Here is a 56,263-nt window from a genome sequence, read left to right on the forward strand (position 1 = left end):
TGCGCCAGTACCTCACCGAGACCGGCAAGATCGTGCCGAGCCGCGTGACCGGTACCAAGTCGAAGTACCAGCGCCAGCTGGCAACGGCCGTCAAGCGCGCCCGTTTCCTGGCCCTGATCCCGTACACCGACAACCACAACGCGTAACGCGGATCCCTCCGCAGGAGCCCGCACATCCATGTGCGGACTCTTCACGAAAACCGGACTTCGATTTGGCGCTTTGCAATGAGCGCCTGAGAGACGTCATTCGGACAGCCACCGCTGCGGGCCCCCGGCTCGCTAACGAATACGGAGCAACACCATGCAACTGATCCTCCTGCAGAACGTGCAGAACCTCGGCAAGCTCGGCGACAAGGTCAACGTCAAGCCGGGCTTCGGCCGCAACTACCTGATCCCGTACGGCAAGGCCGCCCCGGCGACCGCCGCCAACCTGGCCGAGTTCGAAGCGCGCCGCGCCGAGTACGAAGCCAAGGCCAAGGCTGCCCTGGAAGGCGCCGAAGGCCGCAAGGCCGCGCTGGAAGGCGTCGAGGTGACCATCACCGCGAACGCCTCGACCGAAGGCAAGCTGTACGGCTCGATCACGCCGCGCGACATCGCCGATGCGCTGACCAAGCACGGCCACAAGGTCGAGAAGTCGGAAGTCGTGCTGGGCGAAGGCCCGCTGCGTCGCACCGGCGAATACGAGATCGTCGTGCACCTGCACGCCGACATCGAAGCCACCGTCAAGGTCATCGTGGTCGGCGAAGTCGCCTGATCGCGGTCACCGCACGAGCTTGAAGGAAAGGGCGCCTCCGGGCGCCCTTTCTTTTTGCGTCGAACTTCCGCGTAGGAAGAGCGGAGGGCGTTTTCGGATTATTCCGATAGGGCGTCGGGATAGTGCGTGACACAGTCGCGGCACTTCTCCCGATATCGCCGCCGCCATGGACCAGCGCCTCGACCTTCCCGCGCTCGACCCGTCGCTCGAGCTCACCCTGGCTTCGTTGCAGGACTGCACGCTCCCGTCCGCGCCGCTCTCCTTCGCCGACCTCATCGCCGCCAGCCTTCGCGACGCCTGCGAAGCCGACGCCGACACGGTATTCCCGATCATCGCCCGCCTGATCGACCAGCACATCGCCGGTGCGCTGCAGCCGCGGCGCATCGGCCGCTGGCGAGACGAGGCGCTGGACGACCTGCTGTCGGTCATCTCGCCGGGGATGCGCAGCCGCGCCGGAATCGCGACCGTCGGCTGACGTCGATCCAACCGCCCGTCGCGTGGCGGGCGTCGCACCTGCTGCGACAAGGCCGTGGCTCCATGCCCGGCATGAGTATCCACGCGATATCCACAGACTTATCTGCAACGCCCCGACACGTTCCGCGTCTACGATGCCCGACCCGCGATAACGACACGGCCGGCGCGACGGCGCACGGAAAAGGTGACTGAGGGCATGAGCGCACGACCTGGTTTTCGCAGGGAAAAACGGTTCGAGACGCGCAATGAGCAGCGCATGGACCAGTTGCGCGTGCCGCCCCAGTCGATCGAGGCCGAACAGGCCGTGCTCGGCGGCCTCATGCTCGCGCCCGATTCCTGGGACCGCATCGCCGACCAGCTCAGCGACCAGGATTTCTATCGCCGGGATCACCAGCTGATCTTTCGCGCCATCAGCGAACTGGCCGAGAAGAACCGGCCGTTCGACGCCGTCACGCTCGGCGAATGGTTCGAATCTCAGGGCCTGAGCGAGCAGGTCGCCGGTGGCGCCTACCTGATCGAACTGGCGACCAACACGCCGTCGGCTGCCAACATCGCCGCCTACGCCGAGATCGTCCGCGACAAGGCGATCCTGCGCCAGCTCATCGACGTGGGCACCGGCATCGTCAACGATGGCTTCCAGCCGGACGGTCGCGACTCGGCTGAAATCCTCGAGGAAGCGGAGCGCCAGGTGCTGGCGATCGCGCAGGCCAACACCAACGGAAAGACCGACTTCACGCCGGTCACCAAGGCATTGTCGGAAGCCTTCGACACGCTGCAGACGCGCTACACCAACGGCAGCGGCGTGACCGGCCTGTCGACCGGCTACACCGAGCTGGACATGATGACGGCCGGCCTGCAGAAGACCGACCTGATCATCCTTGCCGCGCGTCCCGCGATGGGCAAGACGACGCTCGCGCTGAACATGGCCGAGACCGCCGCCTTCCGCAGCAAGCTGCCGGTGGCGGTGTTCTCGATGGAAATGTCGGCCTCGCAGCTGGCGATGCGCCTGATCTCATCGGTCGGCCGCGTCAACGCGCAGCGCCTGCGTACCGGCCAGCTGGAAGACGAGGACTGGAGCCGTGTCACCGGCGCGATCCGCCAGCTGCGCGAAGTGAAGATCTTCATCGACGACGAGCCCGGCCTGTCGCCGGTGAAGCTGTCGGCCAAGGCGCGCCGCCTCAAGCGCGAGCACGGCCTGGGGCTGATCGTCATCGACTACCTGCAGCTGATGTCGGTGCCGGGCAACAGCGAGAACCGCGCGACGGAAATCTCCGAGATCTCGCGTTCGCTCAAGGGCCTGGCGAAGGAACTGCAGGTGCCGGTGATCGCGCTGTCCCAGCTCAACCGCTCGCTGGAAACGCGTACCGACAAGCGCCCGGTGATGGCCGACCTGCGCGAATCGGGCGCCATCGAGCAGGACGCGGACATGATCATGTTCATTTACCGCGACGACTACTACAACAAGGAGAACTCGCCGGACAAGGGACTGGCCGAGGTCATCATCGGCAAGCAGCGTTCGGGCCCGACCGGCTCGATCAAGCTCAAGTTCTTCGGCGAGTACACGCGTTTCGACAACCTGTCGCACGATTCGGTCGGCAGCTTCGAGTAATTCCTGCCGCGCCACATCGACGTCGATGTAACGCGCGCAGCGGTAACGTCCGCTGCCGATGGAACGGGTACGCGTGGAATCGGAAGCCATGACCAGCGTCGGCTACGACGCCGACCGGCGCGTGCTCGAGGTCGAGTTCACCAGCGGCGAGATCTACCGCTACTTCGACGTTCCGCCGCATCTGCACGCCGGCCTCATGGCCGCCGATTCTCACGGGCAGTTTTTCGCGGAACACCTCCGCAACGCGGGCTTCGACTACGAACACGTGGACGAAGATGAAGCCCTGCGAACGCGCAGGCGGTGAACCGGCGCGGATTGACGCCCCCGTAACGGCGTCCGGCGCAGCGTGAATGCGGTCGCCATAGGAGAGCCGTCATGCGTCGTTTCCCTGTCTCCCGCATCCTCATCGTGTCGGTCGCTGCCTTCGCGCTTGCCGGCCCCGCGATGGCATGGCAGTCGGGCAGTTCGTCCACGAAGGGCAAGCACTGCTACGACGTGGAAGTCCAGAAGCCCAAGGAAGTGAAGGACGAGCACAAGGTCACCGGCACCGTCGCCGGCGGTCTCGTCGGCGGTCTGCTGGGCAACCAGGTCGGCGGCGGCAGCGGCAAGAAGATCGCCACGGCGGCAGGCGCCGTCGGCGGTGCGTTCGCGGGCCGCAAGATCCAGGACAACCAGCAGAAGAAAACTGAAACGGTGATCGAACGGCGGTGCGATTGAGGCGCCGTGAATCGAGGCCCGAGCATCATCGTTCCAGCCCTCACCCCAGCCCCTCTCCCGCATGCGGGAGAGGGGCTCTAGCCGAGTTGGGTAGCTCCATCCCTCGCTAGAATGCGAGTCCGAGCCCCCCGCACCGGACACGCAGTGCACTCCACGCCTGGCATGCCTCCCGCCGTGAGCGAGCGTCCGACTCGCATCACGGTCGATCTCGATAACCTTTCGCATAACCTCCGCGCCATCCGCGCGCACGTCGGCGTGCCCGTCATGGGCATCGTGAAGGCGAACGCCTACGGCCACGGGCTGGTGCCGGTGGCGCTGCATCTGCAGGCGCAGGGCGTGGAGCAACTGGGCGTCGCGTTCGTCGAGGAAGGCATCGCGCTGCGCCGCGCCGGCATCACCGCGCCGGTGCTGGTGCTCGGCGGCATCTTCGGGCCGCAGGTGGCGCAGTTCATCGCGCACGACCTGGAAATCACCGTGTCCTCGCTCGACAAGCTGCGGCAGGTGGAAGCCGCCGCCGAGGCGATGGGCCGCAAGGCCGTGATCCACCTGAAGATCGACACCGGCATGGAGCGCATCGGCGTCCACAGCTATTCGTCGAAGTCGTTCGTCGAGGCGGCGGTCGCGTCGAAGTGGTGCGTGCTGAAGGGCATCTATTCGCACCTGGCATGCTCGGACGATCCGTCGTCGGACATGACGGGCAAGCAGGTCGAGCGCTTCCATGACGCCTGCGCGCACATCGAACGCCTGGGCGCGCCGATGCCGCTGCGGCATCTGGCCAATTCCGGCGGCGTGCTCCATTTCCCGCAGACCTGGCTGGACATGGTCCGCCCCGGCATCGTGCTGTACGGCGTGCTGCCCGATCCCGCCTCGCAACGCACCATCGACGTGAAGCCGGCGATGTCGCTGCGCTCGCAGGTCGTGTACTTCAAGGTGGTGAAGGCGGGCAATCCGGTGAGCTATGGCGCGACGTGGCGGTCGGACCACGACACGCGCGTGGTAACGGTGCCGATCGGCTATGGCGACGGCTTCCCGCGCTCGCTGTCGTCGCGCGGCTCGGTACTGATCCGGGGGCACCGGTATCCCATCGTCGGGCGTGTGTGCATGGACCAGTTCATGGTCGACATCGGCGGCGACAGCGCGTTCAACGAGGACGACGTCGTGCTGATCGGCGAGCAGGGCGGGGACGCGATCCGCGCCGAGGACGTCGCGACGCTCGCAGGCACGATTCCCTACGAGATCCTGGTCGGCCTCAACGACCGCATTCCGCGCGAATACCGCGGCGGCTGACCCCGGCGCATTGACGCGCCGTTGCGCGCCTTGGGCATACTTGCGGAACGATTCCGTTCCGCTTTCCCGGGTGGCCGATGTCCGCTGGCGAATCCAACGCGCTTGCGCTGGTGTGGTTCCGCAACGACCTGCGCCTGGACGACAACCCGGCGCTGCAGGCGGCGCTCGACAACGGCTACGTGCCGATCCCGGTCTACATCCACGCGCCCGATGAAGGCGGCGACTGGGCGCCCGGAGCCGCATCGGACGCTTGGCGCCATCGCTCGCTGGCCGCGCTCGACGCCGCGCTGCGCGAGCGTGGTTCGCACCTGCGCCACTTCTTCGGACCGAGCCTGGCGACGCTGCAGTCGCTGATCGCCACCACCGGTGCCGAAGCGGTCTTCTGGAACCGCCGATACGAGCCGGCGTACGAGCGCCGCGACGCGAACATCAAGACCACGCTGCGCCAGCAGGGCGTCCGCGTGGAGAGCTTCAACGCCGCGCTGCTGTTCGAACCGTGGACGGTGCGGAACAAGCAGGGCCTGCCGTTCAAGGTGTTCACGCCGTACTGGAAGACGCTGCTGGCGCAGTGGCAGCTCGGCCTCTGCATCGAGGCGCCAAAGCATCTGCCCGACAGCGACGAAGGTCCGGCGGGCGTGCCGCTGGAGGCGCTCAAGCTCGCACCGAAGCTCGGCTGGGATCGCACCTTCTGGGACGAATGGACGCCCGGCGAGGCCGGCGCGTACGCGGCGCTGGACGCCTTCGTCGACGGCGCGCTGCGCGGGTATCGCGACCAGCGCGACCGGCCCGACCGCATCGGCACGTCGCGCCTTTCGCCGCACCTGCATTTCGGCGAGATCGCGCCGTGGCGCGTGGCGTCGGTGCTGGAACGCGAACGCACGGCCGGAAACGGTGCGGACATCGACGCTTTCCTGCGCGAACTGGGATGGCGCGAGTTCGCGCATCACCTGCTGCATCACTTCCCGGAAACGCCGGATCGCAATTTCGACGAGCGCTTCAATGACTTCGCGTGGTCGAAGCTGTCGCAGGCGCAGCTGGCCGACTGGCAGCAGGGACGTACCGGCGTGCCGATCGTCGATGCCGGCATGCGCGAGCTATGGCACACCGGGTGGATGCACAACCGCGTGCGCATGATCGTCGCGAGCTTCCTGACCAAGCACCTGCGCTACCACTGGCGCCACGGCGCGCGCTGGTTCTGGGACACGCTGGTTGATGCGGACCTGGCGAACAACACGCTCGGCTGGCAGTGGGTCGCCGGCACGGGCGCGGACGCGGCGCCGTATTTTCGGGTGTTCAATCCGGTGCTGCAGGCGACGAAGTTCGATCCCGACGGGCGCTACATCGCGCGCTGGGTGCCGGAGCTCGCCCGGCTGCCGGTGCCGCTGCGGTTTTCGCCCTGGCAGGACCCGCAGGCGCTGCGCCGCGTGGCACCGGACTATCCGCCGCAGCCGCTGGTCGACATGGGCGCCGGGCGCGATTCGGCTTTGGCGGCGTACCGCAAGCTGCGCGGCTGAGCCGCGTTGACGCTGCTCGCGAGGCCGTGATTCACTCGGCCGGTCACGCACGGGAGAGCCGACGGCCATGGCGACACGGACTGGAGCACGCCGGCGCGGTCGCCGCGAACCGATGTCGCGGGTCGACACGGCGTGGCTGCGCATGGAGCGCCCGACCAACCCGATGATGATCACCGGCGTGCTGATGTTCGCCGAACCGATGTCGCTGGAACGCCTCAAGCGCGTGGTGAAGCAGCGCTTCCTGTCCTATCGGCGATTCCGCCAGAAGGCGGTGGTCACGCCGGCCGGCGCGCAGTGGGAAAACGACCTGAACTTCAACCTCGACTGGCACGTGCAGCACGCCGCGTTGCCCGGTCGCGCCGACAAGCGCGCGCTGGAGCGCTTCGTCAGCCAGCTTGCGTCCTCGCCGCTAAACCACGATCGACCGCTGTGGCAGTTCCATCTGGTCGAACGTTTCGACGGCGGCGGCTCGGCGCTGGTCGCGCGCATTCACCACAGCTACGCCGACGGCATCGCGCTGGTGCAGGTGCTGTTGTCGCTAACCGACACGCAACCCGACGAGGGAGACGGAAGCGAACTGCCGCGCACCTGGCTCAAGAAGGAGCACGCCGGCGTCGCGCGTCGCGTCGGAGCGGTGGATCGCTACGTGCAACTGGGCAGCAAGGTCGTGGAGAAGGGGCTGGAGATGTACCGCGATCCTTCGCTGGCCGCAGTGCTGGCGAAGGAGGGCGGGGAGATCGCGCGCGAACTGCTGCACGCGTTGTCGCTGTCCGATGACCCGCCGTCGATGCTGCGCGGGCGCCTCGGCACCAGCAAGCGCGTCGCATGGGCCGAACCGCTGGACCTGGAGGAAGTGAAGGCCGTCGGCCGCGCCTGCGACTGCACCGTCAACGACGTGCTGATGGCGACCGCCGCCGGCGCGCTGCGCAGCTACATGATCGAGCGCGGCGACCACGTCGACGGCCTCACGCTGCGTGCGACGGTACCGGTGAACCTGCGGCCGCTCGAACATGCGCGCAAGCTCGGGAATCACTTCGGCCTGGTGTTCCTCGATCTTCCGGTCGGCGAGGACAATCCGATCCGGCGCCTCGAACGTGTTGCGCAATGCATGGAAGACCTGAAGCGCTCGCGTCAGGCCATCGTCGCCTACGGATTGCTCGCCGCACTCGGCATGGCGCCCGCGTCGATGCAGGGATTGGCGCTGGAACTGTTCAGTCGCAAGGCGACCGCGGTGGCGACCAACGTGCCCGGTCCGCAGCAGCCGCTGTACCTGGCCGGCTGCATGCTGCGCGAGATGATGTTCTGGGTGCCGCAGACCGGTTCGATCGGCATTGGGATCTCGATCCTCAGCTACAACGGCCGCGTGCATTTCGGATTGATCTCCGATGGTCGCCTGATTCCCGATCCCGATGCGGTGATCCGCCGCTTCGGGGCGGAGTTCGACAAACTGCTGTACCTGGCGCTGATGGGAAACTGGGACGTGCGCCTCGATGCGGATGCGGCACGGGCGCTGATCCCTGCCGCCGACTGAACATCGGACGCGACGATCACTTGCGCGAGACGTGAACGCGGTTAGCTTGTGCGCGTTCATCGATCCCCGGCTTAAAAGCCAGTCTTCCAGCAAGGACCACTCCATGAAGAATTTCGTCAAGGCCGCGTGTGTGGCCGTCGTCACCACCGCGCTGCTCGCCGGTTGCGCCACCGGCGGCGGTAACTACTACGGCCAGCCGTATCCGCAGCAGCAGCAACCGCAGCAGCAGGGCCAGCAGCAGGGCATGAGCAAGACGGGCAAGGGCGCGATCATCGGCGCGCTGGCCGGCGTCGCCGCGGGCCTGCTCAGTGGCGACGACGCGACTGAACGTCGCCAGCGCGCGCTCGTCGGCGCGGGCGTCGGTGGCCTCGCCGGTGCGGCCATCGGCAACTATCAGGACCGCCAGGAAGCCGCGCTGCGCCAGCAGACCGCCGGCACCGGCGTGGACGTCGTCCGCCAGGGCAACAACATCACGCTCAACATGCCCAGCGGCATCACCTTCGATTTCGACAAGTCGAACCTGAAGCCCGAGTTCTACCCGGTGCTCGACAACGTCGCGCGCACGCTGCAGGAGTACAACCAGACGGTGATCGAAGTCGCCGGCCACACCGACAGCGTCGGCAGCGATGCCTACAACCAGAAGCTGTCCGAACAGCGCGCCAACACCGTGTCGAGCTACCTGCAGAGCCGCGGCCTGAACCGCGAACGTTTCATCGTCGTCGGCGCCGGCAAGAGCCGTCCGATCGCCAGCAACGACACCGAAGCCGGCCGCGCACAGAACCGCCGCGTCGAGATCACGCTGGTGCCGATCGAGTCCTGATCGCCGCCACGACATGCACGAAGAAACGGGCCGCCCATGCGGCCCGTTTCTTTTTTCTGGCGACGGATCCAGCCCGGCACGCAATGCAGTTCGACACCGGGCGATCCAGACGCAAACAAAAAGGCCCGCTTGCGCGGGCCTTTTCGTACCGGTCGCGAGGACGCGATCAGTCGTGGTGCATGCCGTGCAGGTCCTGCAGCGAACCCTTGCGCGAACCGAAGTAGGCGGCGAGGTCGGCGATCTGCTGGTCGGTCAGGTCCTTCGCCTGGCTCGACATCAGCGGATGGTCGCGGTCGCCATCGCGATACGCCTGCAGCGAGTGCGCGATGTAGTCGTAGTACTGGCCGGCGAGCTTCGGGTAGGTCTCGTCGATCGGCGCATTGCCCTCGGCACCGTGGCAGTCGAAGCACGACTGGCCCGTGGCCTTGCCCTTGGTCTGCGCCAGCTTCTCGCCCGCGGCGATGTGGCCGGCCGGCAGGCCTGCGGACGACGAGGTGTGGCCTTCGGCGCGATCGGCGGCCGAATGCTCGGCCGGCGTGTCGCCGCCCGAGCAGCCGGCGAGCGCGATGGAGGCGAGCAGGGCGATGGCGAGGAACTTGTTGGTCAAGGCCGGGTTCGTCATGGATCTGCTCACTTCACGGTCGAAAGGAAGGCGGCGATGTCGGCGATGTCCTGGTCCGAGAAGCTCTGCGCCTGGGCCTGCATCGTCGGGTGCTTGCGCGTGCCCTTCTTGTATTCGGTCAACGCGTTGGTCAGGTAGACCTCCGACTGCCCGCCGATGCGCGGCACGTGGTAGTTCGGATACGCATTCTTGTAGCCGGTGACGCCGTGGCAGCCCTGGCAGGTGTAGGTGAGCTGCTTGCCGCGGGCGGCATCGCCCTTGAGCTGGGCAGGAGCCGTCGGAGCCGGTGCCGTCGGGGTCGCGGCTGCAGGAGCAGCGGCCGGGGCGGCGGGAGCCTGGGCGTCCTGTGCCGACGCGCTGAATGCGGTGGCGGTCAGCAGGAAGCAGGCGGCGATCATCAGCGGTCGCATCATGTCGTAGTCCGCAATCTCGAATGGCTAGCGAAAGGTTCTAGTGCTGGCTGCGTGGCGCCTCCCCATTAAGGCGGCCGCGCAAGAGTCGGCAAGTATAGCCATGGTTCGGATTGCAACGCAGCCGCCCCTTTTTGCATCGATGGTTCTTGCGTACCGGCGTCGCGCTTTTCGGGCGCGTTCGAACGACGTGGCTCCAGTCACCATGACCTTCGGCGGATGGAAGGTGACTGGGGCGGTGATATACCTACATACAACACCGGCACAAGCACCGGTCTCAGCCACCTTGGGGTCCAATTCATGCGTCACTTCACCCGAAATCGCAGCCGTGGTTTTGCCCGCGCCGCTGTCGTCCTGTTGCCGTGCCTGTTGCTGCTGAGCGCCTGCAAGGGCGGGGGCGAGGGCGAGGCCCAGGCCAAGGCCGGGGAAGACAAGAAGGGCCCTGAAGCCGTGCCGGTCGAGGTCGCCAAGGCCTCCCGCCGCGCCGTTGCCGCCAGCTACACCGGCACCGCGCCGCTGGAGCCGGTGGCCGAGTCGCAGGTGGTCGCCAAGACCTCGGGCGTCGCGCTCAACGTGATGGTCGAAGAGGGCCAGCCGGTCCGCGCGGGCCAGACGCTGGTTCGCCTCGATTCCGCCCGTTCGCAGCTGCAGGCCGCCCAGACCGGCGCCGCGATGCGCAAGCTGGAAGCGAACTACAACCGCGCCCGGCAGATGGCAGACCAGAAGCTGCTCAGCGCCAACGACAACGACCAGCTCCGCTACGACCTGGAGAATGCGCGCGCCGCCAATCGCCTGGCCAACCTCGAACTGTCGTACGCGAACGTCGAGGCGCCGATTTCCGGCGTGATCGCCTCGCGTTCGATCAAGACCGGCAACTTCGTCCAGATCAACACGCCGATCTTCCGCATCGTCGACACCTCGCGCCTGGAAGCCACGCTTAACGTGCCCGAGCGCGAACTGGTGACGCTCAAGGCCGGCCTGCCGGTCGCGCTCGTCGTCGACGCGCTGCCGGGCAAGACGTTCCAGGGCACGGTGGATCGCGTGTCGCCGGTCGTGGACTCGGGCAGCGGCACCTTCCGCGTGGTCTGCGCGTTCAAGGGCGACGGCATCCTGCAGCCGGGCATGTTCGGCCGCATCAAGATCGACTACGACCAGCGCGCCGACGCGCTCGTCGTGCCGCGCGTGGCGCTGCTGGAAGACGACGGCGACCCCGCGGTGTTCGTCGTCACCGGCGACAAGACCAAGCGCGTGCCGGTCAAGCTGGGCTACATGGACGGCTCGTGGGCCGAAGTGCGCGACGGCGTGAAGGAAGGCGAGCAGGTCGTCGTCGCCGGCAAGACCGCGCTGCGCGACGGTTCGGTCGTGCAGGTGCTGGGCCAGCCGCAGGCGAAGAAGGAAGTCGCTTCCGTCGCCAAACCCGAAACCAAGCGTTAATCGCGGAGAACCCACGTGACGCAACACGCGCACACGCCCGGTTTCAACCTGGTGGAGTTCTCCACGCGCCGTCGTGTGACGGTGGCGATGGTGACCCTCACTTTCGTCCTCTTCGGCCTGATCGCGCTGGGCGACCTCAAGGTCAACCTGCTGCCGGATCTGAGCTATCCCACGCTGACGGTCCGCACCGAATACACCGGTGCGGCGCCGTCGGAAATCGAAACCCTGATCAGCGAGCCGGTGGAAGAAGCCGTCGGCGTGGTCAAGGGGCTGCGCAAGCTGAAGTCGGTCTCGCGCACGGGCCAGAGCGATGTCGTGCTCGAATTCGCCTGGGGCACCGACATGGACCAGGCCAGCCTGGAAGTCCGCGACAAGATGGAAGTGCTGCAACTTCCGCTTGAAGCCAAGGCCCCGGTGCTGCTGCGCTTCAATCCGTCGACCGAACCGATCCTCCGCATCGCGCTGTCGCCCAAGACCGACGCGTCGAGCGACACCGAGGCCATGCGCCAGCTCACCGCGCTGCGCCGCTATGCCGACGACGACCTCAAGAAGAAGCTCGAGCCGGTCGAAGGCGTGGCCGCGGTCAAGGTCGGCGGCGGCCTGGAAGACGAAATCCAGGTCGACATCGACCAGCAGAAGATCGCGCAGCTGAACCTGCCGATCGACACCGTCATCCAGCGCCTGCAGCAGGAAAACATCAACATCTCGGGCGGCCGTCTTGAAGAGGGCTCGCAGCGTTACCTCGTGCGCACGGTGAACCAGTTCGCCAGCGTGCCGGAAATGCGCGAGATGCTAGTTACCACGCAGAGCGGCGGCGACAGCGCGGCGGCTTCGGCGGCGGCGCAGATGGCGGCGATCGCGGCGCAGACCGGTTCGGCCGAAGCGATGGCGGCGGCGGCCTCGGTGCAGAGCGCCAATTCCGGTGGCGGCGCGACCGTCGCCGGCGGCATGCCTGTGCGCCTGAAGGACATCGCCGACGTGCGGCAGGGCTTCAAGGAACGCGAGGCGATCATCCGCCTGGCGGGCAAGGAAGCGGTCGAACTGGCGATCTACAAGGAAGGCGACGCGAACACGGTCGCCACGGCCGACGCGATCCAGAAGCGTCTGGACGAACTCAAGCAGCAGGTGCCGCCGGACGTCGAACTGACGACGATCGACGACCAGTCGCAGTTCATCCGCCACGCGATCTCCGACGTCAAGAAGGACGCGGTGATCGGCGGCGCGCTGGCGGTGCTGATCATCTTCCTGTTCCTGCGCGATGGCTGGAGCACATTCGTCATCAGCCTGTCGCTGCCGGTGTCGATCATCGCGACGTTCTTCTTCATGGGCCAGATGGGCCTGAGCCTCAACGTCATGTCGCTCGGCGGCCTGGCGCTCGCGACCGGCCTGGTGGTGGACGACTCCATCGTCGTGCTGGAAAGCATCGCCAAGGCGCGGGAGCGAGGCCTCGGAATCCTCGACGCCGCCATCGCCGGCACGCGCGAGGTCAGCATGGCCGTGGTCGCGTCCACGTTGACGACGATCGCCGTGTTCCTGCCGCTGGTGTTCGTGCAGGGCATCGCGGGCCAGCTCTTCCGCGACCAGGCGCTGACGGTGGCGCTCGCCATCGGCATCTCGCTGATCGTCTCGATGACGCTGATCCCGATGTTGAGCGCGCTCAAGGGCCGCCCGCCGATGGCCTTCCCGGAAGAAGCGCCGCATCCGCGCTGGGAGCCGAAGACGAAGCTCGGCATGCCGCTGGCGTACACCAAGCGCGGCATCGGCTGGACCTTGCGTTCGTTCTTCTTCGGCATCGCCTGGCTGATCGTGCGTGCATGGCGCGGACTGGTCGCTGTGGTCGGTCCGGTCATGCGCAAGCTCAGTGACCTCGCGATGGCGCCCTACGCCCGTGCCGAACGCGGCTACCTGAAGCTGTTGCCGAACGCGTTGAACCGTCCGGTGCTGGTGCTCGGTTCGGCGGCGGTGGCCTTCGCGCTGACGCTGCTCGCCGTGCCGCTGCTGGGTGCTGACCTGATCCCGCAGCTGGCGCAGGACCGCTTCGAGATGACCGTGAAGCTTCCGCCCGGTACGCCGTTGCGCGAGACCGACGCCCTGGTGCGCGAGCTGCAGCTCAAGCACGCGAAGGACGACGGCATCCGCGCGCTATACGGCGTGAGCGGTAGCGGCACGCGACTGGACGCCAACCCGACCGAGAGCGGCGAGAACATCGGCAAGCTCACCGTCGTGATGGAAAACGGCGGCAGCAAGGACGTCGAGGCGCGCGAGACCGAAGCCCTGCGCGAAACGATGACGGCGCATCCCGGTGCGCAGGTCGACTTCGCCCGTCCGGAGCTCTTCAGCTTCTCCACGCCGCTGGAAATCGAGCTGCGCGGGCAGGACCTGGAAAGCATCCAGCAGGCGGGTCAGCGCATGGCCAAGCTGCTGCGCGCCAATCCGCACTACGCCGACGTGAAGTCGACGGTGGAAGAGGGCTTCCCGGAAATCCAGATCCGCTTCGACCAGGATCGCGCCGGCGCACTCGGCCTGACCACGCGCCAGATCGCCGACGTCGTGGTGAAGAAGGTGCGCGGCGACGTCGCCACGCGCTACAGCTTCCGCGATCGCAAGATCGACGTGCTGGTGCGCGCACGCGAAACCGATCGCGCATCGGTCGACAGCATCCGTCGCCTGATCGTGAACCCGGGCAGTAACCGCCCGGTGACGCTGGACTCGGTCGCCGACGTGGTCGCCACGACAGGTCCGAGCGAGATCCACCGCGCCGACCAGGTGCGCGTGGCGATCGTCTCGGCGAACCTGCGCGACATCGACCTCGGCACGGCCGTTCGCGAAGTCCAGGACATGGTCTCGAAGGAGCCGCTCGGCGCCGGCGTGAGCATGCATATCGGCGGCCAGGGCGAGGAACTCGCCGAATCGGTCAATGCGCTGCTGTTCGCGTTCGGCCTGGCGGTGTTCCTGGTGTACCTGGTGATGGCCTCGCAGTTCGAATCGCTGCTGCATCCGTTCGTCATCCTGTTCACCATCCCGCTGGCGCTGGTCGGTGCGGTGCTCGCGCTGCTGCTCACCAATTCGCCGGTGTCGGTGGTGGTGTTCATCGGCCTGATCCTGCTGGTCGGCCTGGTGGTGAAGAACGCGATCATTCTGGTCGACAAGGTCAACCAGCTGCGCGAGGCGGGTGTCGCCAAGCGCGAGGCGCTGGTGGAAGGCGCGCGTTCGCGACTGCGCCCGATCATCATGACCACGACCTGCACGCTGTTCGGCTTCCTGCCGCTGGCGGTGGCCGTGGGCGAGGGCGCGGAAGTGCGCTCACCGATGGCGATCACCGTGATCGGCGGCCTGCTGGTCTCGACGCTGCTGACGCTGGTGGTGATCCCGGTGGTGTACGACCTGCTGGATCGCCGCGCGGACGACTACTACGTCAACCGCGCCAAGCGCACGCACGGGGCGGTCGCCACGGGCGAAGGCGCCGGCGGCCATGCCGAGCCGGTCTGAGGAGCGCGCGCGATGAGTATTGCCGAGCTCAGCATCAAGCGGCCCGTCACGGCGATCATGTTCTTCGTGTCGCTGTTCGTGATCGGCCTCATCGCGGCGATCCGCCTGCCGCTTGAGGCCTTTCCGGAAGTCTCGCCGCCTTTCATCTTCGTGCAGTTGCCCTACACCGGCTCCACCCCCGAGGAGGTGGAGCGCACGCTGCTGCGTCCGGTGGAGGAAGCGCTGTCGACGATGACCGGCATCAAGCGCATGGACGCGAACGCGCGTGCCGACGGCGCCGAGATCTTCATGCAGTTCTCCGACTGGAACCGCGATGTGGCCATCGCGGCGTCGGAGGCGCGCGAACGCATCGACGCGATCCGCGACGACCTGCCCGACGACCTGCAGCGCTTCAACGTCTTCAAGTTCTCCACGACGGACGAGCCCGTCCTGCGCGTACGACTGGCCAGCAAGAGCGACCTGACCGGCTCGTACGACATGATCGAGCGCGAGTTCAAGCGCCGCATCGAGCGCATCCCGGGCGTGGCGCGCGTGGACGTCACGGGCGCGGCGCCGAACGAGGTGGAAATCGCGATCGATCCCGACCGCCTCACCGCGCACAACCTCAGCCTCAACGATCTCAACGAGCGGCTGAAGGCGGTGAACTTCTCGATCTCCGCCGGGCAGATCGACGACGGCGGCCGCCGGTTGCGCGTGCAGCCGGTAGGCGAGATCGTCGACCTTCAGCAGCTGCGCGACCTGGTGATCAACAACACGGGTGTGCGACTGGGCGACATCGCGCAGGTGCGGCTGAAGCCGCAGCGCATGAACTACGGGCGCCGCCTCGACGGCCGTCCGGCGATCGGCCTGGACATCTTCAAGGAACGCAACGCGAACCTCGTGGATGTCTCCAGCAAGGCGCTGGCGGAAGTGGAGGCGATCCGCAAGCAGCCCGAGCTGTCCGACATCCGCATCATCATCATCGACAACCAGGGCGACAACGTCACCAAGTCGCTGCTCGAACTGGCCGAGGCCGGCGCGATCGGCCTGGTGCTGTCGATCGCGGTGCTGTTCTTCTTCCTGCGCCACTGGCCGTCGACGCTGATGGTGACGCTGGCCATCCCGATCTGTTTCGTGATGACGCTGGGCTTCATGTACTTCGCCGGCGTCACGCTCAACATCCTGTCGATGATGGGCCTGCTGCTGGCGGTCGGCATGCTGGTGGACAACGCGGTCGTGGTGGTGGAGAGCATCTACCAGGAGCGCGAGCGCATGCCCGACCAGCCGGTGCTCGCCTCGATCCTGGGCACCAAGCACGTGGCCATCGCGCTGTCGGCCGGCACGCTGTGCCACTGCATCGTGTTCCTGCCGAACCTGTTCGGCGAGCGCAACTTCCTGTCGATCTACCTGTCGCAGATCGCCATCACGATCTCGGTCTCGCTGCTGGCCTCGTGGCTGGTCGCGGTGAGCCTGATCCCGATGATCTCCGCGCGCCTGAAGACCCCGCCGGCGGTGCGCTCCGACCGCGGCATCATCCCGCGCATGCAGAAGCGCTACGCGACCTTCCTGCGCTGGACGCTGGAACACCGCGGCAAGGCGGTGCTCGGCATCCTGATGATCATCGCGGTCAGCATCGTGCCGTTCCAGCTCACCAAGAAGAACATGTTCGGCGGCGACGACGGCACCGAGACGAACATCTTCTACCAGTGGAAGGGCGCGTACACGAAGGAGCAGATGTCCGACGAGATCCTCAAGATCGAGAAGTTCCTGGACGCGAACCGCAAGAAGTACAACATCACCCAGATCTACTCGTACTACAGCGAGCAGGGCTGGGGCGGCACGCGCATCACCTTCGACACCAAGAAGATCAGCGAGTCAAAGGGCATCGTCGAACAGCTCCGCAAGGACCTGCCGAAGTCGGCGCGCGCCAACATCGGCATCGGCAACCAGGGCGGTGGCGGCGGCGGTGGCGGCGGCGGCCCGGGCCAGAACGTGCAGGTGCAGCTGGTGGGCGATTCGACCGAAACGCTGGTCGAACTGGCCAACGACATCGTGCCCATCCTCGCCAAGCGCAAGGAACTGCGCGACGTGCGCGTGGACATCGGCGACCAGAACAGCGAGCTGTCGGTGCGCGTGGATCGCGAACGTGCGGCATCGTTCGGCTTCAGCGCGCAGGAAGTGGCCAGCTTCGTCGGCCTCGCGCTGCGCGGCGCGCCGCTGCGCGAGTTCCGTCGCGGCGACACCGAAGTGCCGGTGTGGGTGCGTTTTGCGGGCGCAGAAGACTTCGGCATGAAGGACGTCGCCAGCTTCACGGTGCGCGCGCCCGACGGCCGCACCGTGCCGCTGCTGGCGATGGTCGACGTGGCAGTGAAACCGTCGGCGACGCAGATCCAGCGCGCGAATCGGCAGACGACGGTGGCGATCCAGGCCAACCTCGGCGACAAGATCACCGTGCCCGAAGCGCGTACGGCGATGGAGGACGTGCTGAAGGCGGTCGCGTTCCCGGCCGGCTACAACTACACCTTCGAGTCGGGCGCGTTCGAGGACGAAGCCGAGGCGAACAAGCAGATGATGTTCAACCTGCTGATCGCGCTGATCATGATCTACGTGGTGATGGCGGCGGTGTTCGAGTCGCTGCTGTTCCCCTCGGCGATCATGACCGGCGTGCTGTTCTCGGTCTTCGGCGTGTTCTGGCTGTTCTGGCTGACGGGCACCGAGTTCAACATCATGGCCTTCATCGGCATCCTGGTGCTGATGGGCGTGGTGGTGAACAACGGCATCGTGATGATCGAGCACATCAACAACCTGCGCCGTCGCGGCTACTCGCGCACCGACGCGCTGGTGGAAGGCAGCAAGGAGCGACTGCGCCCGATCCTGATGACGATGGGTACGGCGATCCTGGCGATGGTGCCGATCTCGCTGACGCAGACGCAGATCGGCGGCGACGGCCCGCCGTACTACCCGATGGCGCGTGCGATCGCCGGCGGCTTGGCGTTCTCCACCGTCGTCAGCCTGCTGTTCCTGCCGACCATCTACGCGATGCTTGACGACCTGCGCAACAGCACCTCGCGCATGATCCGCCGGGCACGCGGCAAGCAGGTGGAAGGCCCGATGGGTGGGGCGACGATCACGGCAGTGCACGTGGAGTAAGCGCACCTGCCGTCCGGTGAAACTGAAAGGGAGGCCGACTGGCCTCCCTTTCCGTTTCTACCCGCGCGATGCCCGTGCCACTTCACTTTCGCTTCACCGCGTCGACCTCGCCACTTCGCGCATGCCGGCCAACGTGCCCACGTCAGCCATCGGAGAGGCGAAGTGGACGTCGTACTGCGGCAATGGGGTGGGTTCTTCCTCGACAAGCGGCCGGCGAGCCTCGCATGGCGCGCGTTGGTCGAACTCCTCGTGTTCGGCGTCCGGCAGGCGTGGGCGAGCCTGTTCGGCGCGCTGCTGTTGGCCGCCATGCTGGGCACGCGCGTGTACTGGCCCGATACGATGCCGCTCGCCCGTTACGACGCGCTGTTCTTGATGGCGGTCGCTATACAGATCGCGTTGGTGGCGACCGGACTCGAACGCCCGCGCGAAGCGATCGTCATCCTCGTTTTCCATGTCGTCGGCACGGCGATGGAAGTGTTCAAGACCCACATGGGTTCCTGGACCTATCCGGAGGAGAGCGTGTTTCGCATCGGCGCGGTGCCGTTGTTCAGCGGGTTCATGTACGCCGCGGTCGGCTCGTACATGGCACGCGTGGTTCGTATCTTCGACATCCGCCTCGACCGCTACCCGCGGCGCTCTATCACGATCGCACTGGCCGCTGCAATCTACGTCAACTTCTTCGCGCATCACTTCATGCCCGATCTGCGGATCGGGCTGTTCATCGCGACGGCGCTGACGTTCGGCCGCGTTCGGATGCAGTTTAGCCTGCTCGAAGGGACGCTCGCGATGCCGCAGCTGCTCGCGTTCGTGCTGGTGGCGACATTTATCTGGATCGCAGAAAACGTGGCGACGTGGTCGAGCATCTGGCTCTATCCGAACCAGATGCACACCTGGATACCGGTCTCTCCGGCCAAGCTCGGCTCGTGGTTCCTGCTCATGATCATCTCGGTGGTGCTGGTGACGCTGGTGCATCCACCAAGACGATCCGATGGGCCATGAGCGGCCGCGCAGTAGCGATCAGTGCAGCAGCCGCCCACCGATGCGGAACAGGCCCGTCCAGGCGCCGATCATCGACCCCAGGTTGGTGAGCAGGAACGTCAGCAGTACGCGCGCCACGCGGTTGCGGTACCAGCCGCGAACGGTCTGCACGTCGTCGCGCAGCGACATGAAATCGGCGTAGGTCGGCTTGCGGATGCGCGCTTCGGTCAGCGCGCTGAACGTGCCGGTCGGCACGCCCAGGCGGAACGGCTTGAGCGGTGCGAACAGGGCGGCCGTGAGGATGCTCAGCGGATGCGCCGTCGCCAGCGCGCAGCCCAGTGCGGCGAAACCGGCGGTGCACACGACCCATTGCAGCAGCAGGTCGGCGCCCATCGCGAAGCCGCCGCGCCAGATGCCCACGCCGATGGCGGCGACGATGAACGCGACGATCGCGATGCCCAGCCACGGCGTCTTGCTCTTCTTGCGAACCGTTTCGAGCTCGGTGCGGATCGCTTCCGGATCGCGCGTTTCCTCGCGCAGGTGACGCGCGAGGCCTTGCAGGTGTCCCGCGCCGACGACCGCGAGCACTTCGCGCGCGTCGCCGTGCGTCTCGCGGAGGCGCGCGGCCATGTAGCGGTCGCGTTCGGCGATGACGGCTTCGTACAGCTCGGGGCTGTCGCTGGCGAACTCGCTGAAGCTCGATTCCAGCATGTCGCCCTGCTTGAGCTTTTCGATGTCCGCCTCGCCGACTTCCTCGTCGACGAACAGCGCGGTCATCAGCCCGGCGCCGAGCTTGATGCGGCCCCAGAAACCGAGCCCCGCGCTGGCGCGACGGAAGGTCAGGCCGACGTCGCGATCGATGAGGTGCACCGGCAGGTCGCGCTGGCGCGCTTCGAGCACGGCGCGCTTGAGTTCGGCGCCGGGCTCGACGTCAAGCTGTTCGGCCAGCCGGCGCTGGTACGCGGCCAACGCGAGGTTCGCGGCAAACAGGGCCGTCTTGCCCTTGCGGATGACCTCGACCAGGTCCATGCGCGCCATCGCGTCCGGATCGGTCAACGCCGTCAGGCGCTGCGGATCCAGTTCGACCGCGACCGCATCGAACGCGCCACTGCCGACGGCGTCGCGCACCGCTTCCACGCTCGCCTGCGACACGTGCGCCGTGCCGAGCAGCGTGTAGCGCACGCCGTCGCGTTCGACGATCGCGTGCGGCTGGCGTTCGAGCAAAGCCTGCAGCGACTCAGACATCGAGGCGCCCTTCGACGGAAACGGACGGTGCAGCGTGGATCGGCATGGAGCGGGGAGTCCTGCAGCAAGACGGCGCCCGCAGGCGCCGTCGTGGGAAATCGGTTGCAGGAAGCTTAGGGCCTGACCGGGGACGGGGCAATGAACGCCCGTGTCATGCGACGCCGAAGGGCAGGTTCGGAGACGACACCGCGCGTTCGCCGACGGTTTCGCCGCGCAGGAACCGCATCACCGACGCAATGACCACCTCGTCGTCGAGCACGCGCCGATGACCGAGCCCGCGCGTGGTCAGGAGGCGCGAGTCGGGCCAGTAACGCGCGTAACGCTCGCCTTCCGACCACGGCACGTCGCGATCTTCGAGGTCATGCACGATCAACGCCGGACGGCCGATCACCGGCGCGGTGCGGTGCGCCTGCTGTTCGTCGAAGCTCATGCCAATGCGGCTTTCGAAATACTTGAACATGCGCTGCGTCAGGGTCTGGCCGATCCACAGCAGGTCGGCGAAGCGCTCGGCGGCGGCGACGGGATCGGCCGCAGGCGCGATCAGAACCGCACGCTCGGCCTTGAGGCCACGCGAAAGCGCATTGGCCGTCGCCGCGCCGCCGAGCGAATGCCCGATCACGACCGCTGCCGGGCCGAAGTGTTCGCCCACCGCCATCAGGTGGCGGGTGAAGCAGGGCAGCGTCGCGCGCTCGCCCGGACTGCGGCCATGCGCCGGCTGGTCGAAGGCGACCACGGCATAGCCCGCCGCCCGCAGGCGCGGCAACCAGGCGCCGACGCGTGTGCCATGGCTCGACCAGCCGTGCGCGAACAGCACGTAGGGCTGGCGCTTCGGGTCGCCCCAGACGTAGGCGGTGATCGGGTGCCCGTCGACGGCGACGCTCTCCTCGCGAGCATCGAAAGTCGGGGCCGCGAGGGCACGACTGCGGGAAGAGGGCATCGGCGTGCAGAAGATCCGCGCGGCGCGGGCGACCGCACGCCGCGGCGCGACGAGGCCGCCGATCGCGAACCACAGCCGGAGTCCGTAGAGGGCAAAGAGCTTACGAACGGTCGTGCTAATTTTGGCGATGAGCGGGTACACGGTGGATCCCTCCGTGGGGTGGAGTCAGGCGTCGGGCGCGGCGGCGCTGGGCGCGTAGGAACGGAACAGCCGCTCCATCGCGCGTCGGCCGCGATTGGCGGCGGTGTCAAAGCCGAACAGGCCGGCGTCGTGGTGGACGATCAGGGCGAGGGCGTACAGCTCGAAGGCCATCTGGTCCGGATCGGTGTCGCCTGCCAGCTCGCCGGTTTCGATGGCGAGCGTGATGGCGCGGGCGATTTCCTGGCGCCAGCGGAGGTCGTGCGCGACCAGGCGATCGCGCAATGGGCCGGGGCGGTCGTCGTACTCGCTGGCGGCGCTCAGCAGCAGGCAGCTGCCTTCGGATTGGCGGACCCAGTCGTACCAGGCTTCCAGTATGGCGCGAAGGCGGGCCAGACCGCGCGGATGCTTCAGTGCCGGACGAAGCACGTGATCGACGAACCGCACGCCGGCTTCATCCAGCACGGCCATCTGAAGGTCTTCGCGCGAGCCGAAATGCGCGAAGACACCGCTCTTTGACATGCCGACGGCTTGGGCGAGGGGGCCGATCGACAGCCCTTCCAGACCCGCCGCGCAGGCGATCCCGTAGGCGCGGTCGATGATGGCTTCGCGGGTGGCTGCACCCTTGCTGGTGGCGGTCAGAGCGTTCACGGCCGAGAAAATAGCACGGCCGTTCGTTTTATTCCGACCGTTCGTCGGTTTCAGACAGGATCGGACCCGTCGCCTTGTCCGAGCGCCAGCTGCATCTGGACCGTGTCCAGCCACCGCCCGTGCTTGCGGCCGAGGCCCTTGAACACGCCGACGGTCCTGAAGCCCAGCTTCTCGTGCAGGGCGATCGAGGCGGTGTTCGTGACGTCACCGACGACGGCGACCATCTGTCGCAGGCCCAGCGCGGTGCAATCGTCGATCAGTCGCTGCAGCAGCGCGCGTCCGATGCCCTGGCCGACGAAGTCCGGATGCACGTAGACCGTGTCCTCGACGGTCCATCGATACCCCTCGCGTGTGCGGTACGTGCTGGCGTAGGCGTAGCCCGCGAAGCGGCCGTATTGCTCGGCGACAAGATAGGGATAGCCCTGCGCGACCACTGCCTGCCAGCGGCGCGTCATCTCCGCCTCGTCGGGCTCGTCGTACTCGTAGGTCGCGACGTGATCGCGGACTTCGTGCGCATACAGCGCGGTAATCGCGGAAAGATCGGTGGCGACGGCGCTGCGAAGGTGCAGCGCAGGTGGGGTCGCGGCGGGAGCGGTTGGCGTCGGCATGGCCCAAGCGTAACCGCGGCCATGGCTTGCGTCGCTGGTCGCGAACCGGCTTTGACGTCATCCCCGCGCAGGCGGGGATCCAACCCTGCATGCATCACGCCCGACGTAAGACGTGATGCCTCGGACCGATGGATTCTCGCCTGTGCGGGAATGACGGCTGGCGGACGGTGCCCGGGCGCTCGCTAGAAACCTAATCGCGATAACGCTTCAGCAGATCGCCGTAAGCATCGATGCGACGGTCGCGCAGGAATGGCCAGATGCGACGGACGTGCTCGCTGCGTTCCATGTCGACTTCGGCCATCAGGATTTCGGGAGCGTCGGTCTTCGCTTCGGCCAGGAATTCGCCTTGCGGCCCCAGCACGTGGCTGCTGCCCCAGAACTGGATGCCCGATGCGCCGAGCGGCGAGGGCTCATGGCCGACACGGTTGCAGCTGAGCACCGGCAGGCCGTTCGCGACGGCGTGACCGCGGTGACTCAGGATCCACGCGTTGCGCTGGCGATCCTTTTCGGCCTGCTGGTCGTCCGGGTCCCAGCCGATGGCGGTCGGGTACAGCAGCAGTTCCGCGCCGGCCAGCGCCATCAGGCGCGCACCTTCGGGATACCACTGGTCCCAGCACACCATCACGCCGAGGCGGCCGACGGACGTGTTGATCGGCTCGAATCCGATGTCGCCCGGCGTGAAATAGAACTTCTCGTAGAAGCCCGGATCATCCGGGATGTGCATCTTGCGGTACTTGCCCGCGACGCTGCCGTCGGCTTCGAAGACCACCGCGGTGTTGTGGTACAGGCCGGTCGCGCGCTTTTCGAACAGCGAGCTCACCAGCACGACGCCATGCTTCCTGGCGAGCGGCGCGAGCCGTTCGGTGCTCGGGCCGGGAATGGTTTCGGCGAGGTCGAACTCGCACACGTCCTCGTGCTGGCAGAAGTACGGGCCGTTGTGCAGTTCCTGCAGCAGCACAAGCTTCGCGCCCTGCCGGGCGGCCTCGGCCACGCGCTGTTCGATCACCGCGAGGTTCGCTTCGGCGTCGCCGTGGTTGCGCTCCTGGATCAGCGCGACGGGGAGGGTGGTCTTCTTCATCGTGGTCCGGAATCTGGATGCGCGCGAACAGCGCGGGACGGCCTGCAATTGTAGGCTGCGTGCATGACGCGAATGTCGCGTCGCTGGAACGGTGCGGACGGCGAGGCCGTCCGCGGAGTCATCCGGCGCTCAGGCCACGACGCCCTGCGGCAACTGCATCGTGATGCAGTGCAGGCTGCCGTTCTGCCAGATGAGTGACCTGCACGGAACCGGAACGATCTCGCGACCCGGGAAGGCTTCAGCCAGGACGGCCTGCGCCTTCGCGTCGGCGTCGTCGCCATACGCGGGCATCAGCACGGCGCCGTTGACGATCAGGAAGTTGGCGTAGCTCGCGGCGAGGCGACGGCCGTCGTCGAGGATCGGCTGCGCCCACGGCAGCGGGAACAGGCGATACGGCTTGCCATCCTTCGTGCGCAGCGCGGCGATCTCGTCGCCCATCGCCTTGAGCTCGGCGTAGTGCGAATCGGATTCGTCGTCGCAGGCCTGGAAAACGATGGCGTCGCCCGGCGCGAAGCGGGCGAGGGTGTCGACGTGGGCATCGGTGTCGTCGCCTTCCAGGTAGCCGTGGTCGAGCCACAGCACCCGGTCCTGCTTCAGCCAGTCGGCCAGCCTGGTCGTCAGTTCGTCGCGCGAGGCATCGGGATGGCGCTCGTGCAGGCACTGCCAGGTGGTCAGCAGCGTGCCGTCGCCGTCGGTATCGATGGCGCCACCTTCCAGAGCAAAATCAATGGATTGCCGCGCACTCTTCGAGAATATTCCGGCTTCCGTCAGGCGCTCGACCAGCAGGTCGTCCAGGCTGGCGTCGAACTTGCCGCCCCAGCCGGTGAAGCGGAAGTCGAGCAGCCGAAAGCCTTCGCCGTCGCGCAGGGTGATCGGGCCCGAATCGCGCAGCCAGGTGTCGTCGTAGGGCGCCTCGATGAAGCGCACCTTCGACATGTCCACGCGTGCGGACGAAAGGCGCGCGCGTGCGTACGCCTCCACGTCCTCGTCCGCCACGCACACGATCGCGTCCTGGAAGCGGGTGATCGCCGCGACGAGCGCGATGTAGGTCTCCTCGACCTCGCCCAGGCGGTCGGCCCAGTCGGTATCGGCGTTGGGCCATGCGATCAGGACGGCCGACTGGGGTTCCCACTCGGCGGGAAAGCGTGCGTACGTGCTCTGGGCGCGGGTGTTCTGGTTCATAGCCTCATCGGATGGGCGGCTTGGGCCCAACTTCCTCGGCGCTGGCCTTGTTGGCCACCGCGTCGATCACCTTGTTCTTCTCGAAGTAGACGGTGAAGGACGGGTAGACCCAGCGGTTGATGGTCGGCCACTGGCGCTTCTGTCCACCTTCGGCGTCCAGCTTCTGCGCGGGCGCGCCGTAGCTGGCTTCCACCTGCGCCATGGTCTGGCCACGCGCGGGCAGGGTTGCCTGGTTTTCTTCCTGGACGCGCTCGACCAGCAGGGTGTCGGCCGAGGCGACCCCGGACAGGGCGAGCGCAGCGAACAGCGGAACGGCTTTAACAAGATGCTTCATGGTCAGTCCCCTTCGAGCCCCCTCGTGGTAGTGCGCGATTGTACGCACAACCCCTGATGGCCCGGCAGCGCGCGGCCGTCACGTTTTGGAGGTTTGCGCTCGCCCGAACGGGCCTCGACGCCGGTTCGACGTGGAGGGAAAGCCACAATGCAGAAGGCCGCCCGGGGGCGGCCTCCATACTCGCGTTACGACCCGGCGCAGGACGCCGGAGCGTGGATCAGCGCTGACGCGCCTTGAAACGCGGGTTCGACTTGCAGATCACGAAGACCTTGCCACGGCGGCGAACGACTTTGCAGTCGCGGTGACGGGCCTTCGCCGACTTCAGGGAGGACAGGACCTTCATGACAGACCTCGGCTACAGGTAAATGGGATAACGAACGAAGCCGGCGATTCTAACGGGTAAATTCCCTGCGGATCAAGTGTTTGCGCGTACGAGGCGAAAATTCGCCCGGCGGCTCTTGGTCGAGGGCGTGCATTGGCGGTGGCACGTGGTCTTTCCACCGCGTTTTTCGGGCTCCCGGCGCCGAGCACGCATAATGCCCGCATGAACAGCCCACACTCCAGTTCCAGCGTTCCCGTCCTCACCATCGATGGTCCTTCCGGCTCCGGCAAGGGCACCATCAGCCGCCTGGTCGCCGCCCGCCAGGGCTGGCATTACCTGGATTCGGGCGCCCTGTACCGCGCCGTCGGCGTCGCGGCGGGGTGGGCCGACCTGGACCTCGCCGACCCGGCGGCACTGGTCCGTTGCACCTTCGACACCCGCATCGACTTCCAGGAAGACCCGGTTTCCCGGGAACTGCGCATCCTCGTCAACGACATGGACGCCACCGACGAGCTTCGTACCGAGACCGCCGGCGCCGCCGCTTCAGCCATCGCCGCCATCCCCGAGGTCCGGGCCGCCCTGAAGGACCGCCAGCGCGCGTTCCGCCAGGCACCGGGGCTGGTCGCCGACGGCCGTGACATGGGCACGGTGATCTTCCCGGACGCCCCCTACAAGGTCTTTCTGACCGCCAGTGCCGACGAAAGGGCCGAAAGGCGCTATAAGCAGTTGAAAGACAAGGGGGTTTCCGTTAATTTAGACGGTCTGCTGCGGGAGATCCTTGCCCGCGACGCGCGCGATGCCAATCGCGCGGTGGCTCCGTTGAGGCCGGCCGAAGACGCCGTCCGCATCGATACCACCGGCCTCGGCATCGACGACGTGGTCGAACGCGTGCTGGCCTTGTTGCCTGCGCGCTGAGCGCGCTTCATGCGGCGTGTTTCCACCGTAGCAGATCGAGTGCCATCGCAATCCCGCGATGGTTCAACCACAACACATGGCGCAGTTGCATCGCGCCACACAACGGGTGGGTCGACCACGCGCTGCTTGATGCCTTCTAACTCAGTTAGGCCCTGACAGCCGGTGCGGCCCGTGTGTTCAACCGAGTATTTTTTCCAATGACCGAATCATTTGCCGAACTGTTTGAACAGAGCCAGACCAACCTGGCCAAGCTGAAGCCGGGCGCCATCGTCACCGGCGTCGTCGTGGAAGTCCGCGGCGACGTGGTGGTGATCAACGCCGGCCTGAAGTCGGAAGGCATCGTGCCGATCGAACAGTTCCGGAACGACGCCGGTGAAATCGACGTGGGCGTGGGCGACGAAGTCAAGGTCGCGCTCGACTCGATCGAGAACGGCTTCGGCGAGACCGTCCTGTCGCGCGAGAAGGCCAAGCGCGCCATGGTGTGGGACGAACTCGAGCAGGCGCTCGAGAAGAACGAGACCATCACCGGCCGCATCAGCGGCAAGGTCAAGGGCGGCTTCACCGTCGACATCAAGGACGTGCGCGGCTTCCTGCCGGGCTCGCTGGTCGACGTGCGCCCGGTGCGCGACTCGGCTTACCTCGAAGGCAAGGAACTCGAGTTCAAGCTCATCAAGCTTGATCGCAAGCGCAACAACATCGTCGTCTCCCGCCGTGCGGTGGTCGAGAGCGAGTACAGCGTCGAGCGCGAGCAACTGCTCGAGAAGCTGCAGGAAGGCGCGATCCTCAAGGGCGTCGTCAAGAACCTCACCGATTACGGTGCGTTCGTCGACCTCGGCGGCATCGATGGCCTGCTGCACATCACCGACATGGCGTGGAAGCGCGTGCGTCACCCGTCCGAAGTCGTGGAAGTCGGCCAGGAGCTGGACGTCCGCGTGCTCAAGTACGATCGCGAGCGCAACCGCGTCAGCCTCGGCCTGAAGCAGCTGGGCGAGGATCCGTGGGACAACATCGCCCGTCGCTACCCGGCCAACACCCGCGTGTTCGGCAAGGTCTCCAACGTCACCGATTACGGCGCGTTCGTCGAGATCGAGCCGGGCGTGGAAGGCCTGGTGCACGTGTCCGAGATGGACTGGACCAACAAGAACGTCAACCCGTCGAAGATCGTGCAGGTCGGCGACGAGGTTCAGGTCATGGTCCTGGACGTCGACGAAGAGCGTCGCCGCATCTCGCTGGGCATGAAGCAGGTCACCAGCAATCCGTGGGAAACCTTCGCCGCCATCCACAAGAAGGGCGACAAGGTGTCGGGCCAGATCAAGTCGATCACCGACTTCGGCATCTTCATCGGCCTGGACGGCGGTATCGATGGCCTGGTGCACCTGTCCGACCTCAGCTGGAACACCACCGGCGAAGACGTGGTCCGCAACTTCAAGAAGGGCGACACGCTGGAAGCCGTCGTCCTGGCCGTGGATCCGGAGCGCGAGCGCATCAGCCTGGGCGTCAAGCAGCTTGAGCAGGACCCGATGGGCCAGTACGTGGCGTCCAACGCGAAGGGCTCGATCGTCCGCGGCAAGGTGAAGGAAGTCGACGCCAAGGGCGCGACCATCGAACTGGACAATGGCGTGGAGGGCTACATCGCCGCCCGCGACATCGCCAAGGAGCGCGTCGAAGACGCTTCGCAGTACCTGAAGGTCGGCCAGGAAGTCGAAGCCAAGATCATCGGCAACGACCGCAAGGGCCGCTCGATGCAGCTGTCGATCAAGGCGAAGGACGAGGCCGAGCAGCAGGAAGCGCTGGCCGACTACAACCGCGCCTCCTCGGAAGCCTCCAGCGGCACCACCAAGCTGGGCGCGCTGCTGCGCGAGCAGCTGGGCAGCAAGTCCGAGTAACAGCCGCTGTAGCGTGGTACCCGAAGGCGGTCCGGCTAGTCCGGGCCGCCTTCGATATGCAAGACCCCGCAACCGCTGCACGTCACGTCGGCGGTTTGCGACAAAGAAGCGTGACAACCGGCGCGCCGCCAACCAGAGCCTGCATGACCAAGTCCGAACTCATCGAGATCCTTTCCCAGCGTCAGGCCCACCTGAAGGGCGAGGACGTGGATCTGGCGGTGAAGGCGCTCCTGGAAATGATGGGCGGGTCGCTCGCCACCGGAGAGCGGATCGAAATCCGCGGCTTCGGCAGTTTTTCGTTGCACTACCGTCCGCCGCGCCTGGGTCGCAACCCGAAGACGGGCGAGTCGGTCGCGCTGCCCGGCAAGCACGTTCCGCACTTCAAGCCCGGCAAGGAATTGCGCGAGCGCGTCAGCGGCGTCGTGCCGCTGGAAGAAGCCGACTGATTGCCGGCGACGCATGCGGCGCCACGCGCGCATCGTTGTTCCACTGGACCTTCGAAGTAGGTCCGTTAAGCTAAAGCAGACCACAGCGGTCGATGGAGGCCGTGATGCGCCTGCTCCGTTTCCTGATCGCGATCGCATGCCTTGCGGCTGGCGCCATCATCGGCGCGTTGAACCGCGCTCCGGTCGTGATCGACCTTGGATTCTCGCGGCTGCCGACCAACCTCGGCGTGTCGCTGCTGGTCGCGCTGCTGCTTGGCGTGCTCATTGGCGGCGTTGCGATCAGCGCCAGCGTAGTCCTTCCCATGCGCCGCCGACTGGCGCGCGCCGAACGCACGGGCGCGATGACCGCACCCACTTCCGGACCTTGATGCATGGCTTTCATCAGTGAGTGGTTCTGGTTCTTCCTCCTCCTGCCGATCGCGGCGGTGAGTGGCTGGATCATCGGCCGTCGCGGCGGCGAGCGTCACAGCGACACGCAGGTCAGCCGGCTGTCGACCACGTACTTTCGCGGCCTGAATTACCTGCTCAACGAACAGCCCGACAAGGCGATCGAGTTGTTCCTGCATATCGCCGAACTCGACAAGGACACGTTCGAGACGCAGGTCGCGCTCGGCCATCTGTTCCGCCGCCGTGGCGAAGTGGATCGCGCGATCCGCCTGCATCAGGCGCTGGTGCAGCGGCCCGGTCTGAGCGACCAGCAACGCGTGCAGGCGCTGCTCGCGCTGGGCGAGGACTACATGCGTTCGGGCCTGCTCGATCGCGCGGAGACCGTGTTCTCCGATCTGGTCGCGCTCGACATGCGCGCGCCGCTCGCACTTCGCCATCTCATCGGCATCTACCAGTCCGAACGGGACTGGGACAAGGCCATCGAGAACGCGCGCCGTTACGAGGAAGCCACGGGCGAGCCGATGGGCAAGCTCATCGCGCAGTTCGAGTGCGAGCTGGCCGACCGCCATCGTGCCGCCGGCGACACCGACGCGGCGCGTGCCGCGGTCGCGCGCGCGTATGAAGCCGATGCGAATTCCGTTCGCGCGGGCATGATCGAAGGCCGCCTGGAAGTGGATGCGGGCAACGATGCAGGTGCGATCCGTGCATTCGAACGCGTGGCGCGCGTGGATCCCGACTACCTGCCGGAAATCCTGCCGCTGCTGCTCGACTGCTATGCCCGTGTCGGCGATGCGCCGGGCGCGCGCGCGTTCCTGGCCGAGATGACCGAGCACTATCGCGGCATCGCGCCGGTGCTCGCGCTCACGCGCATGGTCGAGAGCGAGGAGGGCGTTCCTTCGGCGCGCGCCTATCTCGCACGCCAGCTGAAGGATCGCCCGTCCGTACGCGGCGAAGCGGCGCTGATCGACCTGACGCTTGCCGAGGGCGCCGACCCGGCCGCTACGTTGCACGATCTCAAGCACATCACCGACCAGTTGCTGGTCCGCAACCCGAGCTACCGCTGCAATCGCTGCGGTTTCGGCGCGCGCAGCCACCACTGGCAGTGCCCGAGCTGCAAGGAGTGGGGCACGATCAAGCCGCTGCTGAACTACGCGGTGGTCTGACGGATGCTGGAATGGCTGGTGGTGCACTTCTGCATCGGCGTCGCGGGCACCTGGCTCGCGCGGCGCTATGCGCTCATGCGGTCGCTGATCGACCAGCCCGGCGAACGTCGCAGCCATAGCGTGGCGACGCCTCGCGGCGGCGGCATCGCGATCGTGATTTCGCTGCTGGTGGCGGCTGTCGCACTTGGCGTGCGCCAACCCGACCAGGCACCGCTGATGTTGGCGTTCGGCGTCGGGCTGCTGATGGTGGCGGGCATCGGCTGGGTGGACGACCATCGGCCGCTGTCCCCGTGGATTCGCCTGGGCGTGCATGTACTCGCGTCGGCCCTGTTCGCGATTGCGATCGGGGATCTTTACGACTCGATGTGGCTCGGCCTGGCCGCCTTCGTCTTCACGCTGGTGCTGACCAACGTCTGGAACTTCATGGACGGCATCAACGGCCTGGCCGCAAGCCAGGCCCTGATTGCGGCCATAGGCCTGGCCTGGATCGCTGGCGGCGCCTGGACGCTCCTGGCCCTCGCGTTGGCCGCGGCGTGCCTGGGCTTCCTGCCTTTCAATTTTCCCAAGGCCCGCATCTTCATGGGCGACGTCGGCAGCGGGGCGATCGGATTCGCGCTTGGGGCGCTCTGCGCGGTGGCCGGGGCGCGGATGGGCGAACGGTTCGCGATCGTCCTGCTGCCCGTTTCGGTATTTCTCGCCGATGCCAGCCTGACCCTACTGCGCCGCATCCTGCGCGGCGAACGCTGGTGGGCGCCGCATACCCAGCACGCGTACCAGGCGTGGTCCCGTGCGGCCGGTCACGGTCGCGTAACGGCCTGCTATGCGGTCGTTTCGATGGTGGTCATAATTGCGGGCTGGGGGGTCATGCCGCGTGATGCGTTCTTCATCGTCGGTACCGTTATCGCGTGGTATATGTGCTGCGCTTTTTTTTGGCTGGTGCTGCAGAAGAAGTTTCCTGGCGCAGCTTCCTGATTGAATACCTGGCAGTTCGTAAAGAAATAAAAGGGGCGAAGGATGAGCTCATGGCGTGATCGGTGGAAGAGTGGACTGCCGCGCCTTGCGGTGGTCGCGCACGATCTCGCGATGGTCTGGATCGTCTGGCAAGCCCTGCATCGCCTGCGTTGGGGGATCGAAGCCAATGCGCCGGCGATCCCGCTGTGGTCCGCCGAGATCGCACTGGTGCTCGCAGCCCAGGGGCTCGTGTTCTGGCAGGTGGGCCTGTATCGCGGTCTGTGGCGTTTTGCCGGCGTCCCGGATCTCTGGAACATACTGAAGGCGTCGGTGCTCGGCCTGTTCGCCATCGTGCTCGGCCTGTTCCTTTACAACCGCCTCGGCACCGTGCCGCGCACGGTCCTTGTCCTGTACCCACTTGTGTTGATGGGCCTGCTGGGCGCGCCGCGCCTGCTGTACCGCGCGTGGAAGGACAGCCGTGTCGAATCGGCATCCAAATCGTCCGTCCGCATCCTCATCCTCGGTGCCGGCCATGCCGGTGAAGCCCTGGTGCGCGATCTCCGTCGCTCGGGTACCTACCAGCCGGTGGGTTTCCTCGACGACGCCGTGCGTCTGCGCGGCAGCAAGGTGCAGGGCGTTCCCGTGCTGGGGCGCGTGCAGGACGTCGCCGAAATCGCGCGCGAGACCGCTGCCAAGCTGCTCGTGATCGCCATGCCGTCGGCCGATGCGAACGCGCTGCAGCGCGTAGTGGTGTCATGCGAGCGAACCGGCCTGCCGTTCCGGATGGTGCCCAAATTGCAGGATGTGCTCGAGGGCCGTTCGCTGCCGGGCGAACTGAAGGAAGTGGCGATCGAGGACCTTCTCGGACGCAAGCCCGTGCTGCCGGACTGGAAGGCAATCCGGAGCTGGCTGGGCGCGCGGTCGGTGCTGGTGACCGGCGCCGGCGGCTCGATCGGTTCGGAACTCTGTCGGCAGTGTGCGCGACACGGCGCCCGTCGCATCACGCTTATCGAAGTAGACGAACTTGCGCTGACGACCACCGAAGCGGCGTTGAAGCGCGACTTCCCGGACGTCGAATACATCTCGGTCCTCGGCGATTGCGGCGACCCGGCGGTGATCGCGCACGCGCTCAAGCGCGCCGAACCGGACGCCGTCTTCCACGCGGCCGCCTACAAGCAGGTACCGCTGCTCGAACTGCAGCTTCGCGAAGCCGTCCGCAACAATTCGCTGGCGACGGAAACTGTCGCGCGCGCGTGCTGCCTCGCGGACGTGGGCACGTTCGTCTTGATTTCCACCGACAAGGCGGTCGACCCGGTCAACGTGCTGGGCGCGACCAAGCGTCTGGCGGAAATGGCGTGCCAGGCACTGGCCGGGCAGTTCGCCACGCGCTTCGTCACGGTCCGCTTTGGCAACGTGCTCGATTCGGCCGGCAGCGTCGTGCCGCTGTTCCGTGAGCAGATCCGCGCGGGTGGCCCGGTCACGGTCACCGACCCGGAAGTCACGCGTTTCTTCATGACCATTCCGGAAGCCTGCCAGCTGATCCTCCAAGCCTCGGCGCTGGGAACCCATGAAGCCATCTACACGCTCGACATGGGTGAGCCCGTACCGATCAGGCTGCTTGCCGAGCAGATGATCCGCCTGGCGGGCAAGCATCCCGGCCGCGACATCGCGATCGTCTACACGGGCTTGCGCCCCGGCGAGAAGCTGCACGAGACGCTCTTCCACGCCGACGAGCGCTACCGCCAGACGACGCACCCGAAGATCCTCCAGGCCGAGCCGCGCGACGTCACCGCCGCCCACCTGGAAAGCTCGATCGGGCAACTGCGCGAGGCCAGCAGCCGCTACGACCTCGACCTGCTCAACACGTTGTTGCGGATGGCGGTTCCTGAATTCCAGCCCGTGGGTACACATCCGGATTACCAGGAATCGGCGACAGTGGTCGCCTTTCCCGCACGCAACGCCAGGAAGGTTTGATGTCCGCACGAATCCGCAAGGCTGTTTTCCCGGTCGCCGGCCTCGGCACCCGCTTTCTTCCCGCCACCAAGACCGTCCCGAAGGAAATGCTGCCGATCATCGATCGGCCGCTCATCCAGTACGCCGTCGACGAGGCCATCGAGGCCGGTTGCGACACGCTGGTCTTCGTGACGAACCGCTACAAGCACGCGGTCGCCGACTACTTTGACAAGGCTTACGAGCTGGAACAGAAGCTCGAACGCAGCGGCAAGACCGAGCAGCTCGAACTGGTCCGCAATGTGCTGCCCGAGGGCGTGCGTGCGGTGTTCGTCACCCAGGCCGAAGCGCTGGGCCTGGGCCATGCCGTGCTCTGCGCGAAGGCCGTGATCGGCGATGAGCCATTCGCCGTGCTCCTTCCGGACGACCTCATCTGGAACCGCGGTCCGGGTGCGCTGAAGCAGATGGCGGACGCCGCCGAAGCATCGGGCGCGAGCGTGATCGCCGTGCAGGACGTGCCGCGCGAACAGACCGCAAGCTACGGCATCGTCGCCACCGAGGGCTTTGCCAAGCGGCAGGGCCGCATCCGTGCGATCGTCGAGAAGCCGAAGCCCGAGGATGCGCCGAGCAATCTCGCCGTCGTCGGTCGCTACGTGCTGAACCCGCGCATCTTCTCGTTGCTGGAATCGACCACCCCGGGGGCTGGCGGCGAGATCCAGCTGACCGATGCCATCGCCGCGCTCCTGCAAGAGGAGGCCGTCAATGCCTACCGCTTCCAGGGCACGCGCTTCGATTGCGGTACGCATATCGGGCTGATCGAGGCGACCATCCGCTACGCGCTCGACCACGAGAAGCTGAGCGACTCCGCGCGCCAGCTGATGCAGAACGCGCTGGCAGAGTTGGGCGTCGAAGAGCTCAACTGACGTCGGCATGACGCAGGGCGCCGCCACGCGGCGCCGACACCGCTAGACTCTGGATACGCGGCGGCGATCTGTCCGCCGCCGGAGCGTTCGGCGGACATGAGCGGCCTGGATTCCAGTTACTACGTGGCGACCGTTCCCGACCGCGAGCTCGGGTTCGGGCCGCTGCGTGGGCTCGTGGATGCCAGCGTCTGCATCGTCGGTGGCGGTTTCGCCGGGCTGAACACCGCGCTCGGCCTGGCCGAACGTGGCGTCCGCGATGTCGTGCTGCTTGAATCGCAACGCGTCGGTTTCGGCGCGTCAGGACGCAACGGAGGCTTCGTGTTCGGTGGCTTCTCGCGCGGCGAGGAGAGCCTGCTGCAGGACCTCGGCCCCGAGCGCGCCCGCGACCTGTACTCCGGCACGATCAACGCCGTCGAGCTGATCCGCGCCCGCAGCGAGCGCTACGCCATCGAGTGTGACCGCGTCGACGCCGGCGTGCTTTGGGCGAACTGGTTCCGCGATCCGCAGGTGCTTCGCGATCGTCAGCAACTACTCGAACAACGCTACGGCGTGCACTGGCAATGGATGCCGCGCGAGCGCCTGCGTTCGCTGGTCCACACGGAGCGCTATCACGACGGGTTGTTCGAACCCGACGCATTCCATTTCCACCCGCTCAAATATGCGCGCGGCGTCGCGCGTGCCGCCATGGCCCAGGGTGTCGCCGTCCATGAAGAGACGCCGGCCATCGCGCTCGAACGCGCGGGTCGCGGCTGGCGCGTGCGCACGCCCGATGGCGTGGTCGAAGCCGAGGAAGTGGTGCTCGCGTGCGGTGGCTATCTCGCCGGCCTGCGCGCCGAAGTCGATGCGGGCGTACTGCCGATCGTGACGTACGTGATGGTGACGCAGCCGCTCGGCGCGCGCCTTGACGAGATCATGAGCACACGCGCTGCCGTTTACGACACACGTTTCGCCTTCGACTACTACCGCCCGCTGCCCGACACGCGATTGTTGTGGGGCGGGCGGATTTCGGTGCTCGACCGTTCCGCCGCGGAAGTCGAAAAGCTCCTGTACGGCGACATGCTGAAGGTGTTCCCGCAGTTGGATGGCGTGCGCATCGATCACGCGTGGTCCGGATTGATGAGCTACGCGCGGCACCAGATGCCGCAGATCGGCGCGATCGATGACGGACTTTGGCTGGCGCAGGCCTTCGGGGGCCATGGCGTGGCGCCCACCACGTTTGCCGGCGAACTGCTTGCCAGCGCGATCGCACACGGCGACCGGCGGTGGCGCGAACTGAGCGGCTATGGCCTGGTGTCGGCGATCAAGCCGGTGGGCTTCGTCGGCGCGCAGCTCAGCTATTGGTGGGCCGAGTTCAAGGACGAATGGAAGGACAGGATGGAAGGCAAGACGAGGACAGGATGAGCGAGACGATCAGTTGGGCGGATTTCGAAAAAGTGATGTTGTGCGCTGGCACGGTGCAGCGCGTCGAGGAATTCCCCGAGGCGCGCAAACCGGCGTGGAAGCTGTGGGTCGACTTCGGACCGCACGGCGTGCGCAAGACCAGCGCGCAGGTGAAGCACCTCTACGCAGCAGAAGAACTGGTCGGCCGGCAGATCGTCGGCGTGATCAATTTCCCGCCCAAGCAGGTCGGGCCCTTCATCTCGGAATTCCTGCTCACGGGATTCCCGACGGAGGAGGGCGTGGTCATCACCACGATCGAACGGCCGGTGCCGAACGGGACACGCATGGCGTGAGCGCGCTCGGCGCGCGGTAAACAAGAAGGCGGCTCGAAGCCGCCTTCTCTTTCAGGGGCGGACTGCGGCGCTTACTTCGCCGGCGTGACGCGTGCGTCTTCGCCGCTGCCCTGGATGAAGACTTTCTGCCCGACGCGCAGATTCGTGGGTTCCTGCGTGACGGACACCAGCACGCCATTGGTCAGGCGTACGATGATGTCGTGCCCCGGGATCGGTTCCTGGTTGCGACGCTGCACCGCGTTACCGGTGACCGCACCGCCGATCGTGCCCAGCACCATCGCCACGTCGCGCCCTGTGCCGCCGCCTATCAGGCTGCCGACGCCCAGGCCGAGCGCACCGCCGACCACGGCTCCGAGGCCCCGCGTCTTGGTATTGGAAATCTGCACGTCGGTGATCTGTTCGATCACCCCCGAACGCACTTCCACGGCGCCCTGCATCGATCCGGGCGTGGTGGTCTGGCAGGCAGCCAACGACAGCGTGAGCAGCAGGGCCAGCGAAGCGCCGGCGATGGTACGCAGGGACATGAGCGTTCTCCTTGTCGGGGGATCGGACGAACCGGGAACGAACAAGGGCATCGCGTTGCTGTGGACGTGCCGACGCCCCGCGCCGGCCATCGCGAAACGGCGACGCGTTGCGATGCTGTGCTCAGCTGCGCGACAGGGACGTGAAATCGGCGAGAAGGCCGGCCGCAACGAGAAAGGGCAGCCCGGTGGCTGCCCTTTCGATCGAACGACCCGCGCTGCTCAGAGCGCTTCGAAGATGCCCGCCGCGCCCATGCCGGTGCCGATGCACATCGTCACCATGCCGTACTTCTGCTGGCGGCGACGCAGGCCGTGCACGATGGTCGCGGTGCGGATCGCACCGGTCGCACCGAGCGGATGGCCCAGTGCGATCGCGCCGCCGAGCGGATTGACCTTCGACGGATCCAGCCCGCTGTCGCGGATGACCGCCAGCGCCTGCGCTGCGAAGGCTTCGTTGAGCTCGATCCAGTCCAACTGGTCCTTGGTCAGGCCCGCCTGCTTCAGCGCCTTCGGGATTGCCGCGATCGGACCGATGCCCATCACTTCCGGGCGCACGCCGGCCACGGAGAAGCTCACGAAGCGCGCCAGCGGCGTCAGGCCGTAATCCTTGATGGCCTGCTCGGAGGCCAGCAGCACGCCGGCCGCGCCGTCGCTCATCTGCGAGCTGTTGCCCGCGGTGACGCTGCCGCCGAACTGGCCGTTGCGGAACACCGGCTTGAGCTTTGCGAGGCCTTCGATGGACGAATCCGGGCGCGGGCCTTCGTCGATCTCGACGATCGACTTCTTCACGCGCACCGCGTTGCCGGCAAGATCCGGAATGCGCGAGATCACTTCATACGGCGTGATCTCCGACTTGAACTCGCCGGCCTGGATCGCCGCGATGGCCTTCTGGTGCGAGGCCAGCGCGAAGGCGTCCTGTTCCTCGCGCGAGACCTTCCACTCCTCCGCGACCTTCTCGGCGGTGATGCCCATGCCGTAGGCGATGGCGACGTTCTCGTCCTTCGCGAACACCTGCGGGCTCAGCGCCACCTTGTTGCCCATCATCGGCACCATCGACATCGATTCGGTGCCGCCGGCGAGCATCAGGTCGGCGTTGCCAAGGCGGATCTGGTCTGCCGCCATCGCCACGGCCTGCAGGCCCGACGAGCAGAAACGGTTGATCGTCTGCGCGGCGATGGTGTTGGGCAGGCCGGCGAGCAGCGCGCCGATGCGCGCCACGTTCATGCCTTGCTCGCCTTCGGGCATCGCGCAGCCGATGATCGCGTCGTCGATGCGGCCCAGGTCGATGCCCGGCGCCTGCGCGACCACGGACTTGAGCACGTGGGCGAGCATCTCGTCGGGACGGGTGTTGCGGAACACGCCGCGCGGCGCCTTGCCGACCGGGGTGCGGGTGGCGGCGACGATGTAGGCGTCTTGAACTTGCTTGGTCATGGTTCTGTGTCCTGTGTTCGTCGCTTAGTTACGCAGCGGCTTGCCGGTCTTGAGCATGTGCGCGATGCGTTCCTGCGTCTTGGGCATCTGCGCGAGCGCGACGAAATGTTCGCGTTCGAGCCTCAGCAGCCATTCCTCGTCGACGATCGCGCCGCGGTCGACTTCACCGCCGCACATCACCGTGGCGATGCGGGTGGCGATCTCGTAGTCGTGCGGCGAAATGAAGCGGCCTTCCAGCATGTTGACCAGCATCATCTTGAAGGTCGCGATGCCCACGTCGCCGGCGACCTGGATGCGGCGCGCGGGCAGGGGCGGGCGGTAGCCGGATTCGGCCAGCGCGCGGGCCTGCGCCTTGGCGACATGCAGCAGTTCGAACGCGTTGAAGACGACGGCGTCGTTCTCGCGCGCGAGCTTGAGCTCCTTCGCCTCGAACGCCGACGCCGACACCTTGCCCATCGCGACGCTTTCGAACGCCGTCTTGAGCTGCGCGAACACGTCGCCGCCCGGGCCGGCGGCTTCGGATGCGCGCACCGCGAATTCCTTCAGGCCGCCGCCGGCCGGCAGCAGGCCGACGCCCGCTTCGACCAGGCCGATGTAGCTTTCCAGCGCGAACACGGCCTTGGCCGAATGCATCTGGAACTCGCAGCCGCCTCCGAGCGCCAGGCCGCGCACGGCCGCGACGACCGGCACCAGCGCGTACTTGATGCGCTGGCTGGTGGCCTGGAAGTTGGCGACCATCGCCTCGAAGCCCTTCACGTCGCCCGCCTGCAACAGGCCGAGCGCGCCGGCCAGGTCGGCGCCGGCGGAGAAGGGTTCCTTCGGCTGCCAGATCACCAGGCCGGCGAAGTCGCGCTCGGCGATGGTGATGGCTTCCTGCAGGCCGTTGAGCACGTGGTCGTTGACCGTGTGCATCTTGGTCTTGAACGAGACCACGGCGATGTCGTCGCCTTCGTCGGCCCACATGCGGATGCCGTCGTTCTCGAAGACCGTGCGGCCCTGCGAGAACTTCTCGCCCAGCAGCGGGTCGGGGAATCGCTGGCGCGCGTAGACCGGGTTGGACGAGCGGGGCACCTGGGCCTTGCGCGATGGGCTGAAGCTGCCGTCCTTGTCGTGCACGCCGTCGCGACCGTCGAACACCCAGTCCGGCAGCGGTGCGCTGCTCATCGCCTTGCCGCCGACGATGTCCTCGGCGATCCAGTCGGCGACCTGCTTCCAGCCGGCCGACTGCCAGGTCTCGAACGGGCCGAGCGACCAGCCGTAGCCCCAGCGCATCGCGAAGTCGATGTCGCGCGCGGTTTCGGCAATGGATTCAAGGTGATACGCGCTGTAGTGGAACGAATCCCGGAAGATCGCCCACAGGAACTGCGCCTGCGGATGCTGGCTGGCACGCAGGGCGGCGAACTTCTTCGCCGGGTCGCGTTCCTTCAGCAGCGCGGCGACCTCGGCGTCCAGCTCGCCGGCCGAGACGCGGTAGTCCTGCGCCTTCAGGTCGAGCACGAGGATGTCCTTGCCGCGCTTGGTGTACACGCCGGCACCGGTCTTCTGGCCGAGCGCGCCCTTTTCGATCAGCGCCGTCAGCCACTTGGGCGCCTGGAAGTACTGGTGCCACGGGTCGTCCGGCAGCGTGTCGGCCATCGTCTTGATGACGTGCGCCATGGTGTCCAGGCCGACGACGTCCGCGGTGCGATACGTGGCCGACTTCGGACGGCCGATCGACGGACCGGTCAGCGCGTCGACGGTGTCGAAGCCGAGGTCGAACTGCTCGGTGTGGTGCATTGCCGCCAGCATCGAGAACACGCCGATGCGGTTGCCGATGAAGTTCGGGGTGTCCTTGGCGATCACCACGCCCTTGCCGAGCGCGGTGGTCAGGAAGGTTTCCAGCGCCGTCAGCACGTCGGCGTCGGTGGTCTTGGCCGGGATCAGCTCGGCCAGGTGCATGTAGCGCGGCGGGTTGAAGAAGTGCACGCCGCAGAAGCGGTGGCGAAGCTGCTCGGGCAGCACTTCGGCCAGCTTGTTGATGCCCAGGCCCGAGGTGTTGCTGGCGAGGATCGCGTGCTCGGACACGAACGGCGCGATCTTCTTGTAGAGATCCTGCTTCCAGTCCATCCGTTCGGCGATGGCTTCGATGATCAGGTCGCAGTCGCGCAACTGCTCCAGGCCGGTTTCGTAATTCGCCGGCGTGATGCGCTCGGCGAGCGACTTGCTGGCGAGCGGGGCGGGGCTGAGCTTGGCCAGGTTGGCGATGGCCTTGCCGACGACGCCGTTGGGGTCGCCTTCCTTGGCCGGAAGGTCGAACAGGACGGTGTCGACGCCCGCGTTGGTCAGGTGGGCGGCAATCTGCGCACCCATGACGCCGGCGCCCAGCACGGCCACTCGGCGTGCAAGCAGTTTCTTAGGCATGTTATGCAAATCCTTGTCTGACAAGTAATTTGAAGCGTGGGGTTCAACGAATCAGGATTTGAAGCCGGCGGCGGCGAAGCGGATCAGCTCGCGGGCCGCGCGCTCACGATGGGCCGCCTCGGTGACACCGGCGGGCCGCTTGATCAGGCCGAAGTCGGCCATCGCGTAGGTCAGCGACCCGGCCAGAAAGTCGAGCCGCCAGTACAGCTCTTCCTTGCTCAGGCCCGGCACGCAGCCGGCGATCGCCTTGGCGAACTCGCGCAGCACGTGGCCGTAGTGGTCTGACAGGAACTTGCGCAGGCGGTCGTTCTTCTCGGCGTAGGCGCGGGCGACCACGCGCACGAAGGCGCCGCCTCCGTGGCGGTCCTGCGCCATCGCCAGCGCGGGCTGGACGAACGCGGCCAGGATCGGCTCGAGCTCGCCCGGATGCGTCTCCAGTGCGGTTTTCAGGGCACCCAGGCGCTGGGCGCTCATGTCGTCCATGCGGCGGCGGAAGACCTCGTTGACGAGGTTTTCCTTGCTGCCGAAGTGGTAGTTCACCGCCGCGATGTTGACGTCGGCGCGGCTGGTGACCTGGCGAAGGGAGGTGCCGGTGAAGCCGAACTGCGCGAACAGTTCCTCGGCGGCGCCAAGGATCCGGTCCTTGGTGGAGAAGTGGGCTGTGGTGGCCATGGGTACTGCGTGGGTCCTGCGGCTGCGGTGGCTGAATCAAACGCTTGTTTGATGCTAGTCCGACGCGGCCTGAACCGTCAACGGACATCGCGCAAAACCCGCCGCCAGACCCTGCAAAAATGCCCAACGATCCGTTAGAATTACCGGAGCCTTGTGGGCTAAACCCGCGTCCGTACGCGGGTTTTTCTGTTATCCTCGGGCGCGAACCCTGGTCAAGTCACCACGTTCGGCGGCCCGCCTACCCGGAGAGATTCCATGGCGCTGGAGCGCACCCTTTCGATCATCAAGCCCGACGCCGTCGCCAAGAACGTCATCGGTGAGATCTACACCCGCTTCGAGAAGGCCGGCCTGAAGGTCGTCGCCTCGAAGATGAAGCAGCTGTCGAAGCAGGAAGCCGAAGGCTTCTACGCCGTGCATCGCGAGCGTCCGTTCTTCAACGCGCTGGTCGAGTTCATGATCTCCGGCCCGGTGATGATCCAGGTGCTGGAAGGCGAAGGCGCCGTGCTGAAGAACCGCGACCTGATGGGCGCCACCAATCCGAAGGACGCCGCGCCGGGCACGATCCGCGCCGACTTCGCCGACAGCATCGACGCCAACGCCGTGCACGGTTCGGACAGCCTGGAGAACGCCGCGATCGAAGTCGCGTACTTCTTCCCGGCGACCGACGTGTACGCCCGCTAAGCGACTGAAGAAAAGGCCATGACCACGCAACGCGAACGCATCGACATCCAGCTCGCTGGCGACACGCCCGCGACGGAATCGGCTGCGCGCGTGGAAGCAGGCGTGGCCGCGAAGGGCGCGGGCGAGGGGAAGACGAACCTCTTCGACCTCGACCGCGCTTCGCTCGAGCGTTTCTTCGAAGAGACGCTCGGCGAGAAGAAGTTTCGCGCGCACCAGGTGATGAAGTGGATCCATCACCGGTACGTGACCGACTTCGCCGAGATGACCGACCTGGGCAAGGCGCTGCGCGCCAAGCTCGAGGCGAGCGCCGAAGTGCGCGTGCCGCAGGTCGTGTTCGACAAGGCGTCCACCGACGGCACGCACAAGTGGCTGCTCGGCATGGACCCGAAGAATGCCATCGAGACCGTCTACATTCCCGACAAGGGCCGCGGCACGCTGTGCGTGTCGTCGCAGGTGGGCTGCGCGCTCAACTGCCAGTTCTGTTCCACCGCCACCCAGGGCTTCAACCGCAACCTGTCCACCGCCGAGATCATCGGCCAGGTGTGGGTCGCCGCGCGTCACCTGGGCAACGTGCCGCACCAGCAGCGCCGCCTCACCAACGTGGTGATGATGGGCATGGGTGAGCCGCTGGCGAACTTCGACAACGTCGTGCGCGCGATGAGCATCATGCGTGACGACCTCGGCTACGGCCTGGCGAACAAGCGCGTCACGCTGTCGACCGCCGGCATGGTGCCGATGATCGACCGCCTCGCGCTGGAGAGCGACGTCTCGCTCGCCGTGTCGCTGCATGCGCCCAACGACGAGCTGCGCAGCGAGCTGGTGCCGCTCAACAAGAAGTACCCCATCGAACAGCTGATGGACGCCTGCGTGCGCTACGCGCTGCGCAAGCGCGGCACGTCGGTGACGTTCGAGTACACGCTCATGAAGGGCGTGAACGACCAGCCGCAGCACGCGCGCCAGCTGCTGCGCCTGATGCGCCAGTTCGACAACGCCGTGCAGATGAAGGACGCGGCGAAGGTCAACCTCATTCCGTTCAACCCGTTCCCCGGCACGCGCTTCGAGCGTCCGGACGACGCGGCCATCCGCGCGTTCCAGAAGCTTCTCAACGAAGCGGGCATGATCGCCCCGGTGCGGCGCACGCGCGGCGACGACATCGACGCCGCCTGCGGCCAGCTCAAGGGGCAGGTCATGGACCGCACCCGGCGCCAGGCGGAATTCCAGAAACAACTACAGGCACGCGGCCTCGGCAACGAGGCGGCGTGATGTCAGGAGCCCGCTAGCATGGACGTCCGCGGCCGCCCGCTGAGCCTCGCGATCACGACCGTCCTGGCGGTCGCGGTGTTGGCGACCGGCGCGTGCAGCCGCATGAGCTTCGTGCGGCAGGACTTCAAGCGTCAGGACTTCGAGCGCACCGCGCCCGAGGTCAACGTCAACGGAAACGGCCGCAACACCGCCGCCATCGCCGCGAGCAGGCCGCTCGAACTGGCCCGCGCGCGCCTCATGGCCGGCGATTACGCCGCCGCCGAGAAGGAAGCGCTCAAGGCGCTGAAGCTCGATCCGAAATCCGCCGATGCCGAGACGGTGCTGGCCCTGGTCGCCGCCAGCCGCGGCGATACCGCCGAAACCGGACGCCACTACCTGCGCGCCGCCGAGTTCGCGCCGGGCAACGGTGCCGCGCAGAACAACTACGGCGTGTGGCTGTGCCGCGAAGGTCGCGCGGGCGAGTCGCTGAGCTGGTTCGAGCGCGCGCTGCACGACCCGAGCTACACGACACCGGCGGTGGCCCTGGCCAATTCCGGCAGCTGCGCCGCCCGTGCCGGCCAGGACGATCGCGCCCGCCGCGAGCTGCGCCGGGCGATCGAACTGGATCCGAACAACGCCACGGCGCTGGGCGCGCTTGCAGAGCTTGAGTTCCGTCAAGGAAATGCCTTCGAAGCGCGCGCATTCTCCGAGCGCCGCCTGGCGGCTGCTCCCGCGGACCCCGGCGCGTTGCAGCTGGCGTCACAAATCGAAGAGAAACTCGGCGACAGGGCAGCCGCCGCAAGATACGTTCAGCGAATGAGGGCGGAGTTCCCGCAGAAGCTGGGCTCCGGCATGGGGGATGACGGAAAGCGATGAACTCGAACCAACTCGCGCCTGAGATGGGCGCCAGCATTGGCGTGCGTCTGAAGCAGGCCCGCGAAGCGGCGGGCCTGTCGCAGGAAGACGTCGCCGCCAGCCTGAAGATTCCGGTCAAGGGAATCCGGCAGCTCGAATCGGGGGACTCGAGCCAGCTGGGTGCACCGGTCTTCGTACGCGGACAGATGCGCAGCTATGCGCGCCTGCTCGGCGTGCACTTCGACGAGGAACTCGGTCAGGGCGCACGCCCGATCGCGCCGTCGGAACTGGTCAGCCACACGCATACGCCGCGCTACCGCCGCGTGTTCGAACAGGCCACGCGTCGCGCGATCTACATCGTGCTGACGGCGGCCATCGCGGTGCCGATCTGGATGGCCTCGCGCGAACTCAAGAAGGACGACGCGAAGGTCGAGTCGCTCGATGTGGCAACCGCACCGGCCGCGCCGGCCAACACCACCCCGCCGACGGCATCCGAACCGGTGCACCGCACGCCGCTGGTCGCCTCGATGGCGACGCTGCCCGCGCCGCCCGCCACGCAGCCGGCGTTGTCGCTCAACTTCACCGGCAACAGCTGGGTGGAAGTGCGCGGTGCCGACGGCCGCGTGATCGAAAGCGGCGAACTCGGCACAGGGCAGCAGCGCACCTATTCCGCGGGCGAAGTCTCTCGCGTGGTGCTGGGAAATTCGTCCGCCGTCGAAGTCCGCAACGCGGGCAGGACGGTCGATCTGACGCCGTTCAGCCGCGCGAACGTGGCGCGCTTTACGCTATCCTCTGACGGTTCCCTCACGCCGGGCGATTGACCGGCGGCACGGGAAATCCACACGCACCGGCCCGCCACGCGGGCCGGTGCTCCTATTTCGGATTCCCGCCTCAAGGTGGGCCACAGAGCACGGCAGCCGGTACCGATGGCGATTGACGATCTTCTCGACGAACACGAACAAAGCGAACGCGTCCTGCAGTGGCTGCGCAACAACGGTGCGGGCCTGATCGGCGGCATCGCGCTGGGCCTGGCGGCCATCGGTGGATGGAAGTGGTGGGACCAGCGGCACGAGCAGGCGCGCATGGGCATGGCCACGCAGTACCAGGCCGCCATCGACGCCATCGACGCGAAGGACAAGACGGCCGACGCCAAGGTCAAGGCGCTTGAGGAAGGTTCGAGCTATCGCGCCCTTGCCGCGCTCGAACTGGCCCGTTCGCAGGTGGAAGCCAACCAGAACGACGCCGCGCTAGCGACGCTCCAGGGCATCAAGACCGAAGATCCGGCGATCCGGCAGATCATCCAGCAACGCACCGCGCGCCTGCTGATCGAGAAGAAGCAGGCCGACGCCGCGCTGAAGCTCGTCGCGGACGCCGACACGGCGGCGGGCATCGAAGTGCGTGGCGACGCGCACCTCGCGCTCGGCCAGAAGGACCAGGCGCGCACCGCCTACGCCGAAGCCATGGCCAAGCTCGATGTGGCATCGCCGCATCGCCGCCTGCTCGAACTCAAGCTCACCGAAGTCGGCGGCACGCCCGCCAAGCCCGAGGCCAAGTCCTGATGAAGCACCGTTCCATGCTGCTGCGTACCTCCGTCGTGCTGCTGTGCGCGGCTTCGCTCGCCGGCTGCTCCACCATCAAGGGCTGGTTCGGTGGCGACAAGAAGAAGGACGATGGCAAGCCGAACGAGCCCGCCGAACTGACCGACATCACCCCGTCGGTGACGGTGCAGAAGATCTGGTCGGCCAACGCCGGCAAGGGCGAAGGCCGCATCGGCGTGCGTCAGGGCCCGGTCGTCGCCGACGGCCGCGTTTTCGCGGCAGCGATCGAAGGCGGCGTGCACGCATTCGATCTGCAGACCGGCAAGCAGGTCTGGGAGTACCGCCCCGACAAGAAGGCCAACATCCGCCTGTCCGGCGGTCCGGGCGTGGGCGAGGGCCTGGTCGTGGTCGGCGGGCTGGATGGTGAAGTCATCGCGCTCGACGCCAGCACCGGCGAAGAGAAGTGGAAGGCCCACGTGCCGAACGAGGTCATCGCGGCGCCGGCCATCGGCATGAACTCCGTGTTCGTGCGTTCCAACGACGGCCGTGTCACCGCGTTCGATGCCGCCACCGGCGAGCGTCGCTGGTTCTGGGTGCAGGAAGTGCCGATGCTGTCGCTGCGTGGCAACGACGGCCCGGTGCTTGGCCCGGGTTTCGTGTTCATCGGCAATGACGACGGCACGGTGTCGGCGCTGTCGGCGAACGATGGCCGCCCGATGTGGGAGCAGCCGATCGCGCAGCCGGAAGGCCGCACCGAGCTGGATCGCATGGCCGACGTCGACGGCACGCCCGTGCTCGAAGGCACCACGCTGTTCGCCACGAGCTTCAAGAAGCAGACCTTGGCGATCGATGCCCCGAGCGGCCGCCCGATGTGGTCGGCGGAGCACGGCGGCGCAGGCCGCATCGGCATGGCGTCCGACCGCCTGGTCGTGACCGACCCGACCGGCTCGGTGTTCGGCCTGGACAAGAACAGCGGCGCAGCCCTCTGGTCGCAGCCGGCGCTGGCACGTCGCAACGTGACGGGCGCGGCGGTGCAGGGCGATTTCGCCGTCGTGGCCGACTTCGACGGCTACGTGCACTGGCTGAAGCTGGACGACGGCGCCTTCGCCGCGCGCGAGCGCGTCGGCGGCAAGGCCGTGAAGGCCGCCCCGGTCGTGGCCGACGGCATCGCCATCGTGCAGAACGTCAACGGCGAGCTGACGGCCTTCCGCCTGCAGTAAGCGCCTGCGCAGGGCAGCACACGACGAACGGCCCGGGCGAGAGTCCGGGCCGTTTTTCATGTGGATTGCGGGCCCGGTTTCCCTTTTTTCGCCCGGCCCGTCATCATGCCGTACCCCGATGACCCACGGACCGGGCCCGAAGCCGGCCGCCGCGCGGCTTCCCGTCGCCCGGCACGGCGCTCCGCTCCCGTTCCCCCATCCCGCACCGGTTCCCAGCATGCTTCCGCTCGTCGCCCTCGTTGGCCGTCCCAACGTTGGAAAATCCACGCTGTTCAATGCGCTGACGCGCACCCGCGACGCCCTGGTCCACGACCAGCCGGGCGTCACGCGCGACCGCAACTACGGCGTGGCGCGGCCGGAGGGCAAGCGCCCGTTCGCCATCGTCGACACCGGCGGTATCGCCGGCGAGGACGAAGGACTGGCCGGCGCCACCGCGCGGCAGGCCCGTTCGGCAGCCGAGGAAGCCGACCTGGTGCTGTTCGTCGTCGACGGCCGCGAAGGCGCCTCGGCGCTGGATGACGACATCCTCGCCTGGCTGCGCAAGACCGCGCGCCCGGCGATGCTGGTGGTCAACAAGACCGACGGCCTCGACGCGCAGGCCGCGATCAACGAGTTCGCCCGCTACGGCATCACCGACGTCATCGCCGTGTCGTCGGCGCACCGCCAGGGCATCGACGAGCTGATCGACGCCGTACTCAAACGCGTGCCGGAAGAGGGCACGGCGACCGAACTGGACACCGATCCGTCGCGCATCCGCGTGGCCTTCATCGGTCGCCCGAACGTGGGCAAGTCGACGCTGGTCAACCGCCTGCTCGGTGAGGAGCGGATGATCGCCTCCGAGGTGCCGGGCACCACGCGCGATTCGGTTTCCATCGACATGGAGCGCGACGGCCGCCTGTACCGGCTGGTCGATACCGCCGGCGTGCGCCGCAAGGCGCGCGTGGAAGAGGCGGTGGAGAAGTTCTCGATCGTCAAGACGCTGCAGGCGATAGAGCAGTGCCAGGTGGCGGTGGTGATGCTCGACGCATCCGAGGGCATCACCGACCAGGACGCGACCGTGCTGGGCCTGGCACTCGACGCCGGACGCGCGCTGGTCGTCGCCGTCAACAAGTGGGACGGCCTGACCGATTACCAGCGCCAGCAGGCCGAAGCGCTGCTCACGCGCAAGCTAGGCTTCGTCGAATGGGCCGAAGCGGTGCGCATCAGTGCGAAGCACGGCTCGGGCCTGCGCGAACTGTTCCGCGCGATCCATCGTGCGCATGCTTCCGCCACGCACGAATTCAGCACCAGCGAAGTCAACAAGGCGCTGGAAGTCGCGTACGAAACCAACCCGCCGCCGACGGTGCGCGGCCACGTCGCCAAGCTGCGCTACGCCCATCCCGCGGCGAACAATCCGCCGACGTTCGTGGTGCACGGCACACGCCTGCGCACGCTGAGCGATACCTACAAGCGCTACCTCGAAAACTTCTTCCGCAAGCGCTTCAAGCTGGTCGGCACGCCGGTGCGCTTCGTCTTCAAGGAAGGCGCCAATCCGTACGAAGGCAAGAAGAACGTGCTCACCGAGCGGCAGGTCGCGAAGAAGCGCCGCATGATCCGCCACGTGAAGAAGGGTAAGTGACGCAGCGGCGCGCTCGCGCGTAGCGCGAACGCCTTTGCCGCTGCGTCATCCCGGCGAAGGCCGGGATCCAGGCCCGTAACGCTTCCGAGCCCGCAACGCGACTGCCTGTGCCAAACCCGTCATCCCGGCGAAAGCCGGGATCCAGGCCCGTAACGCTTCAGGCGCGGTTGCGTCATCCCGGCGAAAGCCGGGATCCAGACCCATAACGCTTCCGCGCACGCAGCGCGAAGGCCTGTACCGCTCCGTCATCGCGACCAAGGCCCGAATCCGGGCCCTTCGCACTCCCGGACGACAGCCGGCCGAGCCTTAAACTCCCCGAATGCCGCCCATCCCCGCCAGCGACATCACCCTGGGCATTCTCGCCGGTGGCCGCGCGAGCCGCCTTGGCGGTATCGACAAGGCGTGGCTGCAGCGCGACGGCGTCGCGCAGGTCGAGCGCTGGCGGCGGCGTTTCGCCACTGAAATCGCCGACGTGCTGATCAGCGCGAACCGCGGGCACGAACGCTTTGAGCGCCTCGGCCTTCGCGCCGTGGCCGATCGCCACGACGACGATCTCGGTCCGCTCGCCGGCCTAGACGCATTGGCCGCCGCCTGCGACACGCCATGGTTGCTGACGCTCCCCGTCGATCTGGTCGGCGTGAACGACTGCCTAGTCCCCAGCCTGAGTGCCGCCGCGAGCGCGCACGGCGCATACGCCGTGGACGACGACGGCCCGCAGCCGCTCGTCGCGCTGTGGCCGGCGGCGCCCTTGCGCGAGGCCGCGGCGCGCGCCATCGCCGCGAACGACCTGGCGATCCATTCGCTGCAACGCCAGCTGCGCATGGTCGCCATCCGACTGGACGGCGTACGCTTCGGCAACCTCAACACGCCGCAGGACCTCGCCGCCGCCGGCGCGGTGCCCGGCGAAACCGACTCCCCCGCATGACCGACTTCCCGACCCAGCTCGCCTTCGACGACGCCGTCGCGATCATCCGCGACGTCGCGGCAAAGCACCGCCTCGATACCGAAACCCTGCCGCTCTCGCGCACGCACGGGCGCATCCTCGCCACCGACGTGCACGCGCCCATTGCGCTGCCGCCGTTCGACAACAGCGCCATGGACGGCTTCGCGCTGCGCCATGCCGATCTTCGCGAAGGCGAGACGACGCTGCGCCTGATCGACGAACAGTTCGCCGGCCGCGCCCGCGAGATCCGCGTGGGCGAGGGCGAATGCGTGCGCATCACGACCGGGGCGCCGATGCCCGCCGGTGCCGATACCGTCGTCATCAAGGAAAACACGCGCGTCGACGGTGACCGCGTGGTTGTCCTGACGCCGCCCGATGCTGGCGCGAACCTGCGCCGCGAAGGCGAGGACGTGCGGGCTGGCGAATGCGTGCTGCAGGCCGGCAAGCGCCTCACGCCTGCGCGCGTGTCGCTCGCCGCATCGCTCGGCGTGCCGTCGCTCACGGTGTTCCGCAAGCCGACGGTGGCGGTGTTCAGCAGCGGCGACGAACTCGTCGAACCCGGGCTGTCGCTCGCGCCCGGCGAGATCTACGACAGCAATCGCGAACTGCTCATGGGCCTGCTGCGCGCCGAAGGCCTGGAGCCGACTGCGTGGCCGCGACTGCCCGACGATCCGAAACAGGTGGAGATCGCGCTGCGCGATGCGGGCTGCGCGTTCGACCTGATCGTCACCTGCGGCGCCGTTTCGGCGGGCGAGAAGGACCACATCCCGGCGGTCGTGCAGCAGTTCGGCCAAGTGCATTTCTGGAAGGTGCGCATGAAGCCGGGCATGCCGGTGCTGTTCGGCAGTCTCGATCAGGCGCGCGTGCTGGCGTTGCCGGGCAATCCCGTGTCGGTGTTCGCGACGTTCCTGGGCTTCGGCCGTACGCTCATCGACGCCCTGCAGGGCCGCACGGAACCGCGCCCGGTCGAGCGCGCCCAGCTCGTGGCGCCGATCGAGAAATCCCACGCGCGCCGCGAATTCCAGCGCGCCACGGTGTTCTGCGATGAGCACGGCGTGCTGCGCGCCGATCCGAATCCCGCGGTCGGTTCGCATCGCTTGCGCGCGGTCGGCGAGTCCAACGCGTTGATCGTGGTACCGGATGGACCGCAGCGTTTGGCGGCCGGCACCGTCGTGGAGGTCCTGCGTTACGCGTGAGGGGGGGATAATCGGGTCATGAACACTGCCGCCCAGATCGAACTCATCGCTCCCGCCGACGCCCTGCGCCGCCAGCGCGAGGGCGCGGTGATCGTGGACGTGCGCGAATCGCACGAGCGCGCCACAGGTTTCGCTGAAGGCGCGCTCGGCATCGCACGCGGCGATCTGGAAGCCGATCCGCAGGCCGCGTTGCCCGATCGGGGCGCCGACGTGCTGGTGATCTGCCAGTCGGGCGCGCGCTCGATGAAGGCCGCGCAGGCGCTCCACGCCGCCGGCTACACACGCGTGGCATCGGTCGACGGCGGCACGGCGCGCTGGATCGCCGAAGGCCTGCCGATCACCCGCGACGAACGCGACTTCGATTTCTACGACCGCTATTCGCGCCACCTGCGCCTGCCGGAAGTCGGCGAAGCAGGGCAGCGCAAACTCCAGGCCGCGCGCATCGCGATGGTCGGCGCGGGCGGGCTGGGTTCGCCGGCGGCGTTCTACCTGGCCGCCGCAGGCGTGGGCACGATCGTGCTGGCCGACGATGACATCGTCGATCGCAGCAACCTGCAGCGGCAGATCCTGCATACCGAAGACCGCATCGGCGTGCCGAAGGTCGAATCGGCGCGGATTGCGCTGGCGGCGCTGAATCCGACGGTCCACATCGAGACGTTCCAGGAGCGCATCACCGCCGCAAACGTCGAGCAGCTGATCGAAGGCGCCGACGTCGTCGTCGATGGCGCCGACAACTTCCCCGTGCGTTACCTGCTCAACGACGCCTGCGTGAAGCTCGGCAAGCCGCTGGTCTACGGCGCCGTGCACCGTTTCGAAGGGCAGGTGAGCGTGTTCGATGCCGGGCGCCATCGCGGCCACGCGCCGTGCTATCGCTGCCTGTTCCCCGAGCCGCCGCCGCCGGAAGCTGCGCCCAATTGCGCCGAAGCCGGCGTGCTGGGTGTGTTGCCAGGCGTGATCGGCCTGCTGCAGGCGACCGAGGCGATCAAGCTGGTCCTTGGCGCCGGCGCGCCGCTTGCCGGTCGGCTGCTCCACTTCGACGCAATGGGGATGCGGTTTCGCGAAACGCGGCTGTCGGCCGATCCGGATTGCCCGGTGTGCGCTGCCGGACGCGACTTCCCGGGCTACATCGACTACGCGAAATTCTGCGCGGCCTGACGCGTCAGCGCAGGAAGTCCGCTAAGGCTTGCTCGAACTCGGGATTGCCGCTGATCGTGTTGTGCCCGGCCTGCGGCAGGTCGACGACTTTCGGCGGCTTGCCCAGCGCGGCGATCAGCCGGTTGGTGTTGGCCGGCGGCACGACGGTGTCGAGCGCGGCACGTATGACCATCACGTCGCCCTCGTAGCCGCGCAGGCGGTCGATCGAATCGAAGCGGTCGCGAAGGATCCAGCGGATCGGCAGGGCCGGGTAGTGCACCCGCGCCACCGCGGCGAGGCTGTCGAACGGGGCGATCAGCACCAGCTGCGACACATCCCGCTGGCTCGCGACGTAACTGGCGACGCCGCTGCCGAGGCTGGAGCCGATCACCGCGATGGGCTGGTTCGGATGGCGCGAACGCACTTCGTCGAACAGTGCGAGCGCGTCGCCGAGCAGCGCAGCCTCGCTGGGCACGCCGCCGCTTGCGCCATAGCCGCGGTACGACACCAGGTACACGGGGCGGTCGGGCAGCAGGCGGTCCAGCATCTCGCGCCGGTTCTGGATGCCTTCGGCATTGCCGCCGAAATAGATCACCGGCCGCGACGCCTGCGGATGCAGCACCCAGCCGTGCAGCTGGACGTCGTCGCGCGCCAGCGTGAAATCTGTCTGCGCGACGTCGATGCGCGTGCCTTCGGGCAGGTAGATGAGATCGCGCTGCTTGGAGAACAGCCACGCGACCACGCCGGCGTAGCCGATCACCGGCAGCGCCGCCCAGCCAAGCCACTGGCGGCGCACGAAGCTCATTGCGCGTGACGGCGTTGCGCCGCCTCGAATGCGGCCACCTGCTCGGGCGTCGCCTCGCGCTGGTGCTGCGCCTTCCACTGCGCGAACGGCATGCCGTAGATCGCCTCACGCGCCTCGTCCTTCGTCATCGTGATGCCGCGCTGCTCGGCGCCCTCGCGGTACCAGTCAGCCAGGCAGTTGCGGCAGAAGCCGGCGTTGATCATCAGGTCGATGTTCTGCACGTCGGGGCGTTCCTGGAGCAGGTGCTGGAGCAGGCGCCGGAAGGCGGCGGCCTCGATCTGGGTGGTTTCGAAATCGGGTTCGGTCATGGGGACTGTCTTCGTTCCGGAGCGGGGGAGCCGGGAGCCTGCGGAACGGGCCGGCCTTCCGGGATGGCTTGAGCGATAATGCCCGGCCCGAATGTACTCCAGCCCAAGGCATGACCGTCTCCACGACCCAGGCACCGGCCCGCATTCTCGACGGCAAGCGCATCGCCGAAGACCTGCTCGATACGCTCAAGAGCCGCGTCGACGCGCGCGTCGCCTCCGGCAAGTCGCGCCCGGGGCTGGCGGTCGTGCTGGTCGGCAACGATCCGGCGTCCAGCGTCTACGTGAAGAACAAACGGCGTGCGGCGCAGAAAGTGGGCATCCGCGCGATCGACTACGACCTGCCGGCCGACACGGGCAACCAGGAGCTGCTGGCGCTGATAGACACGCTCAACGCCGATCCCGACGTGCACGGCATCCTCGTGCAGCTCCCATTGCCGGACCGTCGCGACGCGACCGAGCTGATTCACCGCATCGACCCGCGCAAGGACGTGGACGGCTTCCATCCTGAAAACGTCGGCCACCTCGCGCTGCGCCAGTTCGGCCTGCGCCCATGCACGCCGCGGGGCATCACGACGCTGCTGGCGTACACCGACCGCCCGGTGCGCGGCCAGAGCGCCACGATCGTGGGCGTCTCCAACCACGTCGGCCGGCCGATGGCGCTGGAGCTGCTGATCGCCGGCTGCACCGTCACCAGCTGCCACAAGTTCACGCCGCCCGAGGTCCTCGAAGCCTCCATCCGCAACGCCGACATCCTCGTGGTCGCGGTGGGTCGCCCGGGCCTGATCCCGGGTGAATGGGTGAAGCCGGGCGCGGTGGTGATCGACGTGGGCATCAACCGCCTCGATGACGGCCGCCTGGTGGGCGACGTCGGCTTCGAAGCCGCCGCCCAGCGCGCCAGCTGGATCACGCCGGTCCCGGGCGGCGTAGGCCCGATGACCGTCGCCACGCTGATGCAGAACACGCTGGAAGCGGCGGAGGCGGCGGATTCGGGGCAGGGGTGGCACGCGGTGAAGTAGCCCCGCAGCGCTGCTCGGTTGAAACGACCGGTTACGCTTTCGCCTCGTTGCCCCTCACCCCAACCCCTCTCCCGGAGGGAGAGGGGCGCCGAGCGTCTCGCCGAAGTCCGGCTTTTGCCCCAGCCCCTAAGTTAGGGGCGGTCGCGGCGGAGCCGCGAGGGGCGGGTATGGAGCACGTGTGGGACGTGATTTGCGCAGCAAATCCCGTCTTGCGCGGGAGTGGCCGCAGGTCACGAGTGCGATTTGCGAAGCAAATCGCGTCAAGCGCGACCGGCAGCCTCAGTAGAACGACTTGTCCCGGCGCGAAGCAGGCGTGAGGGACGCCAGACACGCTACAATGTCGCGCTTCATCCGCCTCCCGGCCCCCGCCCATGCTGCGCATCCAGGCTGAAGCACTGACCTACGACGACGTTTCGCTCGTCCCGGCCCACTCGACGGTCCTGCCCAAGGACGTCTCGCTCACCACCCGCCTCACCCGCGACCTGAACATCCGGCTGCCGATCCTCTCGGCCGCGATGGACACCGTCAGCGAAGCGCGCCTGGCCATCGCCATGGCCCAGCTCGGCGGCATCAGCATCATCCACAAGAACATGAGCCTGGAAGCCCAGGCGGCGCAGGTCGCGCAGGTCAAGAAGTTCGAGGCCGGCGTGATCAAGGAGCCCTTCACCGTCGGGCCCGACACGACGATCGGCGAAGTCCTCAAGCTCACCCGCGCGCGCAACATCTCCGGCGTCCCGGTGGTGGAAGGCGGCCAGCTGATGGGCATCGTCACCAGTCGCGACATGCGCTTCGAGAAGAAGCTCGACGATCCGGTCCGCCACATCATGACCAAGAAGGACCGCCTGGTGACGGTGCGCGAAGGCGCCACCGACGAGGAAGTCCTGAGCCTGCTTCACAAGCACCGCATCGAGAAGGTGCTGGTGGTCAACGACGGCTTCGAGCTGCGCGGCCTGATCACCGTGAAGGACATCCAGAAGAAGTCGGACAACCCCAACGCCGCCTACGACACCAGCGAACGCCTGTTGGTCGGTGCGGCCGTGGGTGTCGGCGGCGACACCGAGGCCCGCGTGGAAGCGCTCGCCGCGGCCGGCGTGGACGTGGTCGTGGTCGATACCGCGCACGGCCATTCGCAGGGCGTGCTCGATCGCGTCAACTGGGTGAAGAAGAACTTCCCGCAGCTGCAGGTCATCGGCGGCAACATCGTCACCGGCGATGCCGCGCTCGCGCTGATGGACAACGGCGCCGACGCGGTGAAGGTCGGCGTCGGCCCGGGCTCGATCTGCACCACGCGCATCGTCGCGGGTGTCGGCGTGCCGCAGGTCACCGCGGTGGCGATGGTCGCTGAAGCGCTGCAGGACCGCATCCCGCTGATCGCCGACGGCGGCATCCGCTATTCGGGCGACATCGGCAAGGCCATCGTCGCGGGCGCCTCGACGGTGATGATCGGCGGCCTGTTCGCCGGCACCGAGGAAGCGCCGGGCGAAGTCGAACTGTTCCAGGGCCGCAGCTACAAGAGCTACCGCGGCATGGGTTCGCTGGGCGCGATGGAGCAGGGTTCGAAGGACCGCTATTTCCAGGACGCCTCCGACGCCGACAAGCTCGTGCCCGAAGGCATCGAAGGCCGCGTCCCGTATCGCGGCCCGCTGCGCAACGTCGTGCACCAGCTCGCCGGCGGCCTGCGCGCCACGATGGGCTACGTCGGCTGCGCGAGCATCGAGGACATGCGCAAGAAGCCCAGCTTCGTGCGCATCACCAACGCCGGCGCGCGCGAGAGCCACGTGCACGACGTCCAGATCACGAAGGAACCGCCGAACTATCGGGCGAGTTGAGGACGTGGAGCGGCTCGGCGGACTACTTCTCGTTGCTGCTCCTTTCCTCGCCGCCGGCGCGATCGGCCTGATCTTCCCTCGCGCCTGGCAACGTGTACTGGGCGCAGGAATAGGCAGCGCAGCGGCGTTCGCTGGTTATATGTATTTCACGCAACGCGATTTCGCACGGCATTTCGCAGGTTCTACGCTTCGTGTCGCCGATCCGATGACGACCGCGCTTGAAACTGCCCTGATTGCTTTCCCGATCGGCCTTAGCGTCGGGCTGACATTGCACCTCATCGCCAGCTTCATCCGGAACAAAGAACCATGACCGCCACGTCGACGCACGATCTGCACGCAGACAAGATCCTCATCCTCGATTTCGGCGCGCAGTACACGCAGCTGATCGCCCGCCGCATCCGCGAGATCGGCGTCTACTGCGAAATCTGGGCGTGGGACCACGATCCGGCGGAGATCGCGGCGTTCGGTGCGAAGGGCATCATCCTGTCGGGCGGTCCCGAATCGACGACGGAAGAAGGTGCGCCCCGCGCCCCGCAGGAAGTCTTCGATTCGAACCTGCCGATCCTGGGCATCTGCTACGGCATGCAGACGCTCGCCGCGCAGCTGGGCGGCGCGACCGAAGCGGCCGACGCGCGCGAATTCGGCCACGCTGAAGTCGAACTCGTCGCGCACGACGCGCTGCTGGGCGGGCTGACCGACCACGACGGCGAGCCGCGCATCGACGTGTGGATGAGCCACGGCGACCACGTCGCCAAGGCGCCGCCGGGCTGGACCGTCACCGCCGTCACCGACCGCATTCCGGTCGCCGCGATGGCCCGCGAGGACAAGCGCTGGTACGGCGTGCAGTTCCATCCGGAAGTCACGCACACCAAGCAGGGCCAGACGCTGCTGCGCCGCTTCGTCGCCGACATCTGCGGCTGCAAGACGCTGTGGACCGCGGCCAACATCATCGAGGACCAGATCGCCCGCGTGCGCGAGCAGGTCGGCTCGGACGAGGTAATCCTCGGCCTGTCCGGCGGCGTGGATTCCTCCGTCGTCGCCGCGCTGCTGCACAAGGCGATCGGCGAACAGCTCACCTGCGTGTTCGTCGACACCGGCCTGCTGCGCTGGAACGAAGGCGACCAGGTGATGGCGATGTTCGCCGAGCACATGGGCGTGAAGGTCGTGCGCGTGAACGCCGCCGACCGCTACTTCAAGGCGCTGGCCGGCGTCGAGGATCCCGAAGCCAAGCGCAAGAT

54 protein-coding genes (2 of these 54 only partly in view) are annotated in these 56,263 nt (G+C 67.2%); 38 read left to right on the top strand and 16 right to left on the bottom strand.

Annotated features, from left to right (window positions below; all coding sequences use genetic code 11):
• From rpsR to GOY17_RS08020, 10 genes are all read left to right on the top strand, one after another.
• Positions 1 to 146, top strand: the 3' portion of a protein-coding gene (rpsR, locus tag GOY17_RS07975; RefSeq protein WP_031372470.1) for a 30S ribosomal protein S18. It extends 85 nt beyond the left edge of the window; 146 of the gene's 231 nt are visible here — the last part of the coding sequence; its start codon lies beyond the left edge, outside the window; it ends in the stop codon at positions 144 to 146.
• A 154-nt stretch (positions 147 to 300) separates the two neighbouring features.
• Positions 301 to 753 (top strand): 50S ribosomal protein L9, encoded by a 453-nt coding sequence (gene rplI, locus GOY17_RS07980; protein WP_115840534.1) that lies wholly within the window; start codon positions 301 to 303, stop codon positions 751 to 753.
• A 166-nt stretch (positions 754 to 919) separates the two neighbouring features.
• On the top strand, positions 920 to 1,228 hold the full coding sequence (locus GOY17_RS07985) for a hypothetical protein (RefSeq protein WP_115840533.1): 309 nt from the start codon (positions 920 to 922) through the stop codon (positions 1,226 to 1,228).
• A 195-nt stretch (positions 1,229 to 1,423) separates the two neighbouring features.
• The gene (locus GOY17_RS07990) at positions 1,424 to 2,836 is read left to right on the top strand and encodes a replicative DNA helicase (RefSeq protein ID WP_115840532.1); all 1,413 of its coding nucleotides are present in this window, start codon (positions 1,424 to 1,426) and stop codon (positions 2,834 to 2,836) included.
• 88 nt (positions 2,837 to 2,924) lie between these two features.
• A complete protein-coding gene (locus GOY17_RS07995) occupies positions 2,925 to 3,140 on the top strand; it encodes a KTSC domain-containing protein (RefSeq protein ID WP_198173856.1) in 216 nt (71 codons plus the stop codon).
• A 71-nt stretch (positions 3,141 to 3,211) separates the two neighbouring features.
• Positions 3,212 to 3,553: a glycine zipper 2TM domain-containing protein gene (locus tag GOY17_RS08000; protein ID WP_157029971.1), complete on the top strand. Its 342-nt coding sequence runs from the start codon at positions 3,212 to 3,214 to the stop codon at positions 3,551 to 3,553.
• A gap of 174 nt (positions 3,554 to 3,727) precedes the next feature.
• Positions 3,728 to 4,840 (top strand): alanine racemase, encoded by a 1,113-nt coding sequence (gene alr, locus GOY17_RS08005; protein WP_198173857.1) that lies wholly within the window; start codon positions 3,728 to 3,730, stop codon positions 4,838 to 4,840.
• Between the two features lie 77 nt (positions 4,841 to 4,917).
• Positions 4,918 to 6,354: a cryptochrome/photolyase family protein gene (locus GOY17_RS08010; protein ID WP_157029973.1), complete on the top strand. Its 1,437-nt coding sequence runs from the start codon at positions 4,918 to 4,920 to the stop codon at positions 6,352 to 6,354.
• A gap of 112 nt (positions 6,355 to 6,466) precedes the next feature.
• Entirely contained in the window at positions 6,467 to 7,885 is a 1,419-nt protein-coding gene (locus GOY17_RS08015) for a WS/DGAT/MGAT family O-acyltransferase (protein ID WP_232338560.1), read from the top strand.
• 103 nt (positions 7,886 to 7,988) lie between these two features.
• Positions 7,989 to 8,705: a YiaD family glycine zipper/OmpA-like lipoprotein gene (locus GOY17_RS08020; protein ID WP_157029975.1), complete on the top strand. Its 717-nt coding sequence runs from the start codon at positions 7,989 to 7,991 to the stop codon at positions 8,703 to 8,705.
• A 166-nt stretch (positions 8,706 to 8,871) separates the two neighbouring features.
• On the opposite strand, the gene GOY17_RS08025 is transcribed toward GOY17_RS08020, so the two are convergent.
• Positions 8,872 to 9,327: a c-type cytochrome gene (locus GOY17_RS08025; RefSeq protein WP_115840525.1), complete on the bottom strand. Its 456-nt coding sequence runs from the start codon at positions 9,325 to 9,327 to the stop codon at positions 8,872 to 8,874.
• 8 nt (positions 9,328 to 9,335) lie between these two features.
• Positions 9,336 to 9,737, bottom strand: a complete 402-nt coding sequence (locus GOY17_RS08030) for a c-type cytochrome (RefSeq protein WP_115840993.1) — start codon at positions 9,735 to 9,737, stop codon at positions 9,336 to 9,338.
• A 300-nt stretch (positions 9,738 to 10,037) separates the two neighbouring features.
• Here GOY17_RS08030 and GOY17_RS08035 point away from each other — a divergent pair, with 300 nt between their 5' ends.
• The 4 genes from GOY17_RS08035 to GOY17_RS08050 all read left to right on the top strand — a co-directional run bounded on the left by GOY17_RS08035 (position 10,038) and on the right by GOY17_RS08050 (position 18,788).
• Positions 10,038 to 11,171 (top strand): efflux RND transporter periplasmic adaptor subunit, encoded by a 1,134-nt coding sequence (locus tag GOY17_RS08035; RefSeq protein ID WP_115840524.1) that lies wholly within the window; start codon positions 10,038 to 10,040, stop codon positions 11,169 to 11,171.
• A gap of 15 nt (positions 11,172 to 11,186) precedes the next feature.
• On the top strand, positions 11,187 to 14,660 hold the full coding sequence (locus GOY17_RS08040) for an efflux RND transporter permease subunit (protein WP_232338561.1): 3,474 nt from the start codon (positions 11,187 to 11,189) through the stop codon (positions 14,658 to 14,660).
• 12 nt (positions 14,661 to 14,672) lie between these two features.
• Complete coding sequence (locus GOY17_RS08045) at positions 14,673 to 17,789, top strand: efflux RND transporter permease subunit (RefSeq protein ID WP_157029976.1); 3,117 nt, start codon at positions 14,673 to 14,675, stop codon at positions 17,787 to 17,789.
• Between the two features lie 234 nt (positions 17,790 to 18,023).
• Positions 18,024 to 18,788, top strand: a complete 765-nt coding sequence (locus GOY17_RS08050) for a DUF817 domain-containing protein (protein WP_232338562.1) — start codon at positions 18,024 to 18,026, stop codon at positions 18,786 to 18,788.
• A gap of 18 nt (positions 18,789 to 18,806) precedes the next feature.
• On the opposite strand, the gene GOY17_RS08055 is transcribed toward GOY17_RS08050, so the two are convergent.
• From GOY17_RS08055 to ykgO, 8 genes are all read right to left on the bottom strand, one after another.
• The gene (locus tag GOY17_RS08055; protein WP_157029978.1) at positions 18,807 to 20,012 is read right to left on the bottom strand and encodes a TraB/GumN family protein; all 1,206 of its coding nucleotides are present in this window, start codon (positions 20,010 to 20,012) and stop codon (positions 18,807 to 18,809) included.
• 151 nt (positions 20,013 to 20,163) lie between these two features.
• Positions 20,164 to 21,090: an alpha/beta hydrolase gene (locus GOY17_RS08060; RefSeq protein WP_232338563.1), complete on the bottom strand. Its 927-nt coding sequence runs from the start codon at positions 21,088 to 21,090 to the stop codon at positions 20,164 to 20,166.
• Between the two features lie 24 nt (positions 21,091 to 21,114).
• Complete coding sequence (locus GOY17_RS08065) at positions 21,115 to 21,738, bottom strand: TetR/AcrR family transcriptional regulator (RefSeq protein WP_157029979.1); 624 nt, start codon at positions 21,736 to 21,738, stop codon at positions 21,115 to 21,117.
• A 50-nt stretch (positions 21,739 to 21,788) separates the two neighbouring features.
• Positions 21,789 to 22,346: a GNAT family N-acetyltransferase gene (locus GOY17_RS08070; RefSeq protein WP_157029980.1), complete on the bottom strand. Its 558-nt coding sequence runs from the start codon at positions 22,344 to 22,346 to the stop codon at positions 21,789 to 21,791.
• 190 nt (positions 22,347 to 22,536) lie between these two features.
• Entirely contained in the window at positions 22,537 to 23,424 is an 888-nt protein-coding gene (locus GOY17_RS08075; RefSeq protein WP_157029981.1) for a carbon-nitrogen hydrolase, read from the bottom strand.
• Positions 23,425 to 23,553: 129 nt separating this feature from the next.
• A complete protein-coding gene (locus GOY17_RS08080; RefSeq protein ID WP_157029982.1) occupies positions 23,554 to 24,606 on the bottom strand; it encodes an agmatine deiminase family protein in 1,053 nt (350 codons plus the stop codon).
• A gap of 4 nt (positions 24,607 to 24,610) precedes the next feature.
• Positions 24,611 to 24,940: a hypothetical protein gene (locus GOY17_RS08085; RefSeq protein WP_115840515.1), complete on the bottom strand. Its 330-nt coding sequence runs from the start codon at positions 24,938 to 24,940 to the stop codon at positions 24,611 to 24,613.
• 217 nt (positions 24,941 to 25,157) lie between these two features.
• A complete protein-coding gene (gene ykgO, locus GOY17_RS08090; protein ID WP_010342887.1) occupies positions 25,158 to 25,283 on the bottom strand; it encodes a type B 50S ribosomal protein L36 in 126 nt (41 codons plus the stop codon).
• A gap of 201 nt (positions 25,284 to 25,484) precedes the next feature.
• Between ykgO and cmk the strand changes: the two genes are divergently transcribed.
• The 10 genes from cmk to GOY17_RS08140 all read left to right on the top strand — a co-directional run bounded on the left by cmk (position 25,485) and on the right by GOY17_RS08140 (position 35,616).
• On the top strand, positions 25,485 to 26,177 hold the full coding sequence (gene cmk / locus GOY17_RS08095; protein ID WP_157029983.1) for a (d)CMP kinase: 693 nt from the start codon (positions 25,485 to 25,487) through the stop codon (positions 26,175 to 26,177).
• A 197-nt stretch (positions 26,178 to 26,374) separates the two neighbouring features.
• The gene (gene rpsA, locus GOY17_RS08100; protein ID WP_115840513.1) at positions 26,375 to 28,063 is read left to right on the top strand and encodes a 30S ribosomal protein S1; all 1,689 of its coding nucleotides are present in this window, start codon (positions 26,375 to 26,377) and stop codon (positions 28,061 to 28,063) included.
• A 143-nt stretch (positions 28,064 to 28,206) separates the two neighbouring features.
• Entirely contained in the window at positions 28,207 to 28,509 is a 303-nt protein-coding gene (locus GOY17_RS08105; protein ID WP_115840512.1) for an integration host factor subunit beta, read from the top strand.
• 104 nt (positions 28,510 to 28,613) lie between these two features.
• Positions 28,614 to 28,877: a lipopolysaccharide assembly protein LapA domain-containing protein gene (locus GOY17_RS08110; RefSeq protein ID WP_198173858.1), complete on the top strand. Its 264-nt coding sequence runs from the start codon at positions 28,614 to 28,616 to the stop codon at positions 28,875 to 28,877.
• Between the two features lie 3 nt (positions 28,878 to 28,880).
• Positions 28,881 to 30,059 (top strand): lipopolysaccharide assembly protein LapB, encoded by a 1,179-nt coding sequence (gene lapB / locus GOY17_RS08115; protein ID WP_115840510.1) that lies wholly within the window; start codon positions 28,881 to 28,883, stop codon positions 30,057 to 30,059.
• Between the two features lie 3 nt (positions 30,060 to 30,062).
• Entirely contained in the window at positions 30,063 to 31,031 is a 969-nt protein-coding gene (locus GOY17_RS08120) for an MraY family glycosyltransferase (RefSeq protein ID WP_157029985.1), read from the top strand.
• 42 nt (positions 31,032 to 31,073) lie between these two features.
• The gene (locus GOY17_RS08125; protein WP_157029986.1) at positions 31,074 to 32,984 is read left to right on the top strand and encodes a polysaccharide biosynthesis protein; all 1,911 of its coding nucleotides are present in this window, start codon (positions 31,074 to 31,076) and stop codon (positions 32,982 to 32,984) included.
• Positions 32,984 to 33,883: a UTP--glucose-1-phosphate uridylyltransferase GalU gene (galU, locus tag GOY17_RS08130; protein WP_157029987.1), complete on the top strand. Its 900-nt coding sequence runs from the start codon at positions 32,984 to 32,986 to the stop codon at positions 33,881 to 33,883. The genes GOY17_RS08125 and galU overlap by 1 nt, the downstream gene beginning before the upstream one ends.
• Before the next feature lie 96 nt (positions 33,884 to 33,979).
• Positions 33,980 to 35,284 (top strand): NAD(P)/FAD-dependent oxidoreductase, encoded by a 1,305-nt coding sequence (locus GOY17_RS08135; protein ID WP_157029988.1) that lies wholly within the window; start codon positions 33,980 to 33,982, stop codon positions 35,282 to 35,284.
• Complete coding sequence (locus tag GOY17_RS08140) at positions 35,281 to 35,616, top strand: tRNA-binding protein (protein WP_115840505.1); 336 nt, start codon at positions 35,281 to 35,283, stop codon at positions 35,614 to 35,616. Before GOY17_RS08135 ends, GOY17_RS08140 begins: the two co-directional genes overlap by 4 nt.
• Positions 35,617 to 35,687: 71 nt before the next feature.
• On the opposite strand, the gene GOY17_RS08145 is transcribed toward GOY17_RS08140, so the two are convergent.
• The 4 genes from GOY17_RS08145 to GOY17_RS08160 form a co-directional block, all read right to left on the bottom strand.
• Positions 35,688 to 36,140, bottom strand: coding sequence for an outer membrane lipoprotein (locus GOY17_RS08145; protein ID WP_115840504.1), 453 nt, complete (start codon positions 36,138 to 36,140; stop codon positions 35,688 to 35,690).
• A gap of 219 nt (positions 36,141 to 36,359) precedes the next feature.
• The gene (locus GOY17_RS08150; protein WP_157029989.1) at positions 36,360 to 37,568 is read right to left on the bottom strand and encodes an acetyl-CoA C-acyltransferase; all 1,209 of its coding nucleotides are present in this window, start codon (positions 37,566 to 37,568) and stop codon (positions 36,360 to 36,362) included.
• A 24-nt stretch (positions 37,569 to 37,592) separates the two neighbouring features.
• Positions 37,593 to 39,968, bottom strand: a complete 2,376-nt coding sequence (locus tag GOY17_RS08155; protein ID WP_157029990.1) for a 3-hydroxyacyl-CoA dehydrogenase/enoyl-CoA hydratase family protein — start codon at positions 39,966 to 39,968, stop codon at positions 37,593 to 37,595.
• Positions 39,969 to 40,019: 51 nt separating this feature from the next.
• Positions 40,020 to 40,640: a TetR/AcrR family transcriptional regulator gene (locus GOY17_RS08160; RefSeq protein WP_115840501.1), complete on the bottom strand. Its 621-nt coding sequence runs from the start codon at positions 40,638 to 40,640 to the stop codon at positions 40,020 to 40,022.
• A 255-nt stretch (positions 40,641 to 40,895) separates the two neighbouring features.
• Here GOY17_RS08160 and ndk point away from each other — a divergent pair, with 255 nt between their 5' ends.
• The 10 genes from ndk (at position 40,896) to moeB (ending at position 51,088) form a co-directional block, all read left to right on the top strand.
• Complete coding sequence (gene ndk, locus GOY17_RS08165) at positions 40,896 to 41,321, top strand: nucleoside-diphosphate kinase (RefSeq protein ID WP_115840500.1); 426 nt, start codon at positions 40,896 to 40,898, stop codon at positions 41,319 to 41,321.
• Between the two features lie 18 nt (positions 41,322 to 41,339).
• Positions 41,340 to 42,584 carry a dual-specificity RNA methyltransferase RlmN gene (gene rlmN / locus GOY17_RS08170; protein ID WP_157029991.1) on the top strand — a complete coding sequence of 415 codons (1,245 nt, stop codon included), beginning with the start codon at positions 41,340 to 41,342 and terminating at the stop codon, positions 42,582 to 42,584.
• Positions 42,585 to 42,602: 18 nt separating this feature from the next.
• Positions 42,603 to 43,439 carry a type IV pilus biogenesis/stability protein PilW gene (gene pilW, locus GOY17_RS08175; RefSeq protein ID WP_157029992.1) on the top strand — a complete coding sequence of 279 codons (837 nt, stop codon included), beginning with the start codon at positions 42,603 to 42,605 and terminating at the stop codon, positions 43,437 to 43,439.
• Positions 43,436 to 44,239, top strand: a complete 804-nt coding sequence (locus GOY17_RS08180) for a helix-turn-helix domain-containing protein (RefSeq protein WP_157029993.1) — start codon at positions 43,436 to 43,438, stop codon at positions 44,237 to 44,239. The genes pilW and GOY17_RS08180 overlap by 4 nt, the downstream gene beginning before the upstream one ends.
• 105 nt (positions 44,240 to 44,344) lie before the next feature.
• Positions 44,345 to 44,977 (top strand): YfgM family protein, encoded by a 633-nt coding sequence (locus tag GOY17_RS08185; RefSeq protein WP_115840496.1) that lies wholly within the window; start codon positions 44,345 to 44,347, stop codon positions 44,975 to 44,977.
• On the top strand, positions 44,977 to 46,176 hold the full coding sequence (gene bamB, locus GOY17_RS08190; protein ID WP_157029994.1) for an outer membrane protein assembly factor BamB: 1,200 nt from the start codon (positions 44,977 to 44,979) through the stop codon (positions 46,174 to 46,176). Before GOY17_RS08185 ends, bamB begins: the two co-directional genes overlap by 1 nt.
• Positions 46,177 to 46,393: 217 nt before the next feature.
• A complete protein-coding gene (gene der, locus GOY17_RS08195) occupies positions 46,394 to 47,794 on the top strand; it encodes a ribosome biogenesis GTPase Der (protein WP_157029995.1) in 1,401 nt (466 codons plus the stop codon).
• Between the two features lie 319 nt (positions 47,795 to 48,113).
• Positions 48,114 to 48,719 carry a molybdenum cofactor guanylyltransferase gene (gene mobA, locus GOY17_RS08200; protein ID WP_157029996.1) on the top strand — a complete coding sequence of 202 codons (606 nt, stop codon included), beginning with the start codon at positions 48,114 to 48,116 and terminating at the stop codon, positions 48,717 to 48,719.
• Complete coding sequence (locus tag GOY17_RS08205) at positions 48,716 to 49,933, top strand: molybdopterin molybdotransferase MoeA (RefSeq protein ID WP_157029997.1); 1,218 nt, start codon at positions 48,716 to 48,718, stop codon at positions 49,931 to 49,933. The genes mobA and GOY17_RS08205 overlap by 4 nt, the downstream gene beginning before the upstream one ends.
• Positions 49,934 to 49,951: 18 nt before the next feature.
• Complete coding sequence (gene moeB, locus GOY17_RS08210) at positions 49,952 to 51,088, top strand: molybdopterin-synthase adenylyltransferase MoeB (RefSeq protein WP_157029998.1); 1,137 nt, start codon at positions 49,952 to 49,954, stop codon at positions 51,086 to 51,088.
• 4 nt (positions 51,089 to 51,092) lie between these two features.
• Here moeB and GOY17_RS08215 read toward each other — a convergent pair whose 3' ends face one another.
• Together GOY17_RS08215 and GOY17_RS08220 are read right to left on the bottom strand one after the other, a co-directional pair.
• Positions 51,093 to 51,872: an alpha/beta hydrolase gene (locus GOY17_RS08215; RefSeq protein ID WP_157029999.1), complete on the bottom strand. Its 780-nt coding sequence runs from the start codon at positions 51,870 to 51,872 to the stop codon at positions 51,093 to 51,095.
• On the bottom strand, positions 51,869 to 52,180 hold the full coding sequence (locus tag GOY17_RS08220; RefSeq protein ID WP_157030000.1) for a DUF1244 domain-containing protein: 312 nt from the start codon (positions 52,178 to 52,180) through the stop codon (positions 51,869 to 51,871). Before GOY17_RS08220 ends, GOY17_RS08215 begins: the two co-directional genes overlap by 4 nt.
• Before the next feature lie 110 nt (positions 52,181 to 52,290).
• On the opposite strand from GOY17_RS08220, the gene folD reads away from it, so the two are divergent.
• From folD to guaA, 4 genes are all read left to right on the top strand, one after another.
• On the top strand, positions 52,291 to 53,196 hold the full coding sequence (gene folD / locus GOY17_RS08225; RefSeq protein WP_115840488.1) for a bifunctional methylenetetrahydrofolate dehydrogenase/methenyltetrahydrofolate cyclohydrolase FolD: 906 nt from the start codon (positions 52,291 to 52,293) through the stop codon (positions 53,194 to 53,196).
• Positions 53,197 to 53,567: 371 nt separating this feature from the next.
• Complete coding sequence (guaB, locus tag GOY17_RS08230; RefSeq protein ID WP_157030001.1) at positions 53,568 to 55,025, top strand: IMP dehydrogenase; 1,458 nt, start codon at positions 53,568 to 53,570, stop codon at positions 55,023 to 55,025.
• A 4-nt stretch (positions 55,026 to 55,029) separates the two neighbouring features.
• Positions 55,030 to 55,335, top strand: a complete 306-nt coding sequence (locus tag GOY17_RS08235; RefSeq protein ID WP_157030002.1) for a hypothetical protein — start codon at positions 55,030 to 55,032, stop codon at positions 55,333 to 55,335.
• Positions 55,332 to 56,263 carry the 5' portion of a glutamine-hydrolyzing GMP synthase gene (gene guaA, locus GOY17_RS08240; RefSeq protein ID WP_157030003.1) on the top strand. It continues 649 nt past the right edge of the window, so 932 of the gene's 1,581 nt are visible here — the first part of the coding sequence; the start codon lies at positions 55,332 to 55,334; the stop codon falls past the right edge of the window. The genes GOY17_RS08235 and guaA overlap by 4 nt, the downstream gene beginning before the upstream one ends.

The sequence above is a fragment of the Lysobacter soli genome (assembly GCF_009755585.1).
Classification (GTDB): Bacteria; Pseudomonadota; Gammaproteobacteria; order Xanthomonadales; family Xanthomonadaceae; genus Lysobacter_J; species Lysobacter_J soli.

Bases quoted from the DNA above. Each gene is read 5' to 3' on its own strand.
- rplI (WP_115840534.1), top strand. From the start codon at position 301: ATGCAACTGATCCTCCTGCAGAACGTGCAGAACCTCGGCAAGCTCGGC.
- GOY17_RS07985 (WP_115840533.1), top strand. From the start codon at position 920: ATGGACCAGCGCCTCGACCTTCCCGCGCTCGACCCGTCGCTCGAGCTC.
- GOY17_RS07990 (WP_115840532.1), top strand. From the start codon at position 1,424: ATGAGCGCACGACCTGGTTTTCGCAGGGAAAAACGGTTCGAGACGCGC.
- GOY17_RS07995 (WP_198173856.1), top strand. From the start codon at position 2,925: ATGACCAGCGTCGGCTACGACGCCGACCGGCGCGTGCTCGAGGTCGAG.
- GOY17_RS08000 (WP_157029971.1), top strand. From the start codon at position 3,212: ATGCGTCGTTTCCCTGTCTCCCGCATCCTCATCGTGTCGGTCGCTGCC.
- GOY17_RS08010 (WP_157029973.1), top strand. From the start codon at position 4,918: ATGTCCGCTGGCGAATCCAACGCGCTTGCGCTGGTGTGGTTCCGCAAC.
- GOY17_RS08015 (WP_232338560.1), top strand. From the start codon at position 6,467: ATGTCGCGGGTCGACACGGCGTGGCTGCGCATGGAGCGCCCGACCAAC.
- GOY17_RS08020 (WP_157029975.1), top strand. From the start codon at position 7,989: ATGAAGAATTTCGTCAAGGCCGCGTGTGTGGCCGTCGTCACCACCGCG.
- GOY17_RS08025 (WP_115840525.1), bottom strand. From the start codon at position 9,327: ATGACGAACCCGGCCTTGACCAACAAGTTCCTCGCCATCGCCCTGCTC.
- GOY17_RS08030 (WP_115840993.1), bottom strand. From the start codon at position 9,737: ATGCGACCGCTGATGATCGCCGCCTGCTTCCTGCTGACCGCCACCGCA.
- GOY17_RS08035 (WP_115840524.1), top strand. From the start codon at position 10,038: ATGCGTCACTTCACCCGAAATCGCAGCCGTGGTTTTGCCCGCGCCGCT.
- GOY17_RS08045 (WP_157029976.1), top strand. From the start codon at position 14,673: ATGAGTATTGCCGAGCTCAGCATCAAGCGGCCCGTCACGGCGATCATG.
- GOY17_RS08055 (WP_157029978.1), bottom strand. From the start codon at position 20,012: ATGTCTGAGTCGCTGCAGGCTTTGCTCGAACGCCAGCCGCACGCGATC.
- GOY17_RS08070 (WP_157029980.1), bottom strand. From the start codon at position 22,346: ATGCCGACGCCAACCGCTCCCGCCGCGACCCCACCTGCGCTGCACCTT.
- GOY17_RS08075 (WP_157029981.1), bottom strand. From the start codon at position 23,424: ATGAAGAAGACCACCCTCCCCGTCGCGCTGATCCAGGAGCGCAACCAC.
- GOY17_RS08080 (WP_157029982.1), bottom strand. From the start codon at position 24,606: ATGAACCAGAACACCCGCGCCCAGAGCACGTACGCACGCTTTCCCGCC.
- GOY17_RS08085 (WP_115840515.1), bottom strand. From the start codon at position 24,940: ATGAAGCATCTTGTTAAAGCCGTTCCGCTGTTCGCTGCGCTCGCCCTG.
- ykgO (WP_010342887.1), bottom strand. From the start codon at position 25,283: ATGAAGGTCCTGTCCTCCCTGAAGTCGGCGAAGGCCCGTCACCGCGAC.
- cmk (WP_157029983.1), top strand. From the start codon at position 25,485: ATGAACAGCCCACACTCCAGTTCCAGCGTTCCCGTCCTCACCATCGAT.
- rpsA (WP_115840513.1), top strand. From the start codon at position 26,375: ATGACCGAATCATTTGCCGAACTGTTTGAACAGAGCCAGACCAACCTG.
- GOY17_RS08105 (WP_115840512.1), top strand. From the start codon at position 28,207: ATGACCAAGTCCGAACTCATCGAGATCCTTTCCCAGCGTCAGGCCCAC.
- GOY17_RS08110 (WP_198173858.1), top strand. From the start codon at position 28,614: ATGCGCCTGCTCCGTTTCCTGATCGCGATCGCATGCCTTGCGGCTGGC.
- lapB (WP_115840510.1), top strand. From the start codon at position 28,881: ATGGCTTTCATCAGTGAGTGGTTCTGGTTCTTCCTCCTCCTGCCGATC.
- GOY17_RS08120 (WP_157029985.1), top strand. From the start codon at position 30,063: ATGCTGGAATGGCTGGTGGTGCACTTCTGCATCGGCGTCGCGGGCACC.
- GOY17_RS08125 (WP_157029986.1), top strand. From the start codon at position 31,074: ATGAGCTCATGGCGTGATCGGTGGAAGAGTGGACTGCCGCGCCTTGCG.
- galU (WP_157029987.1), top strand. From the start codon at position 32,984: ATGTCCGCACGAATCCGCAAGGCTGTTTTCCCGGTCGCCGGCCTCGGC.
- GOY17_RS08135 (WP_157029988.1), top strand. From the start codon at position 33,980: ATGAGCGGCCTGGATTCCAGTTACTACGTGGCGACCGTTCCCGACCGC.
- GOY17_RS08140 (WP_115840505.1), top strand. From the start codon at position 35,281: ATGAGCGAGACGATCAGTTGGGCGGATTTCGAAAAAGTGATGTTGTGC.
- GOY17_RS08145 (WP_115840504.1), bottom strand. From the start codon at position 36,140: ATGTCCCTGCGTACCATCGCCGGCGCTTCGCTGGCCCTGCTGCTCACG.
- GOY17_RS08150 (WP_157029989.1), bottom strand. From the start codon at position 37,568: ATGACCAAGCAAGTTCAAGACGCCTACATCGTCGCCGCCACCCGCACC.
- GOY17_RS08155 (WP_157029990.1), bottom strand. From the start codon at position 39,968: ATGCCTAAGAAACTGCTTGCACGCCGAGTGGCCGTGCTGGGCGCCGGC.
- GOY17_RS08160 (WP_115840501.1), bottom strand. From the start codon at position 40,640: ATGGCCACCACAGCCCACTTCTCCACCAAGGACCGGATCCTTGGCGCC.
- ndk (WP_115840500.1), top strand. From the start codon at position 40,896: ATGGCGCTGGAGCGCACCCTTTCGATCATCAAGCCCGACGCCGTCGCC.
- rlmN (WP_157029991.1), top strand. From the start codon at position 41,340: ATGACCACGCAACGCGAACGCATCGACATCCAGCTCGCTGGCGACACG.
- pilW (WP_157029992.1), top strand. From the start codon at position 42,603: ATGGACGTCCGCGGCCGCCCGCTGAGCCTCGCGATCACGACCGTCCTG.
- GOY17_RS08180 (WP_157029993.1), top strand. From the start codon at position 43,436: ATGAACTCGAACCAACTCGCGCCTGAGATGGGCGCCAGCATTGGCGTG.
- GOY17_RS08185 (WP_115840496.1), top strand. From the start codon at position 44,345: ATGGCGATTGACGATCTTCTCGACGAACACGAACAAAGCGAACGCGTC.
- bamB (WP_157029994.1), top strand. From the start codon at position 44,977: ATGAAGCACCGTTCCATGCTGCTGCGTACCTCCGTCGTGCTGCTGTGC.
- der (WP_157029995.1), top strand. From the start codon at position 46,394: ATGCTTCCGCTCGTCGCCCTCGTTGGCCGTCCCAACGTTGGAAAATCC.
- mobA (WP_157029996.1), top strand. From the start codon at position 48,114: ATGCCGCCCATCCCCGCCAGCGACATCACCCTGGGCATTCTCGCCGGT.
- GOY17_RS08205 (WP_157029997.1), top strand. From the start codon at position 48,716: ATGACCGACTTCCCGACCCAGCTCGCCTTCGACGACGCCGTCGCGATC.
- moeB (WP_157029998.1), top strand. From the start codon at position 49,952: ATGAACACTGCCGCCCAGATCGAACTCATCGCTCCCGCCGACGCCCTG.
- GOY17_RS08215 (WP_157029999.1), bottom strand. From the start codon at position 51,872: ATGAGCTTCGTGCGCCGCCAGTGGCTTGGCTGGGCGGCGCTGCCGGTG.
- GOY17_RS08220 (WP_157030000.1), bottom strand. From the start codon at position 52,180: ATGACCGAACCCGATTTCGAAACCACCCAGATCGAGGCCGCCGCCTTC.
- folD (WP_115840488.1), top strand. From the start codon at position 52,291: ATGACCGTCTCCACGACCCAGGCACCGGCCCGCATTCTCGACGGCAAG.
- guaB (WP_157030001.1), top strand. From the start codon at position 53,568: ATGCTGCGCATCCAGGCTGAAGCACTGACCTACGACGACGTTTCGCTC.